The organism is Rhodopseudomonas sp. (assembly GCF_048594845.1).
Lineage (GTDB): Bacteria > Pseudomonadota > Alphaproteobacteria > Rhizobiales > Xanthobacteraceae > Rhodopseudomonas.
Genome location: NZ_JBMDXE010000161.1, coordinates 1 through 56,783 on the forward strand (window position 1 = coordinate 1; position 56,783 = coordinate 56,783).

The following is a 56,783-nucleotide window of genomic DNA, read 5'->3' on the forward strand; positions in this document are numbered from 1 at the left end:
CCGGGTCTGTCTTTGCTCCGGCTCTCTTCCGCTGCGATCAGGATGCTCTGGTAGCCGAGCAACCGCTCGCGCACACGGTCGGCTGCCGCAGGATTGGTGACGCCGAGCAGGGCCAGCGACGTGCTGTAGCCGAGCTCCGCCTCGACCTCGGGTTTCGACAGATCGCGGGAGATCCAGACGCTGATCGCCTGCAGGGCGATGCGGCGCAGGTTCATCGCCAGCGGCTCCTCGGCAACGAAAGCCTGCAGATAGCCGTGCTCCGCCAGGGCATGCGTCAGACGCCGCCAGAAACCGTCGCGCAGCGGCGTCGCCAGCGCCTGATGCGGCGCGCCCTTGAGGTCGAGCAGCTCGCGATACAGCGTCTTGTAGAACACCGGGTCGGAAAACCAGAACTCGGCGCACAGGCCGACGACTTCGTAGAGTTCGGCCAGCGGATCGGCGACGTCGCGCTCCTGCACCGCGCGGGTGAAGTCGGCCATGTCGGCGTCCAGCACAGCAAGCAGCACGGCCTGCTTAGAGCCGAACACGTTGTAGGGCGTCATATGTGCGACGTCGGCGCGGGCGGCCAGCGCCCGCATCGAGAACTCCGCCGATTCGGTTTCGGACAACAACGCGCGCGCGCCTGCGATGATCTTCTGCCGGAGTTCTTCGCGGGCCTGCTCGCGTGGGGGCAATGGGGCAGTCCTGTGTCCGTGACCTGAGCAGACTGTTGTAGTCGCTCGTCCTGTATTCGCGAAATCGCCTGCGGCGATCCGACCCCGATAGCAGCTTGACGGTGCGCGTTCGAGATCGATATAACGCGTTATACCAAAAGTGACGGTCAACGTCACACCGCAGCCGCCAAGCGGCGCGGACTTCGGGAGGACGCATCACCATGCGTTTCAACGGCAAGGTCGCTGTCGTCACGGCAGCAGCATCGGGCATTGGCGCGGCCACGGCCGCCCGCCTCGCGCGCGAAGGCGCGTATGTCTATGTCTCGGATATCGATCAGGACGGTCTGGCCCGACAGGCCAAAGTATTGGCCGACGTCGGTGCTCGCGTCTCGACGATGGTGGCCGACGTCACCGTGCCGGAGCAGGTCTCGGCGCTGATCGACGCCGCGGTGCGCGAGCAGGGCCGGCTCGATATCCTGATCAACAACGCCGGAATGGGCGCGTTCGGCCGCATCACCGAGGTGACACCGGAGGCCTGGCACCGCGTGTTTCGCATCTGCGTCGACTCGATTTTTCATGCCAGCCGCGCCGCGATCCCGCATCTGCTCCAGACGCGCGGCAACATCGTCAACACCGCCTCGATCTCCGGCCTGTTCGGTGACTACGGCTTCGCGGCCTACAACGCCGCGAAGGGCGCGGTTATCAATCTCACCCGCAACATGGCGCTCGACTACAGCCGCGACGGTCTCCGCGTGAACGCGGTGTGCCCGGGCCTGATCGCGACGCCGCTGTCGCTGAAGCTGCGAGACAACGCCGCGGTGATGGCGGAGTACGACCGCTTGATCCCGCTCGGCCGTCCCGGTTCGCCGGAGGAAATCGCCGGCGCGATCGCGTTCCTGGCGTCCGACGATGCCTCCTACGTCACCGGCGTCGCCTTAGCGGTCGATGGCGGGCTGACGGCCCGAACCGGGCAGCCGAATTTCCTCGGGCACCTGGCGCCCGCGCCCTGAGCCGACCCTTCGCGCAGACCGACAACAAAAGGAAACACCCATGTCCGCAGCGACTTCACCTGCCGTCGACTGGCTCGAGGGCGGCGAACTGCTCGCCCGCACGCTTCGTGACGCCGGCGTCGACACCGTATTCGCGCTGCACGGCGGTCACCTCGAATCCTTCTATCGTGGCTGCATCGCCAACGACATCCGGCTTGTCGATTTCCGCCACGAATCCTCGGCCGGCCACGCCGCCGACGGCTATGCGCGCGCCACCGGCAAGCTCGGCGTCTGCGTGATCACCGCCGGGCCCGGCTTCACCAACGGCGTCACCGCGATTCTCAACGCGCAGCTCGACAGCATCCCGACGCTGTTCATCGTCGGCTCGCCGCCGCTGCGCGAGGCCGAGACCAATGCGCTGCAAGGCGGCGTCGATCAGATTGCCGTCACGCTACCGATGGTAAAGTACGCGCATCGCATCACCAATACCGAACGCATCCCGGACCTCACCGCGCTGGCGATCCGCAAGGCGACCACCGGTCGCCGCGGCGCCGTGCTGCTCGATGTGCCGATCGACGTGCTGCACATGCGCGCCCACAAGGACGACGTCCGTCCGGCGTACGGGCTCACTATCAATCCCCGCCCGGCGCCGCATCCCGACGAGATCAAGTCCGCCATCGCGATCCTGAAGGCGAGCGAGCGGCCGGTGATCGTGGTCGGCGGCGAAGCGCGCTATTCGGACTGCCGCGACGATCTCGTCGCGCTGGCCGAGGCCACACAGATTCCGGTGGTGTCGAACACCCGCGGCATGGGCGTGTTTCCGAGCAGCCATCCGCTCAACGGTCAGGTGGTCGGCAATCTGGCGCTGCTGTCGGCGCAGCGCCCGGATGCTGCGCTGCTGCTCGGCACGCGGTTCGGCTTTCGCCTTGCCGGTCGCAGCACTGCGTTCTTTCCCGACGATGCGAAGCTGATTCAGGTGCACAGCGATGCCGCTGAGCTTGGCCGGCTTCGTCATGTCGAACTGCCGATCGTTGCCGATGTGGGCGCCGCGCTGACCACGCTGCGGACCGCCGCCGCGGCCGAAACCTGGCCGCAACGTCCGGCCTGGATCGAGGCGGTGACCAAGGCGCCGGCCAAGATGCGCGGCATGTTTCCGAACAAGCAGGGGCCGAAAGGCATTCATCCGTTCTGGGCCGCGGAAGCCGCGGTGCGGGCGGCGGGGGCGGACGCCGCGATCGTGCTCGACGGCGGCGAGGCGGCGAGCTGGGCCGCCTTCCATCTGCGTACCAATCAACCCGGCCACGTCCAGGGCGTCGGCTATCTCGGCTGCCTCGGCACCGGCCCCGGCCAGTCGATCGGCGCTCAGGTCGTCGATTCGGACAAGCGGGTGATGCAGATCACCGGCGACGGCGCGATGGGCTTTCATATCCAGGAGTTCGACACGATGAGCCGGCATCGTCTGCCGATCTGCACCATCGTGCTCAACAACGAGATCTGGGGCATGTCGATCCACGGTCAGCAGATCATGTACGGCGCCAATTACAGCGCGATCAGCGAGCTGCGCGGCACCAACTACGCCAGCGTCGCGGCGGCGTTCGGATGCCACGCCGAGCGCGTCACGGAATTCGACGAGATCGAGCCAGCGATCGCCCGGGCCTATGCGTCCGGCCAGCCGTCCTGCATCGAGATCATGATCGATCCCGACATCGTGCATCCGGTCACCGTCGCGGCGCTCGGCACGATCAGCGACGAGAAGCGCGAGATCATGATTCCCTACTACGAGAACATCCCGATCCGCCCGCAGGCATGACCGGCACCATCAACGCGGAGATGACCTCATGAAGGCGGCGGTGTTCGAAAAGACCGGCGAGCGGCTCGTCGTGCGTGACGTCGCCGCGCCGGCGCTGGGCGACAACGAACTGCTGCTCAAGGTGGCGTTCACCGGCATTTGCGGCTCGGATCTGCACGCGGCCGAGACGCCGGGCGTGCTGAAACCCGGCACCGTGATGGGACACGAGTTCACCGGCGAAATCGTGCAGTCGACCGCGCCCGACTGGCCGGTCGGCACTCGCGTCGCGGCCAACCCGTATTGGCTGTGCCACGCCTGCGCAGCCGGTGGCTCGTGCCGCAGCGGCGGCGATGCGGCCTGCGCCAGCGGCGGCTTCATGGGGTTTCGCCCCGATCTGCCGGGCGCCTATGCGGACTACGTGCGGATCCGCGCCGGGCAGGCGATCCGCTTGCCCGACAATGTGAGCCTGCGCGACGGCGCGTTGATGGAGCCGTTGGCGGTGGCGCGCCATGCGGTGGATGTCTGCGGACCGATGCAGGGCGCCGACGTGCTGGTGATCGGCGGCGGGCCGATCGGGCTCGGTGTCGTGCTGATGGCGATCGACGCCGGGGCTGCGCGGGTGGTGGTCAGCGAGCCGGATGCGAACCGCCGGGCCTGCGCGCTCGCGGTCGGCGCCGTCGCGGCGATTGATCCGATTGCCGAAGATCTGCCGGCCGCGCTCGGCCGGCTCGGCATCGGCGCGCCGGGTATCGTGTTCGAATGCGTCGGTGCGCCCGGCTTCCTGCAGCAGACCATCGACGTCATGGCGCTGCGCGGCCGGGCGGTGATCGTCGGCGTCTGCATGACCGAAGACCGGGTGCTGCCGCGCGCCGCGATCCGCAAGGAAGCGACGCTGAAATTCGTGCTCGGCTACACGATGGCCGACTTCCATCACGTCAGTCGTTATCTCGCGGAGCATGCTGCGACCGCCGCCGCGATGATTTCACGTGTCGTGTCGCTGAGCGAGCTTCCCGAAATCTTCGACCGGCTGCGCGCCGAGAAGTCACTGATCAAGGTGCTGGTGCGGCCCGACCAGGAATTCGAAACATAACAACAAAGGGGAAACGCAATGACCGCCATGGACCGCCGCCGCTTTCTGCTCGGCACCGCCACCACCATGCTGGTAGCGACCTCGATGAAAGCGCAGGCCGCCGACACCACCGGCATCACGCCGACCAGCATCCGCATCGGCAGCACCTCGCCGCAGAGCGGGCCAGTTTCGGCCTATGGGGTGCAGGCGCGCTGCCAAGCCGCGTATTTCAAGATGATCAACGATCGTGGCGGCATCGCCGGGCGCAAGATCGACTTCATCTATTACGACGACGCCTTCAACCCCGCCAAGACGGTGGAGCAGACCCGCAAGCTGGTCGAGAGCGACGAGGTGGCGCTGCTGTTCAGCAATCTCGGCACCGCGACCAATTCGGCGATCGTCAAATACGCCAACGCCAAGAGGATCCCGCATCTGTTCCTGTCGGTGAATGGCGACAAATGGAGCGACTACAAGGCGCATCCGTGGAGCATCGGCTTCGCGCCGAGTGCACGCACCGAGGCGGCGATCTTCGTCAAGCACATGCTGGCGGAGAAGCCCGACGCGAAGTTCGCGGTGCTGTATCAGAACGACGATTTCGGCAAGGACTTCGTCCTCGGCGCCAAGGATGTGCTGGGTGAGCGCGAGGCGCGTCAGCTCGTCACGATCTCGCACGAGACGTCGGACCCGACGATCGATTCCCAGATCCTGCAACTCCGCGCCGCTGCGCCCGATGCGCTGATTTCCGGCACGACGGCGAAGTTCACCGCGCAGGCGATCCGCAAGGTGGCGGAGACGCGCTGGCAGGTCCGCCACTACATCACCGGCGGCTCGTCGTCCTACGCGGGCACGATCGGCCCTGCCGGTCCCGAAAACGCGGTCGGCGTAATCTCGTCGGCCTATCTGAAAGACGTTTCCGATCCGGCCTGGACGGACGACCAGGGCATCAAGGATTTCCTCGCCTTCATGCAGAACTACTTCCCGGAAGGCAACAAGGACGACTTCTACAATCTGTACGCCTACACGGTGGCGTCGGCGCTGGTGAAGGTGCTGACGCAGTGCGGCGCCAATTGCACGCGCGAAAACATCATGGCGCAGGCGACCAATCTGAAGGACGTCGAGCTGCCGACGCTGCTGCCCGGCATCCGCGTTAATACCAGCCCGACGGACTATCGGCCGCTGACCCAGGTGCAACTGCAGAAATGGGACGGCAAGGCCTGGGTGCGGTTCGGCGAGGTGCTGGGCGCGTAGCGGCGGCCGCTACGCCTTCAGATGCTGGGCGATGACGTCGCCGAGGCGCTGGATGCCGACTTCGATCCGGTCGGTGCGGATCGACGAGAAGCCGAGCCGGAAGCAATGCCGGCTCGCAGTCTCGTCCATCGAGAACACCGCGCCCGGCTCGATCACCACGCCCTGCGCCAGCGCGGCCTGCGCCAGCGCGGTGGCATCCGTGCCGGGCGGGCAGGCGATCCAGTAGTTGGTGCTGCCGGGGCCGCGCGAGAACGTACAATCCGGCAGATATTTGGGAAGAAGGCGGTCGAGCAGCTTGGCGCGCTCCAGCAGCACGCGGCCGACCTGCTGCAGATGCGAGCGATAATGCCCAAGGCCGATGAACAGCGCGGCGACGCGCTGGTTGTTGAGCGGCGGATGCCGCAGCATCAGCCGGCGCAGCGCGCGCAATTCGCGGATCACCGGCGCCGGCGCCACGACGTAGCCGAGCCGTAGTCCTGGAGCGAGCGCCTTGGACAGGCTACCGACGTAGAGCACGTTGCTGGCGTGATCGAGACTCTTGAGCGGCGGAAGCGTCGACGACTCCGCCATCAGCTCGCCTTCGTAATCGTCCTCGACCAGCACGACATCGCCGGCCTCGGCGGCTTTCAGCAGTTCAAGCCGCCGCTGCATCGGCATCACCGTCGCGGTCGGGCATTGATGGCTGGCGGTGACGTAGGCGAGCGCGCAGCTCTGAAAGGTTTCGTCCGGCAGCAGGCCCTGCGCGTCCGAGCGCAGTGGCAGCACGTCCGGTGTCAGCATTCGGAAGATATTGCGGGCGTCCGGATAGCCGGGCTCCTCCATGCCGACACGGGTGCGATTGTTGATGAACAGCGTCGCGATCAGATACAGCGCGTGCTGGGCGCCGATCGTCATCATGATTTCGTCGGAGCGCGCATGAATGCCGCGGCGCGGCAGAACCTGCAGCTGCAACTGCTCGATCAGCGCCGGATCGTCGCCATCGATCAGGTCGCGGGCCCAGTTGTTGATCTCCGGAACGCTCAGCGCCGCGCGCGCCGATTCCCGCCAGTCATTAGTGGGGAACAGGCTGGGGTCGAATTGTCCAAAAATGAACGGGTAGGGATGCGCCTGCCAGTCGGCGGGTTTCACGATGTTGCGGTGCGCCGACGGCTGGACCGCGTAGCGCGTGGCCCAATGCGCATCGTCGCGGCTGGCGGCCTCGGTCGGCTTTTCGGCGCCGGTGGCGATCTTCTTCGACAGGCCAGCGACGAAGTAACCGCTGCGCTGCCGCGACACCAGGAAGTTCTGGTCGACCAGTTGCTCGTAGGCGATCACCACGGTGTTGCGCGAGACCTTCAGCACACCGGCGAGATCGCGGCTGGAGGGCATCCGCATGCCAAGCGGCAGCCGGCCGTCCTCGATCGCGGTGACGATGATCTGGCGTATCTGCAATTGCAGGAAAGAGCCGCCGCGATCCATCCCGCGGAACAATGAGCCCCAGAACAGCGCATCGCTGTTGCCTAAGGATGCGGCATTTGCCGAAGGATCGAGCGCTTCAGTCCGCGGCGCTTCCGGGTAACTGAGCTGTGCGAGCTTTCCCAAGACGATATAACCTACTCAACGCGGGCGGATCCCATCGGCACGGAATCCAAGTATGTCGGTTTGCGAGTAAGAAGCAAGAAGTCTGCCATCGAGCCCGGCGCTGGGCGGATAGGTGCTGGCTCCATTCGTCCGGGGCATCTGGCGCTAGTGCGTGTCGGTCGATCGCTTCACGCTTGCAACTGCAAGTTCGAAAGGCTCAGCAGCGTGACTCAGGACACCGTCGTTTACTCGGCCCGCAAGATCATCACCATGAATCCGATGCGTCCGTTCGCGACGCATGTTGCAGTGCGTGATGGGCGGATCGTCGCGACGGGATCGGCCGATGAGTTGTGCGCGAACGGTGCGCGGCTCGACGATCGCTTCGCCGACAAGGTGCTGATGCCGGGCTTCGTCGAGGGCCATGCCCACATCATGGAAGGCCTGATGTGGAAACAGCCTTATGTCGGCGCGTTCGATCGGCGCTCGCCCGAGGGCAAAGTGGTCGCCGGCGTTCCCGACATCGAGTCGATCGTTTCGCGGTTGCAGCAAGCCGAAGCGGCGATGCCCGACGATTCCACGCCGCTGTATGCGTGGGGCTTCGACCCGCTGCATATCGGCGGCAAGATGCTGACGCGGCAGGATCTCGATCGCGTCTCGACCAAGCGGCCGGTGCTGGTGGTGCACGCCTCGTTCCATATCAACAACGTCAATACCGCGACGCTCGAACTCGCTGATCTGCTACGCGCGACCGACATCTCGGGCGTGGTCGCCGGCGCCGATGGCCTCGCCAGCGGTGAACTGCAAGGAATCCCCGCACGGATGCGGCTGTTCCGCGCGCTCGGCGGCAACCCGATGGCCGGCAACATCACCGAGGCGGACGTGCGGCGCTACGCGGCGTCGTCCTGCGTGCAGGGCGTCACCACCATCACCGACCTGCACAACGACCTCAACGATCCGACCATCGAGGTGTATCGCAGCGTCGCCAGCCAGGACGATTTCGGCGTCCGTCTGGTGCCGGCACTCGCGGCGGTGTCGCATACGCCCGAGCAGGCGATCGCCAAGCTCGAAACGCTGCGCGCGCACGCCGGCCCCAAGCTGCACTACGGCATCGTCAAGCTGGTGGTCGACGGCTCGATCCAGGGCTTTACCGCGCGGCTGCGTTGGCCCGGCTATCACAACGGCGCCGCCAACGGCCTGTGGTACATCGCGCCCGAGGAACTGCCGCGGCTGGTCGACAAGTATCACCGTGCCGGCGCTCAGCTCCACATCCATACCAATGGCGACGAGGCGACCGAAGCGGCGCTCGACGCGATCGAAGCGGCGCAGATCGCGGCGCCGCGGCCGGATCACCGCCACACGCTGCAGCATTGCCAGATGGCCGATGCGGCGCAGTTCCGCCGCATGAAAGCGCTCGGCGTCTGCGCCAATCTGTTCGCCAACCACATCTACTACTGGGGCGATGCGCATTACGAACTCACCATGGGGCCGGAGCGCGCGTCGCGGATCGATGCCACCGGCACCGCGCGCCGCATCGGCGTGCCGTTCGCGATCCATTCGGATGCGCCGGTGACGCCGTTGGCGCCGCTGTTCACCGCCTGGTGCGCGGTCAATCGCGTCACCTCCGGCGGCCGTGTGCTCGGCCGCGACACCGAGGAGCTGACAGTGGAGCAGGCGCTCGCCGCCATCACGGTCGACGCCGCCTATACGCTGAAGATGGATCATCTGGTTGGCAGCATCGAAACCGGCAAGTACGCCGACTTCGCCGTGCTGGAAGACGATCCGCTGAGCGTTGCGCCGGAGAAGCTCAAGGACGTGGCGATCTGGGGTACCGTGGTCGGCGGCGTCGTTCGGGAGGCGCCCCGCGCATGAGGAAAGCGACCGCGACCATTCCAGTCACGGTGATCGGCGGCTTCCTCGGCGCTGGCAAGACCACGTTCGTCAACCATCTGCTCGCCGGCGGCGGGCCGCGCACCGCAGTGCTGGTCAATGATTTCGGCGAGATCAATGTCGACGCGAGCCTGATCCAGGGCCACGACGGCACCACCATGACGCTGACTAATGGCTGCATCTGCTGCAGCATCGGCACCAGCTTCATCGAGACGATGTGCCAAGTGCTCGATGCCGAGGTGCCGTTCGAGCGCATCGTGATCGAGGCCTCGGGCGTCGGCGATCCGTGGAAGATCGCCGAGATCGCGCTGATCGAGCCGACGTTGCGGCTCGATCGCGTGATCGTGCTGGCCGATGCCAGCCGGATCGCGGCGCTGATCGACGATGCGCGCGTCGGGGCCACGGTGCGTGGCCAGTTCGAGCGCTGCGACGTCGTGCTGCTGAACAAGACCGATCTGGTCGATGCCGCCGCGTGTGCCGCCGCTCGTGCAGCGGTGCTGGCGCTTCGCCCTGGTGTGCGCATCATCGACACCGCGCCCGGTTCTTTGCCGACGCTCGCTTCGCTCGATGCGCCGGCGAATGCCTCGGCTTTCCGCGCCGATTCACCGGCGGCATCGGACCACGGCGCCACCTTTCGCAGCTTCGCGTATCGTCGCGACGGCGCGTTCGATCGCACCCGCATCGCCGGTGCGGTGGCGGCGCTGCCGCCGGAACTGCTGCGGCTCAAGGGCTCGTGTCGCCTCGACGGCGAGACGTCGCCGCAGGTGTTTCAGATGGTCGAGGGTGTATGGTCGCTGGTGCCGGCCGATCCGCCAGGCGACGCGGACGGCATCGTGCTGGTCGGGGTCGGCACCGCCGACCTGCCGGAGCCTGCAGTGCTCGACGCGATCCTCGACCGAGCGCTTGTCGTTGGAGTCGCGGCGTGAGCAGCGCGTCGCGCAGTCTCGTTTCGTCGGTGCGTAGCGCTTGCGCATCGATCGCTACCAATCTCGAACCTTCATGGCGGAGTTCAAATCGATGATGTTGACGAAGCGGTCCTTTGTTATCGGAGCTCTCGGCGGCGCCGCCCTGATGGGCCTGCCGTTCGAAACGCGCGCGCAGTCGGCCGGCAGCGGCGGCACGCTGGTGATCGGGTCGACCCAGGTGCCACGGCACTTCAACGGCGCGGTGCAGTCCGGCATCGCCACCGCGCTGCCGAGCACGCAGATCTTCGCCAGCCCGCTTCGCTTCGACGAAAACTGGAAGCCGCAGCCGTATCTCGCCAAGTCGTGGGAAGTCGCGCCGGACGGGCTGTCGATCACGCTGAAGCTGGTCGACGACGCGGTGTTCCACGACGGCAAGCCTGTCACGTCCGAGGACGTCGCGTTCTCGATCATGACCATCAAGGCCAACCACCCGTTCAAGACCATGCTGGCGGCCGTCGACAGCGTCGAGACGCCCGATCCGAAGACCGCGATCGTGAAGCTGGCGCATCCGCATCCGGCGCTGCTGCTGGCGATGTCGCCGGCGCTGATGCCGATCCTGCCCAAGCACGTCTATGGCGACGGCCAGGACGTCAAGACGCATCCGGCCAATCTCAAGCCGGTCGGCTCCGGTCCCTACAAGCTCACCGAGTACAAACAGGGCGATTACTACACGCTCGAGAAGTTCGACAAGTTCTTCATTCCCGGCCGGCCCAAGCTCGACAAGATCGTGGTGCGGCTGATTTCGGACCCGAACGCCCTGATGGTTTCGACCGAGCGCGGCGAGGTCCATGCGGTGCCATTCGTCACCGGCGTGCGCGATATCGATCGGCTCGAAAAGGCGAAGAACATTGTCGTCACCGACAAGGGCTTTGCCGGCCTCGGTGCATTGAACTGGCTGGCCTTCAACACCAAAAAGAAGCCGCTCGACGACGTCCGCGTCCGCAAGGCGATCGCCTACGCGGCGAACCGCGACTTCATCGTCAGCAAGCTGATGGGTGGCAAGGCGATGCCGTCGATCAGCCCGATCGCACCCGGCTCGCCGCTCGAAGAGAAGAACGTCGAACTCTACAAGTTCGACATCGCCAAGGCCAACAAGCTGCTCGACGAAGCCGGGCTGAAGCCGGACGGCAGCGGCACCCGCGCTACGCTGACCATCGACTATCTGCCGGGTAACGACGAACAGCAGCGCAACGTCGCCGAATATATGCGCTCGGCGCTGAAGCGCGTCGGCCTCAATCTCGAAGTCCGCGCCGCGCCCGACTTCCCGACCTGGGCGCAGCGGGTCTCCAACTTCGATTTCGATCTGACGATGGACTCGGTCTACAACTGGGCCGATCCGGTGATCGGTGTCGACCGCACCTATCTGACGTCGAACATCCGCAAGGGCATCATCTGGTCCAATACCCAGCAGTACTCCAATCCCAAGGTCGACGAGATCCTCGGCAAGGCCGCGGTCGAAACCTCGCCGGAGAAGCGCAAGGCGCTGTATTCGGAGTTCCAGAAGATCGTCGTCGACGAGGTGCCGATCTTCTTCATCAACGCGGTGCCGTTCCACAATGCGTTCGCCAAGGGCCTCGGAGGGCTGCCGACGACGATCTGGGGCGTCGTCTCGCCGCTCGATGAGATCCACTGGGTGACCCCGCCGAAGACCTGATCCTAGCACGAAATCAGCCATGACGCTTCTCACCCATCTGTTCGGAAAACTCGCTAACGCCGCGGCGCTGCTGCTCGCGGTGCTGGTGCTGAATTTCTGCCTGATCCATCTCGCACCGGGCGATCCCGTGCAGGTGATCGCCGGCGAGATGGGTGGGGCGTCGGCCGAGGTGATCGCCGAGCTGCGCGCCAAGTACGGACTCGACCAGAGCCTGCTGACGCAGCTGTTCACCTATCTCGGCAAGGTGCTGCACGGTGACTTCGGTTTCTCCTACTACTTCAACCAGCCGGTGCTGGGCCTGATCGCCCAGCGCCTGCCGGCCTCGCTCTATCTCGCACTGTCGTCGCTGTTCGCAGCGGTGATGATCGGGACGCTGCTCGGCGTGATCAGCGCGCGGCGACCGAACGGTCTGCTCAGCCATGGCGTCACCGTGCTGTCGCTGGCCGGCTATGCGGCGCCGGTGTTCTGGACCGGCTTGATGCTGCTGCTGCTGTTCGGCTCGGTGTGGCCGGTGCTGCCGGTCAGCGGCATGGCCGACGTGGTCAACCCGAAGAGCGGCGTCGCCTATGTGTTCGACGTGCTGACCCATCTGGTGCTGCCGTCGCTGACGCTGGCACTGGTGTTCCTGGCGCAGTATTCGCGGCTGGCGCGCGTCAACATGATCGATGTGCTGTCGGCCGACTATGTCCGCACCGCGCGCGCCAAAGGTCTGCCCGAAGGGGTGGTGATCTTCAAGCACGCGCTGCGCAACGCGCTGATCCCGATCGTTACCGTGGTCGGTCTGCAGTTCGGCAACCTGTTCGCCGGCGCCGTGCTGGTCGAGACGGTGTTCAGCTGGCCCGGTATGGGCCGGCTGGTGTTCGACTCGATTCTGCGCCGCGACTATCCGACCCTGATGGCGGTGCTGTTCTTCTCGGCCGTGATGGTCATCGCCGCCAACATCATCACCGATCTGGTGTACCGCCTGATCGATCCACGGATCCGCGCGGGAGCCCGATGAGCACGCTCGACCACACCCTGATCGCGACTCCGCCCACGCCCGTCGTGCCGGTTGCGCTCCCCGCCACGCCCGCGGTGTCGCCTGCTCGGGCGGCGTTCCGACAGTTCATGAAGAGCCCGTCCGGCGTCGCCGGCGCGGTGCTGCTGATCCTGCTGGTAGCGATGACGCTGGCCGGGCCGTGGCTCTACACGATTGATCCGCTGGAGATCGTCGGCCTGCCGTTCACGCCGCCGTCGGCCGATGCCTGGCTCGGCACCGATTATCTCGGCCGCGACGTGCTGGCCGGTCTGGTGCATGGCGGCCGCGCGACGCTGACGGTCGGCGCGGTGGCGGCGCTGATCACCATCGCGATCGGCGTCACGGTCGGTGCGCTGGCAGGTTTCTTCGGCGGCTGGATCGACAGCCTGCTGGTCAAGATCGCCGAATTCTTCCAGGTGCTGCCGCCGCTGCTGTTCGCGATGGTGCTGGTGACGCTGTTCGGGCCGAAGCTGACCACGATCACGCTGGCGATCGGAGCGGTGAGCTGGACCTCGGCGGCGCGGCTGACGCGCGCCGAATTCATGCGGCTGCGCGACCTAGACTTTATCAAAGCGTCGCGCGCCGCCGGCGCCGGCAATCTGCATCTGATCCTGCGAGTGGTGCTGCCCAACGCGCTGCCGCCGATCATCGTGTCGGCGACGCTGGCGATCGGCGTCGCCATCCTGTTCGAAGGTGGCCTGAGCTTCCTCGGCCTCGGCGATCCCAACACCATGAGCTGGGGTCTGATGATCGGCCAGAACCGCAACTACGTGCTCGACGCCTGGTGGGCGGTGACGTTCCCCGGCGCCGCGATCTTCCTGTCGGTGCTGGCGATCAGCCTGGTGGGCGACGGTGTCAACGATGCGGTCAATCCGCGGCTGCGACGGAGGTGATGATGGCGCCGGTGCTCGAAGTCGACAAGCTCAGCGTCAGCATGACCGATCGCCGCGGCGATCTGGTGCCGGTGCTGGAGAATCTGTCGTTCACCATCGACAAGGGCAAGACGATCGCGCTGGTCGGCGAGAGTGGCTGCGGCAAGAGCATGACGGCGCTGGCGATCATGCGGCTGCTGCCGGAAGGTTTCGTCGTCACCGGCGGCCGCATCCTGCTCGAAGGCGAGGATTTGCTGACGGCGCGGAGCAAACGGATGCGCGCGTTGCGCGGCGACGCGGTGTCAATGGTGTTCCAGGAGCCGATGACGGCGCTCAACCCGCTCTACACCGTCGGCGATCAGATCGCCGAGGTGCTGTATTATCACCGCCGCATGAGCCGCAAGGATGCGACCGAGCAGGCGGTGCAGTTTCTCAAGGCGGTGCAGATCCCGGCCGCCGAGCAGCGCGCCACGGCCTCTCCGCACCAGCTGTCCGGCGGCCTGCGGCAGCGGGTGATGCTCGCGAGGGCGCTGGCCTGCAAGCCGAAGCTGCTGATTGCCGACGAGCCGACCACCGCGCTCGACGTAACCGTGCAGGCGCAGATCTTCGATCTCTTGGCCAAGCTGCAGGACGAGACCGAGACCGCGATCGTGCTGATCACCCACGATCTCGGCGCGGTCGCCGAACTCGCTGACGACATCGCCGTGCTGTACGCCGGCCGTTGCATCGAGACCGGCCCGTCGCACGAACTCGCGGCGGCGCCGCGCCATCCTTATACGCGCGGGCTGCTCGGCTGCGTGCCGCATCTTGCGGTCGGTGTCGCCAAGCCTGACCATTGGGTCGATCTCGGCGAGATCCCAGGCATGGTGCCGTCGCTCGGCAATCGCGGGCCGGACTGCGCCTTTCTGGCGCGCTGCGCCAATGCCCGCGACGTATGCCGCTCGCGTCCGCAGCCGCCGCTCGGCGCCATCGCGCCGGGCCACACCGTGTCGTGCTGGCGCGCCGAGGAGATCGCCGCATGATGCATCCGCGCCCCAATCCGCCGGACGGCGATCCGATCCTGCTCGACGTCAATGACCTCGTGGTGCATTTCCGCGCCGGCAAGAAGAAGCCGTGGGGCAAACCGTCCTTCGTCCACGCGGTCGATGGGGTGAGTTTCCGCGTCAAGCGCGGCACCACCTTTGGCATCGTCGGCGAGAGCGGATCCGGCAAGTCGACCACCGCACAGGCGATCATGCGGCTGGTGCCGTCGACCTCCGGCCAGATCGTGTTTCGCGGCGAAGACATCATGCCGCTCACCGGCGAGCCGCTGCGCCAGGTGCGCCGGCACGTGCAGATCGTGTTTCAGGACCCGTTCTCAGCGCTCGATCCGCGCCGCCGCGCCGGCGACCAGATCCGCGAGCCGCTCGATCTATTGAACATCGGCACCCGCGGTGAGCGTGACGCGCGCGTCAAGCAGCTGCTCGCCGAAGTCGGCTTGCCGCCCGAAGCCGCCGACCTGTTCCCGCACCAGTTCTCGGGTGGACAACGGCAGCGGCTGTGCATCGCGCGTGCGCTGGCGCCGGAGCCGGAGCTGATCGTCTGCGACGAGGCGGTGTCGGCACTCGACGTCGCAATCCAGGCGCAGATCCTCAATCTGTTGAAGAAGCTGCAGCGCGAGCGCGGCCTGACCTACATCTTCATCTCGCACGATCTCGGTGTCATTCAGCAGTTCTGCGACGAGATCGCCGTGATGTATCTCGGCAAGGTGGTGGAACAGGCGCCGGCCTCGACGCTGTTCACCGCGCCGCGCCATCCCTACACATGGTCGCTGGTGTCGGCCGCGGTGCCGCCCGGTCCGCTCCGCGACGAACTCAAGGCGAAGTACCTGGTGAAAGGCGAGCCGCCGTCACCGGTCGATCCGCCGCCCGGCTGCCGCTTCGCCGGCCGCTGCCCGTTCGTGATCGACCGCTGCCGCGCCGACCTGCCGTTCCTCGACGCCACCGGCCCCGAGCACTACGTCGCCTGCCACCGCAAGGACGAGCTCGGCATTCCGGATTTTGCGCCGAAGAGCTGAACTCCGCCGCTGCCGAACGGAGCAGAGTTACTCCGCCGGAACAGCGACCCGCGGTTCGGCTTCTGCGTCCACCATCCGCTCGACGATCCGGCGCATGCGTTGCGGTGCGACGTCGATGCCGAGGCGGATGCGTTTGAAGCCTGGCCGCGCCTGATCGGCCTGTTCGATGCGCTCGAGGATGTCCTTGTCCTCATTGAACGCGATCCGGAAGTCGTCGTGCAGGCGCTGATCGACATCGGCGTCTTCGAGGGCGAAATTTCGCACATGCAGCCAATGGTCGATGCAGTGATGGTCGTCGACCGGGGTGATGAAATGGCACGCGAAGATCCGCATCCCGGCGTCGCGCTGTTCCGGGTCGGCGATCGCCCCCGCGTCCGCGCTGCCGAAATCGATCACCGCGATGCTGGGAGCGAGATAATCGTAGTAGTGCCAGCGATCGACATTGCCAGCGAAGTTGCCGTATTTGGCGAAGATTGGGATTGGCGCCGCATCCTTGATCCAGCGCCAGACCAGCACGCCGCGGTCGTTGACTGTGTGCTCGACCGGGATCTCTTCGCTCGCCGCGTTGCCGAGCGTCGACAGATGCACGAAACTGACATGGGCAGGGTCGCACAGATTGTCGGCGAGGTTGAGGTAGTTGGTGCCGATCTGCAGCGCGTCGCCATGCGCGGCGTGCCAATTGGGCTGGCCGTATTGCGGCAGGTCGTAGATCTGTGCGGGATCGGCCAACGCCGGGTCACCGGGCCATATCCAGACCAGGCCCATCTTCTCGTGCAGCGGATAGGACGGCACACGCGCGTTGGCCGGGATGATCGGCTGACCGGGAATCCGGATGCAGCGGCCGTCGCGCCCGAACGTCATGCCGTGATAGCCGCATTCGATGGCGTCACCCTTGAGCTTGCCGATCGACAACGGCGCCAGCCGGTGCGGACAGACGTCGTCCAGCGCAATCGGCTCGCCGGCCTCGCTGCGATAGACCACGAGATCGATGCCGAGGATGCGGTGGCAGCCCAGCGTCCGCGTCACGTCACGCGACCACGTCAGCGGGTACCATTGGTTGCGAGGGGCGATCAGCTTCATGGCGGGCTCTTTCAAGGCGTGCGGCATGGTCATGGGGATGCTGGCTATTCGTCTTTGATCTTGGCCAGCACGTCGGCGTCGCTCGGTTGATGCAAGGCGCCATCGACGTAGCGCCAGTCGGTCATCACGCCCTGGCCATCCTTGACGGCCAGCTTGCCGATATAGATTCCCAGCGTGGACTGGTGATCCACGGCACGGAACGAAACCGGGCCGCACGGCGAGTCGATTTTCACATGCTCCATCGCGGCGATGAGAGCTTCGGTGTCGGTCGACCCCGCGGCTTCGATCGCCTTGGCGAGTACCAGAGTATTGATGTAACCGATCAGCGCACCGATGTTCGGGCTGTCCTTGAACCGCGCCCGATACGCCTCGACGAAGGCCCGGTGCTCCGGCGTCGCGATCTCGCTCCACGGATAGCCGGTGACGATCCATCCCGCGGGAGCCTCGTCCTTCAGCGGCGCCAGATATTCGGGCTCCCCGGTCAACAGGCTGACGACTGTCCGGTTCGCGAATGCATTCCGGGTCGTTCCTTCCCGCACCAGTCGGACGAGATCGGAGCCGAACGTGGCGTTGAAGATCGCCTCGGGATTGCCGGCCGTCATCGCTTGCACGACGGAACCCGCGTCGAGCTTGCCGAGGGGCGGCCATTGCTCGGAAACGAACTCCACATCGGGACGGAGACGCCGCAGTTCCTGCTTGAAGTTAGCGACCGCCGCCTGGCCGAATTCGTAGTTCGGGGCGATCGTCGTCCAGCGCCGCGCGGGTAGCTTGGCGGCCTCCTGGGCCAGGATGGCGGTCTGGGTATAGGTCGACGGTCGCAGCCGGAAGGTGTAGCGGCTGCGCTTTTCCCAGATCAGCGCGTCAGTCAATGGCTGGGACGCCAGAAAGAAGATCTTCCGCCGCTTGGCGAAATCGGAAACCGCCAGTCCGACATTGGAGAGGATGGTGCCGGTGAGCAGATCGACGTGCTCTGCATCGACGAGCTGGGCCGCCTGCGTGATGGCCGCGTCGGGCTTGCCCGCATCGTCGCGGGCGATGATCTCGATTTTGCGGCCGAGCACCCCGCCCCGATCGTTGATCTGATCACGCGCAAGTTCCCAGCCCTGCCGATAACCCCGAGCGCCGATTGGCAGCGCGGAATAGCTTGAAACGTCGCCGATCCTGATCGGCGGCCGATCGTCTGCATCGGCAGCACCCGCGACGGCCATGATCGCCGCCGCAAACAAGACCAGCCTTCCCGCAAAGCGCATGCCCATCGCCGACCCTCCGCCATTACGCAGATATGTATGTAGTGCTTACTACAGAGCAGAGTGCGTGTTGGAGGTATTGTCAACGTCTAAGAATTCGCAGGGCTTGCCAAAGAAACGGGCAAACCTATGCTGCGGCGCGGGTTTCGGGCGCAGCTGAGGTGAGGGTGGATGGCGAGCGATACGGACGTGGTGGCGCGAGAGCTCGCCGCTCCTCGACGAAAGGCTGCAGCGGGGCGCAGCAAAACGGCGGCCCCGCGCCGCCGGTCGCGACGGCCTGATCAGACTCGGGATGCGCTGCTGCGTGCCGCCGTCGCCGAATTCGCGCGGGAAGGCTATGGCGGCGCGCGGGTCGACCGCATCAGCAAGGCGGCCAAGAGCAACGACCGCATGCTCTATTACTACTTCACCAGCAAGGAGAAGCTGTTTCACCACGTGATCGAGCACTGCTACGCGCAACTCGTCGCGAGCGAGGAGGCGCTCGACCTTGACATGACCCGACCACGCGAAGCGCTCGCCGCGCTGGTCGCATTCAACTGGGCCTATTATTGGCAGAACCCAGAACTGCTCAGCATCTTGGCCTCGGAAAATCTGTTCAAGGGACGTCACGTCAAGAACAAGATTCGCGACGTGTTCGCCAACAGCCAGTTTCGTCTGCTCGAGCAGATCTTGAACAGCGGCATCGAGCAGGGCGCCTTTCAGCCGAATTGCGACCGAACGTTCGTCTACCTCTCGATCCTCTCGCTCACTTATTTCTATCGCTCCAATCTCTACACGCTATCGAACTACATGCAGATCGACCTCGGCGATCAGGAGCGGCGGCAAGCCTGGTTGGTCCATGTCCAAGCCATGATCGAGGATTTGGTTCGTCGCAAAGACGATCGCTGAGGCGCCGCCCCCAACGTGAACCGCATCAGGGCCGCGCATTCAACCTCACGCGTGCGGTCTTCAAACCGTTGCGTCGAGCAGCGACTTGGTCATGGCGTTATCGGCCTTCAGCGTCGCCAGATTGGCCGTGTAGCTGTATTTGGCGACCATCTGGCCGATCAGCTCCTGCGCCAGGTCGACGTTCGGCGCTGCCACCATACCGTCCGCATTGGCGAACGGCGCCTGCGGATCGGAGACCGGGACGGTGCCGGAGGAGCTTGTGGTGACGGTCGTCTGTGTGCCGCCGCCCGGGACTGCGGTCTGGTTCACTTGAAGCGGCTTGTAGGCTTGGGGTGCGCCCGTCGGCACGGCGCCATTCGCGCCCGGCAGCGCGCCGGTCGACTGCTGGTTGGCGACGTTGCTGGCCGAGACTTCCAGACGTCGGGTCGCGGCGTTGAGGCCGGACACGGCGATCGACGAGATGCTGGACATGGCGCGCTCGCGGCGGTGGACGTTCCGGAACCTAACGCTGGAAGCCCGGAACGATCCGTTCACCGCGCCGCGCGAACTCGTCGCCTCCAATTAACTCCTCGTTAACGCCGCCTCAGGCGGTGCCGGTCGCGGACGGCGCACTGGTTGGGCGCACCGGCCGCCGGCGCAGCTTGCGGCGCGCCCATAGCAACAGGCCGGTGGTCAGCAGGCCGGCCAGCACCACGGACACGATGACATTAAGCGGCCCTGAGATCAGCGCCGACCAGTTGCCTTCGTGCAGCAGGCGAGGCCAGTTGCGCGGCATCGGCGTCAAGCCGCTGGGCGTGAACGAGTAGAAGCGCAGTTCGCCGTCCTCGTAGATCCGCGCCATCATGCGCTGGCCACGCTGCGCCAGCATCGCCAGATGCGGCACGTCGTGCTCCTGGGCGAGGACGCGTACGGCTTCCGCAAGCGGCAGGGAAGGACGCAGCGGCGGGGGCGGTGGCGCGGCGAGCGTCCAGCCGAAGGCCATGAGCAGCCCAGTGATCGGGCTGAGCAAGAGCAGCGGCAGCGTGAACCACGCCGCGCCCTTGTGCCAGCCGGCGAGGCTGTTGCGCAGCCGCGGCAGGCCCATCAGGATGCCGATGCCCATGATCACCACCCTCGCGATGGTCGACCCGATCACCAGCCAGTCGTAGCCGAGCAGATGTTCGTGGGTGCGCCGCGCCCACATCAACAGATCGCCGAGCCGGTCGGGCGCGGCGGCCGCCTCGCCGCTGGCGAGATCGATCGGCGGCGCGTTGACGCCGAGCAGCCGCATCTGTTGGCCGCTGGCGTTGATGCTCAGTCCGCGCGCCTGGCCGGCGGGGTCGAAGCGCTGCAGCAGCGCCGAGAGGCGGTCGGCATCCAGCATGCCGGCGGGCAGCCCGCGGCTCTGGATGATCGGCTCGGCCGACAGGATCAGCCCGGTGAGGATCAGGACGATCAGCGGCAACGCGAACACGAAGGTGATCCATCGGTGCAGCTTGAGAAGCAGAACATTGTTCATCGAAATATCCAGTCGAGGCGGGAGCCGAACGTCCCGCAAGCCCCGCGTCCGTCGGGACGCAGTGGAACCGTCCGGCGGCCGAGAGTTGGCATGCTTAGACCTGCCAAGCTGTCGGTCGCATGACAAGCGTCGTGCGCTGTCCACGCTGGGCGTTGATCAGCGATCCGGTTTGGCCGGCGGCGAATCATCAAGGGGTGGTCCGCGCAACCGAGCTGGATCATGTATCGGTCGAACTACCTGTTGTCCGGAAGATTCCGGACGAAATCCAGTCAACTAACTGACGACTCTACGTCTCGAGACATTCAAGTCTGCCGACCTCGTCTGCGATTGCTAGTTTGACTCAGGCTGTCTCGGGTTCATCCCGCGCTGCGGCGAAATCCACCGCGTCTCCAGCCTGATAAGCGTTGGTATCGCTCGCGCTGAGGGCTTGGCCATCCGCTGTTCATGCAACGCTCTGCGATGAACTCGCGCGGCGCGTTCTCTCGTCGTTTGTCCGGCATTTAGTCTGACTGAACTTGTGCCTGTTGAATTTTTCCCGTGTTGCTACGATGCTTTCGTAAGACCGATATCGTGCAAACCCAACTGGTATGGAGGTAGTATGCGTTCCTCGTCGATGATCTTGCTCTGCTCCGTCGCCCTTGTTGCTGCACTTGCGGTCAACGAACGCAGCGGCACGCGTGCCGTGCTGATCGAGCCTGCCGTCGCGGCGACGCCGGTGGCCGCGCCGCCGCCGCCGCCCGCATTCCGCACCGTGACATCGTCGTCGTGCTCGGCGAATGGGTGCCCGACCACTTGCGAGGCCGACGAGGCGCTGATTTCGGCGATCTGCGTCGGCTCCACCGGCGCCAAGTTCAGCGAAAGTCTTGTGGTGGAGAACGGGCAGATCACGGCAAGCTGCGGCCCGTCTTCGACCTCTATCGTGGTGTCCTGCGCTCGCAAATAAGCGCGCCGGCACGTTTCAACGGGGGCTGCGCAGCCGGACATCCGGCGGCGGAGCCCTCTGCAGTATCAAGGGTCAAACCGATGCAAAAATGGTTCGTCGCACTCGCGCTCGCAGTGCTGATCGTGATCGGCTTCGCTGCCGGGCCGATGTCCGTCGTCGTCGCCTTCCTGTCGTTCTGGGTCACGCTGTATCTGGTGTGGGCCTATGAGCTGGGTTTCAAGGACACCTGGGCGCGCTACGGCCTGCATCGGGTCAAGCCGCCGTTCTGGGCGGAGGAAAACAAGGTCTGGTTTCTGCCGATCTTCGACGACCGGCTGAAGGTGCTGAAGGCGGCGGCGGTCGCGCTGCTGATCGTCGCGTTCAGCCTGATGCTGCCGGTGTCGGTGGTGCGGATCGCCACGTTGATCGTGCTGGCCTGGTATATCAGCGAGATCTACCGCGCCCAGAAGGCGACCGATCAGCTCGACCGGGCCCGCTTCAACTAACGGCTGCCGGCCGATCCGGCGTGCTGATTAGCCATCTTTGCAGATCGCCCCCGCTGCCGCTGGACGGCGCGGGCGATTTGGACATCAATATGCAATGCGCCCGAGACTGGAGGAAACCGCGATGGCAGATACCAAATCGTCCGACGTCATTCTCAACATGATGTCGAAAAACCTCGAGCAGGCGCGCGGCGCGATGACCAACTACCTGCAGTTCATCGAAAAGAGCCTGTCGGTGACGCCGGTCGGGAACAGTAGTCAGGCCAATGCCCTGAAGAGCTACGTCGAGCGCAACGTCGAAGCGACGTTCGACTTCTCCCAGCAATTGCTGCACGCCAAGGACTTCCAGGACGTGGTCCGGATCCAGACCGAATTTCTACAGACCCAGTTCCGAGTCCTGACCGATCAGGCCAAAGACGTGGTCGAGATGACCAAGCCGACGGTGATCGTTCCGGGCGACGGTTAGTTTGACCGCGCGACGGTGAACTATTCGGAACGATCCGGCTGGACCGAATCCGCTCTGCGCGGTGGCCGGCACGTCGGAACAAACAGCGCGGCTAATGACTTGCTAACCGCTTCATCAATTCTGACCGCGGAACTCGCTCGATGTTGAAAGTCGTTGCTTCAGTCGTTTCCCTGTTGTTGCTGGCCTCGGCGGCCCATGCGCAATCCGGCCGGCCCGATCCGGGTTGCGGCCGCGATGTTTCGCGGTTCTGCCGCGCCGTGATGGACCAGGGTGACGGCGTTATTCTCGGCTGCCTGCAGAAGAACCGCGCGCGGCTCAGCAAGACCTGCGCAAAGGTGCTCACCGACCACGGACAGTAAGTCCCTCAGGTGGAGCCGCCGCTGACGCCGGCGACCGGCAGCACTTCTGTCGCGGTCGCGCGATCCGGCGATTCTTCCTTCCACCGCACCGAGCCGAACGGCCGCTCCAGCATCCGGCGGACGCGGATTTCCTCCGGCCCACGGTGAAACGCCATCGCCCGCTGGTGAAGCGCGCGGTCGTCCTGGGTCGAACGGTTGCGCTGGCGCAGATAGTCCAGCCAGGTCGGGCAGTGGTAGCGCTCGGTCCACAGCTCCGGATCGCCGATGTCGCGGGCGATCGACCAGTCATAGGCGCCGTTGCGCTGCCGGCTCAGTTGCACCTGCTGCATTACACCATAGAAGCTGCGGGCATCCTCGGCGGAAATCCGGTACTCGATCTCGATCACCACCGGTCCGCTGCGCGGCGTCACCGCGAGCTTGACCTCTGGATCGGCCAGCAGGTCGGCATCGGCGATCTGGGTGCCGACCGACGGCATTCGCAGGAACAGGCCGAGCAGCGTCGACACCAGCATGGTAGCGGCCGAAATCAGCATCGAGAGCTCGACGCCGGCCAGGTCGGCGACGTGGCCCCACAGCCAGCTGCCGATCGCCACGCCGCCGGCGATCGACGCCTGGAATGCCGCCAGCGACCGCCCCGCGACCCAGCGCGGCGCCGACAATTGCACGCCGATGTTGAACAGCGCGATCGCCAGCATCCATACCGCGCCGGCGACCACCAATGCGGCCGCGGTCAGCAGCGCCGAGTGGCTCATTGCGATCACCGCCAGGGCCACACCCATGACAAGCGTGCAGGCGCGGATCGAGCCTTCACTGCCGAGCTTTTCACGCGCAGAGCCGACATTGAGCGCACCCAGCACCGCGCCGACGCCGAAAGCGCCGAGCAGGATGCCGTAGGTTTCGGCGCCGCTCTTGAGCACGTCGCGCACGACGAGCGGCATCAGCGCCAGCACCGAGGAGCCGGCGATGCCGGTGATCAGCGTCCGCGTCAGCACGATCCGGATCGACGGCGAATTGGCGATGTAGCGAACGCCCGATACGATGGCGCGGTTGAGCCGCTCCGGCGGCAGCCGCGGCGGCTCGCTGACGCGCCGCCACAGGAACAGCACCACGAGCAGCGGCAGATACAACACTGCGTTCGCCGCGAATGCCGCGACCGCTCCGGCGGCCGCCACGATGATGCCGCCCACAGCGGGGCCGAAGCTGCGGGCGATGTTGTAGCTGATGCCGTTCAGCGCCACCGCGGCCGGCAGCGCGTCGGGCGGCACCTGCTCGGACACCGAAGCCTGCCAGGCCGGGCCGAACAGCGCCATGCCCATGCCGATGACGAAACAGAAGCCGAGCAGGATCTCCGGCGTCACCAGCTTGAAATGCGCCAGCACCGACAGCGCGATGGCGCCGGCGAGGCCGAGCGTCAGCGACAGCAGCGCCACGCGGCGGCGGTCATACATGTCGGCGATGGCGCCCGCCGGCATCGCCACCAGCATGATCGGCAGCATCAGCGCGGTCTGCACCAGCGCCACCTTGTCGGCCGAGGAGGTCATCTGGGTCATCGCCCAGGCGGCGCCGACGCCGTTGATCATCAGGCCGAGGTTCGACAGCAGGCTGGCCAGCCAGATCCGCCGGAACAGCGCATAACGCAGCGGAGCCGCCACGCCGCCCGGCGAAAATGCGCCACGCTTCGACTTCTCCGTCATCAAGGCCTTCCCTTCGGACGCTATCCTGACCATGCCCGGCCGCGGATCGGTGCACTGATGCCTGCGAACGGTTGGACCTGTCCAGTGCCAAACGGCCGCTTGAACCAGGCCAAGCGCCTGCTACGCTTCGTAAAAATCCCGGGAGGATGCCGTGTCGACCACCAGGCGTACCATCTTGAAGTCGCTCGGCGCTCTGCCGCTGCTGATCGGCACACCGCCGCTGCGCGCGCTGGCGCAAACCGCGGCCGAGTCGAACACGGACATCAAAGTCCCGCCGATCCTGTTCGTGCACGGCAATGGCGATCACGCCGCCCTATGGCTGACCCAGATCTGGCGGATGGAATCCAACGGCATTCCCCGCGCCCGGCTGGCCGCGCTGAACTTCACGGATCCGCTGGCGCGCAACGACGACACGGTGGCCCAGCCGGATCATTCCTCGACCGAGGATCAGCGCCGCGAACTCGGCGCCGCGATTGCCGATCTCAAGCGGCGCACCGGTGCCGACAAGTTGGCACTCGTGGCCAGCTCACGCGGCGGCAACGCGGTGCGCAGCTACATCAAGGCCGGCGGCGCTGGCGATGTCAGCCATGCGGTGCTGTGCGGCACGCCGAACCACGGCGTGTTCGCCTGGGACGCCGGCCTCGGCAACGAGTTCAACGGCAAGGGGCCGTTCTTGAGCGGACTCAATCAGGGCGACAGCGAAGTGACGCCCGGCGTCGCTTTCCTGACGCTCCGCAGCGACGGTCAGGACAAATACGCCCAGCCGGACGGACGGTTTCTCGGCAAGCCGGGCACGCCGACCGGGGTGACCGCGGAGGGGCCGGAGCTGCGCGGCGCGACCAATCTGGTGCTGGGCACGCTCGACCATCGCGAACTCGCCTTCCACCCGCGCGCCTTCCGCGAGATCTATAAGTTCATCGCCGGCCGCGAGCCGAGTGTGATTGCGATCACGCCCGAGGAGGCGGTGCAACTCAGCGGCCTCGTCACCGCTACGCCCGGCGGTGTGCCGACTAACCGGCCGGTGCAGGGCGCGCGGGTCGAGGTCTACCGGGTCGCGCCGGATAGCGGCGAGCGCATCGGCGCTGCGTTGTATGATGGCCGCAGCGGTCCGGACGGGCGCTGGGGGCCGGTCGACAGCCAGCCGCCGTGGTCGCTGGAATTCGTGTTGAGCCAGCCCGGCGAACTCACCACCCACATCTATCGTTCGCCGTTTCCGCGCTCGTCGGACGTCGTGCATCTGCGCGCCGCCAAGCCGGCGGCTGCACCTGCAAGCGACGCTGGCGCCGTGGTGATCCTGTCGCGGCCGCGCGGTTACTTCGGCCTGCCGCGCGACGTCGTGTTGCTCGACGGAAAACAGCCGACCGATATCAAGATCGGCGTGCCGACCGACTCGGTGAGCACCGTAACCGTTCCGGCCGCCGAAGTCGGCCGCGCGGTGGCCGGTCTGTTCAACGAGGAGCGGATCGTCGCGCGGGCGTGGCCGCTGGCCGAAAACCGCATCACGGTGGCCGAACTGACGGGGTGAGGCTGCGACCCCGACGGCCTTTCCGATGCCCGGATTGCTCCTTACTTTCATTGGCAGGGCGGAACCGAACCTCAGGAGTGCGCCGTGAGCCTTGCCGAGTCCTACGATCTCGCTGATCGCGCGCCGCTGGTGCCGCCGACGCCGCCGCGCGCGCCGGAGGGGATGACCGCCCTCGGCCGGCTCGCCGCGATCCGCCACAACGCGATCGCCAGCTGGGGCCAGCGTGCCTACGAAGACGACGTCATCAAGGGACGTTTCTTCAATCACGCCAGCTACATCCTCAACCGGCCGGACGACATCCGGCACGTCCTGATCGACAATTACGAGAACTACACTCGCACGGCGGCGGGCATCCGCGTGCTGCGGCCGATCCTCGGCGAAGGCCTGCTACTCGCCGAAGGCCGCGCCTGGAAGCATCAGCGCCGCTCGCTGGCCCCGGCGTTCACACCGCGCGCGGTCGGCACGCTGGTGCCGCATATGGTGTCGGCCACCGAGGAGATGATCGCCGAATTCGAACGCGGCGTCGGGGCGCCGGTCGATCTGCGCGAAGCCATGCAGCGGCTGGCGTTGGAGATCGCAGGCCGGACGATGTTCTCGTTCGGAATGGGCCAGCACGGCCAGCAGCTGCGCGACTTCGTCATCGAATACGGCATGAAGCTGGCGAGCCCGCGCTTCCTCGACCTGCTGCTGCCATTGAGTTGGCCGAGCCCGCAGGATATTTCGCGCGCCTTCTTCCGCCGGCGCTGGACGAAGTTCGTGCGCGAACTGATCGCCGCGCGGCGCGCCGCCGGCAAGAGCGACGATGCGCCGCCGCGCGATCTGTTCGACCTGATGCTGGCGGCGCGCGATCCCGAGACTGGCGAGGCGTTCTCCGACGATCAGCTCGGCGATCAGGTCGCCACCATGATCCTGGCCGGCCACGAGACCACTGCGACCGCGCTGTTCTGGGCGCTTTACATGCTGGCGCTCGATCCCGATACGCAGAACGACGTCGCCGACGAAGCCCGCGCTGCCGGTCCAACCGACTCGCTCGACAAGCTGCCGTTCACCCGCGCGGTGCTGGACGAGACGCTGCGGTTGTATCCGCCGGCGTTCCTGATCGCCCGCGCCGCAGCCGGCCCCGATACGGTGGCCGGCGAGCCGATCCGCAAGCACGACGTCATCCTGATCGCACCGTGGTTGCTGCACCGGCACGAGAAACTGTGGGACAATCCGAATGCCTTCATGCCGGCGCGTTTCCTGCCCGGCGCGACGCCGCCCGACCGCATGGCCTATCTGCCGTTCGGCGTCGGGCCGCGGGTCTGCATCGGGGCGCATTTCGCGCTGGTGGAGGCAACGCTGGCGCTGGCCCGCATCGTCTCCGCCTTCCGGGTCGAACTGATCGATCGCGAGCCGGTGATGCCGATCGGCGTCGTCACCACCCAGCCGGACCGCTCGCCGGCGTTCCGGCTCACCCGCCGCTGATCAAGCAGGCGTCATTTGGCCGCGGGCCGGACGCCACCTAGATGAGGCTCATGACCGACCTCCGCCCCCTTTTGGCCGTGCTGCGCCAGACCACTGATCCGCGTGTCGTCGATGCTATCGCCGGACTGATCGCCGATGGCGCCGACCACGATCTTAACCGCATCAATGTTCTTGAGTTCGCCGGCCGCACCGGGCTGGACGAAGAGAAAGTGATCTCCGGCTTCCTGCACGCCGCCCAGCTCGGCCTGTTCGACATGAGCTGGAACGTGCTGTGCCCGGGCTGCAGCGGCGTGCTCGACAGCCATCCCTCGCTCAAGGCGCTGCGCCACGAGGAATACATCTGCGCGCTGTGCGCCAAGGGCTACGAGGCCTCGCTCGACGACCAGGTCGAAGCTGCCTTCACGGTACATCCCTCGGTGCGCCGGATCGGCGCGCATGATCCCGACAAGCTGCCGATGTGGGACTACACACGGCAGGTGTACTGGAGCTCCGGCATCGAGATCGACGAGCAGGTGCTGGCGCGGTTGTCGGATCAGGACACGCTCGCTGCCGCTGAACTCGCACCCGGCCAAACGCTGGAATTGTCGCTCGAGCTGCCGGCTGAATTCATCATCGTGTTCGAGCCCGTCACTCATGCGGCGCAGTTCATCGACGTCGCCGGCGAGCGCACCGACGAGGTACGGTCGGTCTCGCTGAGCTACGACCGCAGCCATGCGCTGACGCCGACGCTGTCGTTGCAGCCCGGTCCGCTGAAGCTGACGCTGACCAACAATGCCGAGACGCGGGTGCTGCCGGCCGTGTGGGTCGCGGCCGACGCGCTGCATACGCTGCTCGGCAAACGCAAGCCGATCCTCACCGCCAAGCGTATGCTGACCAACCAGACCTTCCGCGACGTGTTCAAGGCGGACAACCTCACCGCCGATCAGCGGCTGAAGATCACCTCGCTGACGTTCCTGTTCACCGACCTCAAGGGTTCGACCGCCTTGTATCAGCGCGTCGGGGACCTGGCGGCGTTCGATCTGGTGCGGGCGCATTTCCGGGCGCTGCTGGAGATCATCGCCACCGAGAAAGGCGCGGTGGTGAAGACCATCGGCGACGCCGTGATGGCGACGTTCAATCGCCCCGAGCACGCGCTCGCCGCGGCGCTGCGGATGCGCAAGGCAATGGATGCACTCAACGAGGAGCGCGGCACCAAGGATCTGGTGGTGAAGATCGGTATCCATGAAGGGCCGTGCCTGGCGGTGATGCTCAACGACCGCCAGGATTACTTCGGTCAGACCGTCAACGTCGCCGCGCGTGTGCTGGGCCTTGCCACCACGCAGGCGATCCACCTCACCGGCGCGGTGATCGACGCACCGGCGGTGACCAGGATTCTCGACGAGCAGGCGATCGCGCCGATCGAGAAGCATGCGGCGCTACGCGGCATTGCCGACAAGGTTCTGGTCTATGAGATTCCTTAACGCATTGGCGACATTGACAAAGTGTCATCTTGAACAGCGGAACCGCCCCGGATTGCCGACGTTACGATTCCACGTCATAGAACGAGCCTAGTCTCGTCCCCCCTGCGAAAGTTCGAGAACGATGCTGGACAAACTGCGCCAATTCATTTCCGACGTGGTTTCGCCGACCGCGCCCGACGAACTGAATTTCGACGACGGCGGCTATCGCCTCGCCGCAACTGCGCTGCTGATTCATGTCATCTCGCTCGATGGCGAGCCATCCGATGTCGAGCGGCGCAAGTTGCATTCGCTACTGGAGACCCGCTTCAACCTCGACGCTGCGACGGCCAGCCGGTTGATCGAATCCGCCATGCTGGTGGAAGGCGAAGCCGTCGACCTTTACCACTTCACCAGCGTGATCATGCGGTCGGTGAATGAGGAAGGCCGGCTACGCATCATCGAGATGATGTGGGAGCTGGTGTTTGCCGACGGCAACGTCACCGAGTTCGAGGAGAACGTCGTTTGGCGCGCCGCGGATTTGCTCGCGGTATCCTCGCGCGATCGTATCAACCTGAAGCGTCAGGTCGCTGCGCAGCAAGTCGAGACCGATCCGGCTAGCTAAGCCGGCCTCTCGTGATCGCTACTTATTACCGAATTGTCATGTTCGCCCGAACTGGCGCTGATTGCTCGGACTTCGTTGCGGCGTGCCCCCGGAATAAGCGACAGTCGCAGCGAACAGCCTTGCACGCTGCTTGCATCTTGCCTAAGGCCTAGCAATGATCCGGTGGCCGTGCGGCCTCCTATGCAAGAGTTCTGAACGTGACTGAACGGGTGACTTTGATTACGGGCGCATCGGCCGGTATCGGTGCGGAACTGGCGCGGATCTTCGCGGCGAATGCCCATCGGGTCGCGCTGGTGGCCCGGCGGGCCGACCGGCTGGAAACGCTGGCGGCCGAGATCAAGGCCAGGGGCGGCCCGGAACCGATCATCATCGCCTGCGATCTGGCGCTGCCCGAGAGCGTCGACGAGATCGTTGCCCGGCTCGCCGAGGCGGGGGTCGAGGTCGAGTATCTGGTCAACAATGCCGGCTACGGATTATTCGGCCGGGCGGCCGAGATGGACCGTTGCGACCAGCTCGGGATCATCGACGTCAATGTGAGGGCGCTCACCGATCTGTCGCTGCGCTTCGCCGACAGCGTCGCCAAGCTGCGCGGCGGCATCCTCAACGTCGCGTCGATCGCCAGCTTTCTGCCGGGTCCCGGAATGGCGGTGTATTACGCCTCCAAGGCTTATGTGCTGTCGCTGTCGGAGGCGCTGCATCAGGAGCTCGGCAAGAAGGGCGTGCGGGTCACCGCAATCTGTCCGGGCCCGGTTCCCACCGAGTTCCAGATTCGTGCCGGCTTCGAGCCTGGCTTCGATTCGGCCGTTCTCAACGTGTCCCCGGAAGAAGTCGCCCGCCAAGGCTATCAGGGCCTGATGAACAACAAGCGGCTGGTGCTGCCGGGCCTCGGCGTCAAGATCGTGCCGTTCCTGCTCCGGTTTTTCCCGCGCGGCTTCATCCTCGCCGCGGCCGGCGCCTACCAGCAGCGCCAGCGCTGAGCTGATCCTTTCAATACACGCCTGATCTGCTCTAGTCTTCACGCAAGCGTCGGCACCATGACCGGCGCAGCAGGGGAGGCGGCATGACCAGCGAGGACTTCGCGCGGCTGTTGGAAGAGTTCACCCGCTCGGCCGAATCCGGCGACGGCGCCCGCTTCGCGGCGCATTTCACCGAAGACGCGGTGTATCACGACTACATCTACGGCCCGCACACCGGCCGCGCCGATATCGCCCAGATGATGCAGGGCCTGTTTCACCGCGACGCGACTGATTATCGCTGGGAGATGTTCGATCCGGTCTGCGACGGCACGCAGGGCTACGCCTGGTCGCTGTCGAGCTTCACCTCGACCATTCCGGATTTCGCCGGTCGCCGTGTGGTGATCGACGGCATGAGCCGCTTCGTGCTGCGCGACGGCCTGATCGCCGAGTATCGCGAGTCCGTCAATGGCGGCGTGGCCATGCAGCAGCTCGGCGTCGCGCCGGAGCGCATGGCCAAAGTATTCGGGCGCTGGTCCGGCTGGCTGCAGGAGCGGCCGGAAACCAAAGCCTATCTGGCGCGTCCGAAAGGCTCGCGCCGCGGCTGATCAGCTCCAACGACTTCATCAAGACGGCCCGATCAAGGGCGCAACAAAAGCAAGAAAGGGAGACACGCCGATGAGCACTGAGCACATCCTCTACGAGGTCGCGGATCGGATCGCCACCATCACGCTGAATCGGCCGGACCGGATGAACGCCTGGACGCCGGTGATGGAGCGGGAGGTGCGAGAGGCGATGGAGAGCGCCGCAGCGGACAGCGAGGTGCGGGTGATCGTGCTGACCGGTGCGGGCCGCGGCTTCTGCGCCGGCGCCGACATGGAGGTGCTGCAGAAGATCGACCCGGCCGACATCCGCCGCGCCTCGGCGCTGCCGGCGTTCGACATGAATCGCCGGCCGGACTGGCAGACGCGCTATGCGTTCTATCCATCAATCGGCAAGCCGATCATCGGCATGCTCAACGGCGCCACCGCCGGTATCGGCCTGGTGCACGCGCTGTATTGCGACGTCCGGTTCGCCGCCGACACTGCGGTGTTCACCACGGCCTTCGCGCGACGCGGGCTGATCGCCGAGCACGGCATTTCCTGGATGCTGCCGCGCATCGTCGGTCACGCCAATGCGCTTGACCTGTTGCTGTCGGCCCGGCGCGTGTCGGCCGACGAGGCGCTGCGGATGGGGCTGGTCAATCGGCTGTACCCGGCCGATCAACTGCGCGAGCACACCTACGCCTATGCGCGCGATCTCGCCGACAACGTTGCGCCGGCCTCGATGCGGGTGATCAAGCGTCAGCTCTACGAGGTGCCGTTCCAGACTCTTGCCGAAGCGACCATCGAGGCCAATCGCGAGATGACGCTGTCGCTCGCCAGCGACGACTTCAAGGAAGGCGTCGCCAGCTTCGTCGAAAAGCGTCCGCCGCAGTTCAAGAGTGCATGAGAGACGCGACGAGGTCGGTGCTCGAAATCGGGCATCGACAACACCACACATCATGCCCGGACTTGTTCCGGGCATCTACGCCTTCCACCGGTTGACCTCAGTAAAGGCGTGGATGGCCGGGCCTTCGCCGCGCCGAAGGGGCTTCGGCCCGCAGGCGGGACAAGCTCGGCCATGACGAGAGGAAGGTGCTTAAGTCTGAAGTTTTGGGGGCGTCGGTGCTGGGATTGTTGCTGCGCGAGGCCGGTTAGCGGCCCGTCTTCGCCCTGCGGGCTACGTCGCGGCAGCCTTCGCGAACGATCGGCTTGCCGAGCCGAAGCTGGCAAAGCCAGCGAAGGCTGGTGGAGCCAGGCGGGATCGAACCGCCGACCTCGTCATTGCGAACGACGCGCTCTCCCAGCTGAGCTATGGCCCCTCCGCGGTCGGTGCGCGGGGCACCGATCAGCGAACGCCGCCATTTACAGTGCCGACGAACGCCAAGTCAAGGACGTGCGGCAGCTTCCGACACGTCATTGTCATTGGGCTTTATTGCCTTGAGTTCCCTTGTTTGGGCGTGAGCGAACCGATATTTACGGCACAGCCCTTCCGCGTTCGAACCCGCGAGCTTTTCCCCGTCATGCGCGCCATTCTCGACATCATCCTCATCATTCTCGATCTGTACATCTGGCTGCTGATCGCCTCGGCGATTCTGTCCTGGCTGATCGCCTTCAACGTCGTGAACACCCGCAACCAGTTCGTCTCGGCGGTGTCGGAATTCCTTTACCGGATCACAGAGCCGCTGCTGGCGCCGATCCGGAATCTGCTGCCGTCGCTCGGCGGTCTCGACATCTCGCCGATCATCCTCATCCTGATCATCATGTTCCTGCAGCGGGTGATCACCTATTACATCTACCCCGCGGTGTTCTGAGCCGCGGCCGAACGGCCTCGGAGTTTCCATGGCGGAGGCTTGGCGGTATTCTGCTCAGGGTGTGGCCGTGGCGGTGCGGGTCACGCCGCGGGGCGGCCGGGACGACATCGACGGGGTCGAGACGCTGTCGGACGGCCGCAGCGTCGTGAAGGTCCGGGTCCGGGCGATCGCCGATGGCGGCGAGGCCAACCGGGCGGTGATTGAACTGCTGGCCAAATCGCTTGGTGTCGCCAAGCGTGACGTCCGGTTGTTGTCGGGGGCGACGTCCCGGCAAAAACAGATCGCGGTCGACGGCGATCCGAAGAAGCTCGGCGAGGCGCTGCGCCAACTGACGGCAGCAAAGCCCGACTGAGCCGATCGAACGGGAGGCCCTCGAGGGCGCAAGGCATTCGCCTCTCCGGCCGGAGAGGCTTTTTGTTTCGACTCGGAGGGGACCACATGACTGCCCGGATCATCGACGGAAAAATCATCTCAGCCGATCTTCGGGCCCGCGTGGCCGCCGAGGTCGCACGGATCAAGACCGATCACGGCATCACGCCGGGTCTCGCGGTGGTGCTGGTCGGCAGCGATCCGGCCTCGGAGGTCTATGTCCGCTCCAAGCACAAGCAGACACAGGAAGCCGGGATGGCGTCGTTCGAGCACCGGCTGCCGGCCGACGTGCCGCAGGACGAACTGCTGGCGCTGATCGGCAAGCTCAACGCTGATCCGGCGGTGCACGGCATCCTGGTGCAATTGCCGCTGCCCAAGGGGCTCGATTCCACCGCGGTGATCGACGCGATCGATCCGGCCAAGGATGTCGACGGCCTCAACCCGACCAATGCGGGCCGGCTCGCCTCGGGCCTGTTCGCGCTGACGCCGTGCACGCCGCTGGGCTGCATCATCATGGCCAAGCAGGTGCACAATTCGCTCGAGGGCATGAATGCCATCGTGATCGGTCGCTCCAATCTGGTCGGCAAGCCGCTGGTGCAGCTGCTGCTCAACGAGAACGCCACCGTGACGATCGCGCATTCGCGCTCGCGCGATCTGCCGGCGCTGTGCCGTCAGGCCGATTTGGTGTTCGCCGCGGTTGGCAAGGCCGAGATGGTGAAGGGGGACTGGATCAAGCCGGGCGCCACCGTGATCGACGTCGGCATTAACCGCACGCCGTCCCCGGATGGCGGCAAGGACAAGCTGCTCGGCGACGTCGCGTTCAACGAAGCGAAGGAAATCGCCGGCGCCATTACGCCGGTCCCCGGCGGCGTCGGGCTGATGACGGTGGCGTGCCTCCTGGTCAACACTGTCCGCGCCGCCAGCGCGATCCATGGATTGCCGAAGCCGGCTGTGTAAGCGGGCGTGACGGTCGCGGCTTACACGGCTGCCTCCCCGCCGTCATACGCGGGCTTGACCCGCGTATCCATCGCGCGCGGACGCGCGCGAAAGAACTCATTTCACGAAGAAGATGGATGGCCGGGTCAAGCCCGGCCATGACGACTCGTATAATAGTCTGCCACGGCGGTAATCGACGATGTCAGGTTCAGCCCGCCGTCGCCTGCATCAGCCGGACGTAGAACCGGATCATGTCCGCGTAGTTCTTGATGCTGAGGCGCTCGTTGGTGCCGTGGAAGCGCTTGAGGTCTTCCGACGTGGCGCGGACCGGCGAGAACCGGAAGATGTTATCGGCGATGTCCGCATAGTGCCGTGAGTCCGTCGCGGCGATCATCAGGCCCGGCGCGACGATGACATCGGGGAAGACCTCGCGGATGGTGCGGTTGAGCGTCGCATAGGCCGCGCCGGCGGTGCCGGTCACCGGCGGCGGGTCGAAATTGCCGTCGAACGGCTTGATCTCGATCTTGTCGTCGGCGACGCTGGTGCGGACGTGATCGGTGATGCTGACCTGGGTGTCGCCGGGTAGCAGGCGGAAATTGACGCTGGCTTCTGCGACGCCGGGTAGCACGTTGTCCTTGTCGCCGGCGTTGAACACGGTCAGCGCCGTCGAGGTCTGCACCATCGCGGCGGTGGCGCCGCTCTTGGCGAATTCGCGCAGCAGCAGCGGCCGGAACAGCCACAGATTCGACAGCACCACGCGGTTGAGGCCGCGCATCTCCGGCGCCAGCGTGTCGAACATTTCAGCCACCGAGCCGCGAATCCGCATCGGCAGCCGGTTGTCCTCGAGATGCGTCAGCCCGGCCGCCAGCATGCCGATCGCCGTGTCGCGCGGCGGCATCGACGAATGGCCGGGCGTGCCGCGCGCGGTCAGCACCAGCGTGGCATAGCCTTTCTCGGCGACGCCGATCAGCGCGGCCGGCTGATCGAGACCCTTCATCACGCCGTCGGTGATCAGCAGGCCCTCATCGAGCACGAAGTCGAGTCGCACGCCGCGGGACGCGAGCAGTTGGGCGATCTGCCGTGCGCCGCGCAGTCCGGAAACTTCCTCGTCATGGCCGAACGCGAAATAGATCGTGCGCTTCGGCCGGAAGCCCTGCTTGGCCATCAGCTCGGCGGCTTCGAGCATGGCGTAGAGGTTGCCCTTGTCGTCCCACGAGCCGCGGCCCCAGACAAAGCCGTCGGCGATCACGCCGTCGAACGGCTTGTGCTCCCAATCCTGTTCGGTGCGCGGCGCGATCGGCACGACATCCTGGTGCGCCAGTAGTGCAATCGGCTTGGCGGCAGGATCGGAGCCCTGCCACGTGTAGAGCAGGCTCTTGCCGTTGACGACCTCACGCTGCGCGGCGGCGTGCAGCGCCGGGAAGCTTGCCTGGATGTGGGCCTGTAGCCCACGCAGCGCTTCGGCGTCCTGCTCGGGATTGAGAAAGTTGGAGATCGTCTGGAAGCGGATCGCTTCGGCAAGCCGCTGCGCCGCGCCGGATTCGTCGATCGCGATCGGCGGCACGGCCTCGACCGCGATCTGGCGCGAGGGCTGCCGGTAGGCGTTGTACGCCAACACGGCTGCAAGGCCGGTGACCGCGACCAGCGCGATCACCACGATGTTGCGGACCCATTTCAGCAGACGGCGCATCGCAGTCTCCCTGGTGGCCGCCGCAGGGGCTTCAGGCTTTCTTCGCCTTCGCAGCGTTCGCGCGCTCGATGCCCTCGAGGATCAGCTTGTGCGCGTCCTCGGCGCCGCCCCAGCGCAGCACCTTCACCCATTTGCCGGGCTCGAGGTCCTTGTAGTGCTCGAAGAAGTGCTGGATCTGGTGCAGCGTGATCTCGGGCAGGTCCGAATAGGTCTTGATGCGATCGTAGCGCTGGGTCAGCTTCGACGACGGCACCGCGATGATCTTCTCGTCGTGGCCGGCCTCGTCGCTCATGAACAGCACGCCGACGGGGCGCACGCTCATCATGGCGCCAGGCACAATGCCGCGGGTGTTGGCAACCAGCACGTCGCAGGGGTCGCCGTCGTCCGACAGCGTGTGCGGAATGAAGCCGTAATTTCCCGGATAGCGCATGGCGGTATAAAGAAACCGATCCACCACCAGGGTGCCGGCGTCCTTATCCATTTCGTATTTGATCGGTTCGCCGCCGACGGGGACCTCGATGATCACGTTGACATCATGAGGCGGGTTGACGCCGACGGGAATTGCGTCGAGACGCATCGGGTACTCCGGGTGATAAGATTACAGGGGCATCCCGAATAGCCCGAGCCCGAGCCGTTCGCCAGCGCAAACGTCAGCGGCGCGGTGCCAAAATAGCGTCAGTTGCTCCAGGCGAACGCAACTTTGTCGAGCGACTTCTCGCCGAACCGCTCCGACGAGCGCGCCACCATCCGGCCGCCCAGCGCGCGATAGAATTCGGTCGCGGGCTCGTTCTCGGACAGCGCCCAGATCACCATGCTCTTGAGGCCGCTCTGCACCAGATCGCGGCGCGCGGCGGAGAACAGCCGGCTGCCGAAGCCCAGGCCCTGAAATTCGGGGCGCAGATACAGTTCGTAGATCTCGCCGTCGAAGTGCAGGCTGCGGGCTCGGTTGCGGCCGTAATTGGCATAGCCGGCGACCTTGTCGCCGAAGCACAGCACGCTGACCCGGCTGCCCTTGCGGATCGCCGAGTCCCACCAGGTCGGACCACGGCGATTGATCAGCTTTTCCAGCTCGGCCCCGGGGATGATCCCCTGATAGGCGGACCGCCAGGCTTCGTCATGGGTGGCGGCGACCGCGGAAGCGTCCGCAGCCCTGGCCGGCCGAACCTCGATCAGCGTTGTGCTCATGACGCCGATCAAAGCAAGTCAGGGGCGCGGCTTCAAGGTCCAACCTTAATTATCGGTTAACATGTGGACTTTCTGCACCACACGGTACGTATCTGTTCCGAAATTGGACAGATCGCCGGCGCACCAGCGAGTTTGCGTTGCAACGTCCGTCCGGAAAGCCGGCGGGCGCTACGACGAAGCGGTCTGCCCGAGCACTTCGCGCGCAGCGCGTTCCCCCGAATCGCGAGCGCCGTGAGCCGTGGAGAAGAATTGCGGCGATGTCGCCTCGCCGGCGAAGAACAGCCGGCCGTCCACCGCTGTAGCAAGTACCGCGCGGGCACCGGCATGGCCGGGCAGCGCGTGGGAGTAAGCGCCGCGTGCGAACGGATCGTGCGCCCAGCGCGATTCCGCCAGCGGCGTCAGCTTGCGGCGGATGTCGTTGCCGAGCAATGCCGCGATCTCGTCGATTGCCTGCGCCGCAAATGCGCCGTCCCCGGCGTCCTCCAGCTCCCGCGCGAAGCGGCCGCCGAAGAAGCCTTCGATGCAATCATTGCCGAACGGACGTAAGTGATAGGTGCCCATCGCGGTGCGCATCGTCGCCGCACGCAAATTGCCGTCGGCGGGAAAGCCGTTCGGGTCCGACAGCTTCAGCATCACCTTGTCGTCGACACCGAGCGGCAGGTTGCGCGCGGCCTCGATCTTGGTGGGTAGTTCGGGCATGAACCGGACCGCCTCGTCGGCGATCAAATTCGTCGGCACCGTGACGATTACTTTGCCGGCGGTGAGCGTCCCTTTGGTCGTCGTGAGTTTGACGTTCAGGCCGCGGTGGTCGATCAGTTCGACTGCGCAGTTCAGGATCACCGGGCAGGCCGCGCCATAGGCCGCGACCAGCGAGCCGTAGCCATCGCGGATGCGCCAGTTAATGCCGGTGTCGCGATAAGCTTCGAGATCGTGGATCGAGACGCGATCGAGTTCGGCGCCGTTCACGTAGGTCGAGACCGCGTCGATCATCGGATTCCACGGGTCGCCCGGCTTGAGGAGAGTCGCAGCGGGAGCGTCCGGATTCTTCTTCGACGCGCGCCAGACCCGGTCGTAGAAGGTATCGATCGCCTTGCTGAAGGCGGCGCGCTCGCGTTTTGGAAATACGTCGCCGAAGCTCGCTTCGCCCCACGGCGGATGCGTCTTGTCGATGCCGATGCCGAGTTGCTGGGCGATGCCAACGAAGGAGTTCTCGTCCGCCGAATGCAGCCAGCCGCAGCCGACGTCGAAGGCGATCTCGGGCGTCACCTGCCTGGTGTAGGCGCGGCCGCCGATCCGGTCGCGCGCTTCCAGCACGATCACCGACAGGCCCGAGCCTTCCAACGCGCGGGCTGCGCCCAGCCCGGCGGCGCCGGCGCCGATGATGGCGACATCGATGGTGGAAGGGAAACTCTGCTCAGGCATAACGGGCCAACTCTATCATGCGCATCACGGCACCAGGATGTCGTCACGCGTTCCGGAAACGACAATGCCCGGCACGTGGCCGGGCATTGAGGCGGTGAGAGCCGTTCGGATTGCTGGCGATTAGGCGACCGCCTGCTTGCTCTTCTCGGCGCGCTTGCGCTCGTTGGGATCGAGCAGGCGCTTGCGCAGCCGGATCGACTTTGGCGTGATCTCGACCAGCTCGTCGTCTTCGATATAGGCCAGCGCCTTTTCCAGCGTCATCCGGATCGGCGGCGTCAGGCGCACCGCTTCGTCCTTCGAGGTGGTGCGGATGTTGGTAAGCTGCTTGCCCTTGAGGACATTGATCTCGAGATCGTTGTCGCGGGTGTGCTCGCCGACGATCATGCCCTTGTAGACCTTCCAGCCGGGCTCGATCATCATCGGGCCGCGGTCTTCCAGCTTGAACATCGCGTAGGCGACCGCCTCGCCCTGATCGTTGGAGATCAAGACGCCGTTGCGGCGGCCCTGGATCTCGCCGCGATACGGCAGGTAGTTGTGGAACAGCCGGTTCATGATGGCCGTGCCCTTGGTGTCGGTCATCAGTTCGCCCTGGTAACCGATCAGGCCGCGGGTCGGCGCGTAGAACACCAAGCGCAGACGGTTGCCGCCCGAGGGCCGCATCTCGATCATCTCGGCCTTGCGCTCGCTCATCTTCTGAACGACGACGCCGGAGAACTCCTCGTCGACGTCGATCACGACTTCCTCGACCGGCTCCAGCAGCTGGCCGTTCTCGTCGCGGGTCAGCACCACGCGCGGACGCGACACGCTGAGCTCGAAACCCTCGCGGCGCATGTTCTCGATCAGGATCGCGAGCTGCAATTCGCCGCGGCCCGACACTTCCATCGCGTCCTTGTCGGCGGATTCGACGACGCGCAGCGCGACGTTGCCTTCGGCTTCACGCATCAGGCGGTCGCGGATCAGGCGGCTGGTGACCTTGTCGCCTTCGGTGCCGGCGAGCGGCGAGTTGTTGACGATGAACGACATCGACACGGTCGGCGGATCGATCGCCTGCGCCTGGATCGCGGTATCGACGGCCGGATCGCAGAAGGTGTCGGCGACGGTGCCCTTGGTCAGGCCCGCGATCGCGACGATGTCGCCGGCTTCGGCGAAGTCGAGCGGCACGCGCTCGAGGCCGCGGAAGGCCAGGATCTTGGTGATGCGGCCTTGCTCGACCAACTTGCCGTCGCGCGACAGCACCTTGACGGCCTGGTTCGGCTTCAACGTGCCGGAGGCGATGCGGCCGGTGATGATGCGGCCGAGATAGGGGTTGGCTTCCAGGATGGTGCCGAGCAGCCGGAACGGGCCGTCTTCGACGACCGGCGGATGCACATGCTTTAGCACCAGCTCGAACAGCGGCTTCATGCCTTCGCTGGAATCGCCGTCCGGCTTGTCCGACATCCAGCCGTTCTTGCCCGAGCCGTACAGGATCGGGAAGTCGAGCTGCTCGTCAGTGGCATCGAGCGCGGCGAACAGGTCGAACACCTCGTTGACCACTTCAGTGACGCGGGCGTCGGAGCGGTCGACCTTGTTGATGGCGACGATCGGCTTGAGGCCGAGCTTGAGCGCCTTGCCGACCACGAATTTGGTCTGCGGCATCGGGCCTTCAGCGGCGTCGACCAGCACGATCACGCCGTCGACCATCGACAGGATGCGCTCGACCTCGCCGCCGAAGTCGGCGTGGCCGGGGGTGTCGACGATGTTGATCTGGGTGTCTTCCCACTGCACCGAGGTGCACTTGGCCAGAATGGTGATGCCGCGCTCACGCTCGAGATCGTTGGAGTCCATCGCCCGTTCGACCTGGCGCTGGTTGTCGCGATAGGTGCCGGACTGCTGCAGCAGCTTGTCGACGAGGGTCGTCTTGCCGTGGTCGACGTGGGCGATAATGGCGATGTTTCGGAGGTTCATGTTGTCTCTGTCGGGTCCTGCGGCCGGTTGCCAATCGTCAGCGCGATTGCAGGCACACCAGCGGAGGCGCCGGAGGCGCGCCGCAGTCTGCCTATGTCTGAAACGCGTGGGGCAATTCCAAAAAACAGGCCCGGCCGATCAGGGGCCGGGCACTTGCACGCGTTGCGACGCAATATACGCAAAAATCACGAAATAACAATGACGATCGGGATTTCTCGGATTTCTCCTTCGCGGTCCAAGGCTTGGGGCGCATCGTGGGGGCTTCCCTGCGCACCGCTCCGCGGCGGCGCGCCGGTAATTGACATGTCGGCGTTTTGAAAGGGGCGTCGGACTTTTAGATCGGTCTTTCGACGACGAGACTTGCGCTGGTTATCTCCAAGGCGAAGGGGAGCAGAGTTGGCTTGCGGTTCCATTATGTAACGTTATAACGTTACATAAACCTGCTCCGGTTCTTGCAACAGGCTTCCTTATGTTTCCTCTCCGACCCTCTGCTGGCGATCCTCCGGCTCGCGCCAGCCAACCAGCGTTCTCCTGTCTCTCCTCGTCCCCAACGCCTACAAGCGAAGGGAGAGGCATCGCTGCCGGTTCGTTGACAGCCGAGGAGGCCCTCACATACGGTAGTGCGCGACGGTTCCCGCAAGGGATCAATAGGGAATGCGGTGCGGGGTCTTGCGACCCCAATGCCGCAGCTGCCCCCGCAACTGTAAGCGGCGAGCCTTTCGCCAAGCGCCACTGGGCCTCAAACCCGGGAAGGCGGCGAAAGGCGGCGACCCGCGAGCCAGGAGACCTGCCGTCAGTCGTGGTCACACGCGAGCACGTCGGGCGGGGTGTCCTGATGGGTGTCGAACTGCGGCGTCACGCGTCGCGGCCAGACCTCGTTCGCGGTGACGTGCCACGTTTGCCGCGAGCAAAATCATGAGTCCTGTTCTCAACGCCGCCGGGCGCAACCGGCGCCTGCTGTCGTCCGTCGCACTCGTTTCCCTGATCTGGCCGGTCGCCGGCCATGCCCAGTCCGCCTCGCGCGGCCTCGATCCGATCGTGGTCGAAGGCCAGAGCGCGCGGCCGTCGAAGCCGCGCGCCGCTGCCATTGCCGGATCTGCGCGCCAGCGCCGTGCCGCCGCGCGTCCTGCGGCTGCTCCGGCGCCTTCGCCAACGCAGGCCGCGACGGCCAGCACGGCCGTCCCGCCGACCTTCAATCTCGGCACGCCTGCCTCGAGCGCGAGCCGGCTCAATCTGACGCCGCTGCAGACGCCGGCCAGCGTCGAAGTCATTGCCGCCGACACCATCGCCGAACGCGGCCAGCACAGCGTGATCGACGCGGTGACGCAGAACGCCACCGGTTTCACCGCCAGCCCCGCGCCGGGCAATGGCGGCCTCGCCTTCAACACTCGCGGCTTCACCGGCAACGGCACCGTGATGTCGCTGTACGACGGCACAAGGATGTATGTCGGCTCCGGCACCATGACCTATCCGTTCGACACCTGGACGGCGCAGCGCATCGAAGTTCTGCGCGGTCCGGCCTCGGTGATGTACGGCGAGGGCGCGATCGGCGGCGCCATCAACGTGATCTCGAAGAAGCCCTCGTGGCTGCCGCGCAACGAGGCCGAGATTTCGCTCGACACCAACATGACGCGGCGGCTCGCCGTCGACAGCACCGGGCCGATCAATCCCAATGTCAGTTACCGGCTCGCCGCGATCGGCAACATGTCGGACGGCTGGGTCGATCGTGACAAAACCTCGAACGTCGCGGTGTCCGGATCAATTCGGGTGCAGGCCGCCGACAACCTCGCCTTCACGCTCAGCGAGGACTACGCCGATCGCAGCCCGTCACGCTATTTCGGCACGCCGCTGGTCAATGGCCAGCTCGACGAATCGCTGCGCTTCCAGAACTACAATGTCGGCGACGCCTCGATCCGCTATCGCGACAACTGGACCCAGCTCAAGACCGAATGGGACGCCGCCGAAGGCGTGTCGGTCAAGAACGTCACCTATTATCTCAGCACCCACCGGCACTGGAAGGATGTCGAGAGCTACGCCTACAGTCCGGCGACCGGGATTATCAACCGCAGCTCCTATATCGAGATCTTTCACGATCAGGAGCAGCTCGGCAGCCGAACCGACGCGACCTTCAAGGGTCATCTGTTCGGCCTCGCCAACGAATTCGTCGCCGGCTTCGACGTCAACCGCATCGCCTTCACGCACACCAACAACTCGCCTTATGCGGGCACGTCGTCGGTCACGCCGTATAATTTCGACCCCGGTTACTTCCTGCCGGTCAGCCCGACGCGGCCGAGCTTCCATACGCTGACCACGCAATACGGCTTGTTCGCCGAGAACCGTCTCAGTCTGACCGATCAGTTGTCGCTGGTCGGCGGCGTGCGGTCGGATCATCCGACAGTGGAGCGCACCGACTTCCTGACGCCCTCGAACAGCTTCGAGAAGACCTATTCGGCGCCGAGCTGGCGCGCCGGACTGGTCTACACGCCGATCAAGGATCTGGCGTTCTACGGGCAGTATTCGACAGCGGTCGACCCGGTCACCAACCTGATCACCATGACCGGCGTCAACCGCGACTTCGCGCTGTCGACCGGCAAGCAGGTCGAGATCGGCGTCAAGCAGCAGCTCGCAGGCGGCCGCGCCGAATGGACGCTGGCGGCGTATCAGATCGTCAAGAACAACCTGCTGGCGCGGGACCCGCAGAATCCCGCCAACACCAATCCGCTGCAGATCGGTCAGCAATCCTCGCGCGGCATCGAGGCGTCGGCGGGGTTGAAAGTCACGGAGACCTTGCGGCTCGATGCCAATGTGGCGGTGCTGCGTGCCAAATACGACGACTTCGTTCAGGTCGTCGGTGGCCAGGCGGTGAACTATGCCGGCAACGTACCGGCCAACGTCCCGCAGGTCGTCAGCAACATCTGGGCGACCTGGGCATTCGCGCCGGGCTGGTCGGCCAATGCCGGCGTACAGCTCGTCGGCGACACTTGGGCCGATAACGCCAATACACTGGTGCGGCCGGCCTACAATGTCGTCAATGCAGGGTTGATGTGGAAGCCCGATGCGCAGCAGACGTTCGCGCTGCGCGTCTACAATCTGTTCGACACGGTCTACACGACGTCGGGCAACACCTCGCAATGGCTGCTCGGCATGCCGCGCACCGCCGAACTTTCGTACAACGTGAAGTTCTGACGGTGCGCTCCGCCGTGCGGCGGCTGAAGCGGTGGCTGTATCTCGGCCACCGCTGGCTCGGCATCGCGACCTGTGTGCTGTTCGGGATCTGGTTCGTCTCGGGCGTGGTGATGATGTACGTCGCCTTCCCGAATTTCACGATCAGCGAACGCCGCGCAGCGCTCCCCGACCTCGCCTGGTCGCGCGTCGCGCTGTCGCCCGATCAGGCAATGGCCGCGGCCGGGCTGTCGCGCTATCCGCGCGAATTGCGGCTGACGATGCTGGACGGCGAGCCGGTGTATCGGATCTTGGACTGGAAAGGGCCGCGGCAAACGATCTCCGCTGTCACCGGCCACGCGATCACCGGCATCACCACAGGGCAGGCGCTCGCGGTCGCGCGGCATCATCCGGCGGCTGTCGCTCCGCGTCTGCTCGGCACCGTCGATCGCGACCAATGGAGCGTAACGGCGCGGTACGATCCGGACCGGCCGCTGGTTTTGGTCGATGTCGGCGATGCCGCCGGCACTGAACTCTACGTGTCGTCACGCAGCGGCGAGATCGTGCTGGATACCACCCAGCATGAGCGGGTCTGGAACTGGCTCGGGGCGATTCCGCACTGGATCTATCTCACCGTGCTGCGCCGGGACGCGCCGCTATGGCGTCAGGTGGTGATCTGGATTTCCGGCATCTGTATGGTCACGGCGGTCAGCGGTCTCTGGATCGGCCTGCTCCGCTCCGGCCTGCGCCGCCGTTACGCGGGCGAACGTGTCACGCCGTATCGCGGCTGGATGGCGTGGCACCACATCGTCGGACTGGTTGCCGGCGTAGTCGTGCTGACCTGGATGTTCTCGGGCTGGCTGTCGATGAATCCGTTCGGCTGGTTCGCCGGCCGCGGCGATCGCAGCGAAGCCCTGCAGCGCTACGCCGGTCATGATGCGCCGACCTTCACGGTCGCGCTGCCGGCGCGCGAGCGGCCCGGCGTCGTCGAGGCGCGCTTCGTTTGGGTGGATGGCGCGCCGCTGCTGGTGTTGGCCCATCGCGACGGCTCGCAGAGCGTGGTCGATCCGGTCAGCGGTGCGGCGGTCGCATTGCCGGAGGATCGGCTGTTCGCGGCCGCGGTCCGGTTGCTTCCTGGGGCGGTGCTCACGTTGCAGCAGCGGCTCGATCAGCCCGATCTATATTGGTACACGCATCATCAGCAGCGGCTGCTGCCGGTGCTGCGCGTCGGCTTCGACGATCCGGCGCAGAGCTGGGTCTATGTCGATCCGGCCACTGGCGAGATCATCGGCTGGAGCGATCGCAGCGCGCGGGTCCGACGGTGGCTGTTCAACGCGCTGCACAGCTTCGACTTGCCGCCGCTGATCGCCTATCGGCCGGCTTGGGATATCGTGGTGATCGTGCTGTCACTGGCGGGGCTGCTGATATCGGCCAGCGGCATCGTGATCGGCTGGCGGCGGCTGACGCGCTGAGCGTCGGCCGTCTCACACAGCCTGCGGCCGTACCGGGCGGATCGCCGGCGTGGGCGGCTCCGCCGCGAGCAGCATCTTGCGATCAGCGACGGCGTTGTGGAACTGCTCCAGCGCGATGCTGAAGGCAGTGAGCGCGGCGCTGTCGATCGCGCCGTTCTCATAGGAGTCGAGCGTGTCGCGCAGGATGGCATCAGCCTCGGTCTGCATCGCGTCGAGCTCGTCGCAGGAGTCGCAGCGACGCGCAGTGGCCAGCATATCCAGCAAGCGGTCGCGCTGCGAGACGTTGGTGTTGCGTTCGTCCTTGCGCAGATAGCTGGCGAACCAGGCGCCGATCGAACCGGTCGCCGACAGGCCCATCAGCGAGAACCAGATCAGGTCGCTGTAGCGGTCGAGGAAGCTCTTCTCGTCGCCGTCCACATAGGCGGCGGCTCCGGGCTGCACCGGGATCACCGCGTCCTTGTCGGTGTCCGGCGTCTCGATCTTTGCGGCCAGCGGATTTTCCGTCATCACGGTTTGCCGCGCGGTGAACAGCTGCTGCGTGAAGCTGGCGATGGTGCTGTCCGGCACGCCGTCGCGCGCCACGATGTAGTGCGAAAAGCTGATCGTCTTGATGTCGTCGCCGGGCCGCACCGGCGCGCCGCCGAAGGCACCCGCAGGGATCGTGGCGGATTCGTAGGTCGGATGGTTGGCGGCCAGCGCTTCCGAGGAATCGATGCCCAGGAACACCGGCTCGCGCCCCGAAGACGCGGTGGCCGCGAGCGCTTCGCTGATCACTTTGCTGTTCAACGGGCCCGCGGCCAGGAAGGCATCGACTTTGCGGTTCTGCACCGCGTCGGCGACATCGCCGACGGCAAGCTGAACGCTCTCCACCTTGCCGGGATCGACGCCGTATTGCTGCAGAATCACCCGCAGCAGCCCCGCATTGGCCTCGGTGCGCCCTATCACGCCGACCCGCTTGCCGACCAGCTGGGTGATTTCGGTAATGCCTCCGGCCGGCTTGCGCTTGCTGCCGGCGCGTCCGGGGGCCCACAGCACCGCGAGGTTCTTATGCAGCACCGCCACTGAGCGGGCGTTGCGCGGCACCGGCAGATCGCCGCGGATCACCGCCAGATCCGCCGCGTTGGTGCGCAGCGCGGATGCGCTCGCCGCCGGACCGTCGGTGACGATCGAGCGCATCCGTACTGTGTTGCGCTCGCGGGAAAACACCTGCGCTAGGGCCTGGATCAGCCGGACATCGTCACTGCCCTGCGGACCGACCGCGATCTTCAGCGTCGCCGGACGCATCGCAAAGTAATAGCCTGCGCTCAACGCGCCCACCAGCGCGAGGATCGCGGCCAGCGAGATCAGCGTCATTCTCCGGCGCACGGGGCGCGGAGCGCTATGTAGCAAAGGGTCCACCGACTCGGTCTCGTCCGTCGACCGGGCGAACAATCGCATGTGTTCCATCCCCGGTCAGGACCCCATGTTAGCAGTTCCAATGCGGCCGGTGTCAGTTCCGTTCCGCGCATCGCGACCGATATGGTGAACGACGACGCGGCCGGTGTATTTGGCCTTGGCTTTGTGGCGAACTCGGCGCGGGCGACGCGCGCCTGATAACGTTGACGTGAGGAGACGACATGGTGGAGCGATTGACGGCGACGGAACGGCAGGCCGCCTTGCAGGCGCTGACTGGTTGGCAGGACGCAGAGGGGCGCGATGCGATCGTCCGGACCTTCACGTTCAGGGATTTCAACGAGGCGTTCGGCTTCATGACGCGCGTGGCGCTCGTCGCCGAGAAGAATGACCACCATCCGGAATGGCGCAACGTCTACAAGACGGTCGAAGTCGTGCTGACCACCCACGACGCCGGCGGTGTCACCCGCCGCGACGTGGCGCTCGCCGAAGCGATGAATGCGATCGCAGCTCAGCTTGGCGTGGCCTGACGCTGCTTGCGGCGGCGCCCATGCGACCCCACATCCCTGGTCGCTCAGGTGAAATTCCGCGGGCGCGGAGGGACGCGATGACGACGGAACATAGTGTTGGGTTCGAGCCGGCCGACAAGCTCGCGCAGGATCCCGAAACGCTGCGCCGACGGTTCTGGCACAAGATCAAGCGCGTCGCTGCGCATCTTCCGTTCGCCGAGGATATCCTCGCGGCATATTATTGCGCGTTCGACCGCCAGACGCCGCGGCATGTCCAGGTCGCGCTGCTCGGGGCCATCGCGTATTTTGTGCTGCCGTTCGATTTCGTGCCGGACATCCTGCCGGTGCTCGGCTTCACCGACGACGCCGCGATACTCGCGGCTGCGCTTCGCATGGTTGCCAGCAACATCACCCCGGCGCACCGCGAAGCCGCCCACGCCGCGATCCAGCGCGGCCTGCAGGACGAGGCGTAAGGCGTCGCAAACTTTCGCGGCACATCAAGCTGTCTCCATCATGCGTTCCATGGCGCGCCGTGCCAGTGCTGCGCGCTCGATGATCGCATCGGCTGTGAGTGGCGGATCGGTCGCCAGCAGCGCCTGCAACTGTGAAAAGCCGATCAGCACCGAGAAGAACACGCCGATCAGCATGCCGATGTCGTCACGGCGGATGATGCCGTGGGCGGCCGCCTGATCGAAGAACCGCGTCACCGCCTGCATCACCGGCTGCCGGCCGTGGGCATCGAGTTCGCGCGCCACGCTCGCGCCGCCGCGTCCGGCCTCGGCGATGGCCAAGCGATACATCGCGGTCCGCTCCGGGTGGAGAAACTCGGTGAGGAAACCGCGGCCGAACATCTCCAGCACGGCCAGAAATTGCGTGCGGTCTCGCGCCTCCGGCAAATCGGGTGAGGGCTGCATCTTCTGGCTGCCGTAGCGCACCAGCGCCACCAGGATGTCCTGCTTGCTGGCGAAGTACGCGTACAGCGTCCGCTTCGAGGTCTTCGCCCGGCGCACGATCTCGGCGGTGGTTGCCGCGTCGAAGCCTTTCTCGACGAACACGTCGAACGCCGCCTGCAGGATTGCGCTGCGCCGCGGATCATCGTTTTTCTTGTTGTCTTCCAGCATCTTGGTGCCGTTGGTCGCAGGTCTGGAGATTCCGGTACCAATCGGTACCGGATGTGATATGAATTTGGTACCTGATGGTACCGGGCGTTGCGGTGACGTCAACCCCGCGGCGCCGTGAAAACTTCCGGCTGCTGGGCAAGGCGCGGAGGCTGCAATGAAGACCTTCCTAACCGTCAAACTGGTACTGGTGCCATTCGCAGTGTTCTGGGCGCTGCTGGCGCTGCACCTGCCGGGCGCCGCGATCTGGTGCGGGTTGCTGCTGTCGCTGGCCGGCAATGCCTGGCGTCTGTGGCGCCGTGAGCTGTTCGTGCTCGAATCCGGCGGTCTCGTGCTGTTCGCCGGCCTTGCGGCGCTGCTGCTGATCGCGCCGGACGTTGCCGCCGCCCACGCGCTTTGGCTGTCATTTGCCGGCCTGTCGGCGATCAGCGCCGCGAGCCTCATTGCGCGGCGGCCGTGGACGGCCGATTACTCCCGTGCGGCCTATCCGTCGAATGCGGCCACGCCGCAGTTCTTCCTCGTCAACGCTGCCATCACCGGGCTGTGGGCCGTCCTGTTCGGAGTCATCGCCGCCTGCCGTTACGCCGGCGTGCCCAGCGAAGTGATCACCGCACTCGTCACCGGTGGGGCGCTGGTGTCGATCTTCGGGCCCAGGCTCGCAATCCGGCTGGTGCTGCAACGAATGGCTACCGCTCGGGAGACCTATCGCTGGCCCGCGCCGTCGTTCGACAGCGATCCATCCGCCGATTGCGACGTCGTGGTGATCGGCGCCGGCATCGGCGGATTGACCGCGGCCGCGCTGCTGGCCGATGCGGGGCTCAAGGTCAAGGTGTTCGAGCAGCACGTCGTCGCCGGCGGCTATTGTCACAGCTATCTGCGTAAGGCGCATCATGGCGGACGGCCGGTGTTGTATCGATTCGACGCCGGTCCGCACGACTTCTCCGGCGTGCATCCGGGCGGCCCGTTCAACCGCCTGCTGCAACGGCTCGGCGTTGCCGACCGCATCGTGTGGGAGCGGGTGACCCAGAGCTTTCAAACCGAGACCGGCCTGCTCGACGTGCCGGCGGACTGGCGCGATTACGTCCGCGTGCTCGGCGCGCGGTTTCTGGACTCGGCCGCCGGCATTGCGACGCTGTTCGCCGAGATCAAGGCGATCCTCGACGACATGTTCGCCACCGGCGACAGCAATGGTGGCATCCCGGGGCCGCCGACAACGGTCGAGGAACTGCTGGCGTTTCCGCGACAGCACCCCCACGCCTACACCTGGATGAACCGGCCGTTTGCCGACCTGGTCGCCGCGCATGTGCGCGACCCCGCCGCCGTGGCGGTGATCAACGGCCTGGCCGGCTACATGGGCGACGGCAGCGAGTCGTTCACCTGCGCCCGGATGGTGCCGATCTTCGGTTACTACTTCCATGGCGGCTACTATCCGCGCGGCGGCTCGAGCGTCGTCTCGGACGCGCTTGTCGAGGCGATCGAGGGGCGGGGCGGCGAAGTGCGTTTGAAGACGGCGGTGAGAGAGATCCTGGTTGAGGACCAACGCGCCGCGGGCGTGGTGCTCGCCAATGGCGAAACGGTCCGGGCCCGTGCCGTGGTGGCGAATGCAGATCTGAAGCGCACACTGCTCGAACTGGTGCCTCCATCCGCGCTGCCGGACGACTTCCGGACCTACATGGCCAAAGCCACGCCGGCGAATTCCTGCTTCAGCGTACATCTGGGCGTCGATTTCATCCCCGAACTGGGCCCCTCCACGCATCTGCATGCGCCGATGAAGCTCGGCATCGCGATGATGTCGAGGCTCGATCCGTCCGCCGCGCCGGCGGGGCATTCGATCCTGTCGTTGATCGCGCTGGTGCCATTTGCAGAGGCGCAGAGCTGGTTTCCGTCGGAGGGCGGCGGCAACGACTATAAGGCATGGCGGCAGTCCGAAGACTATCTGCGCCGCAAGCGCGAATTCGGTGACCGCATGATCGCCGCCGCCGAAACGGTTATCCCGAACCTGTCGCAGCACATCGTGTATCGCACTGACGCCAGCCCGGTGACCTATGCGCGCTATGACTGGGCGAGCGCCGGTTCGATCTACGGCATGTCGAGCGCCGGCCAACTCAAGGGCTCGAAGACCCCGCTCCGCAACCTGGTGATCGCCGGCGGCGGCAATATCGGCGCCGGCGTCGAAGCGGTGGTGATTTCGGGCGCGCATGCCGCCGAAGCGCTGCTGCCGGGATTGCTGGCGCGCGCTGGCTGCAAAGCAAATGCTCGGGTCAGCCCGTCGACGTCCAAGACTCGTTCCCCGGACAAAGCGGACCGCGCAGCGGTGCGCTGCTGATCCGGGGCCCCGGTTCCGTCGGCCTCAAACCGGGGTCCCGGATCGGCACGGCAGCGCTGACGCGCTGCCGCTAGTCCGGGACACGGCATTGAAGGCCGCGCGTGCGACTTGTTACTTACGGATGCAGGATCACCTTGCCCATGGCCTGCCGGCCGGCGAGCACCTTCAGGGCGTCGGCGGTTTGCGCCAGCGGGAAGGTGCGGTCGACGTGGGACGAGATCTTGCCCTCGGCGGCCCACTTGACGAGCTTATCGAGATTGGCGCGGTTCTTCTCTGGATTGATGCGCGTCCACGCGCCCCAGAACACACCGCGGATGTCGCAGCCCTTCAGCAGCGCGAGGTTGAGCGGCATCTTCGGAATGTCGCCGGCCGCGAAGCCGATCACCAGGAAGCGGCCTTCCCAGGCGATCGAGCGCAGCGCCGCCTCGGCGTAGCTGCCACCGACCGGATCGAAGATGATATCGACGCCCTTGCCGCCGGTCAGCTTCTTCAGCCCTTCCTTGAGGTCTTCCTTCGCGTAGTTCAGCCCCAACTCGGCGCCGTGCTGCTTGGCGAATTCCAGCTTCTCGTCGGACGACGCGCAGGCGATCACCTTGAGGCCCATCAGCTTGCCGAGTTCGCAGGCCGCGAGGCCGGTGCCACCGGCGGCGCCGAGCACCGCCAGCGTCTCGCCGGGCTTCGGGCTGGCGCGATCTTCCAGCGCATGCAGCGCGGTGCCGTAGATGATGAAGATGCCGGCAGCTCGGTCGTAGTCGAGATTGTCGGGAATCTTGACGATCGAGGCGGCCGGCAGCGCGATTTTCTCGCGCGCGCCGTTGTGGCCGCAGGACGCCGCGACGCGGTCGCCCGGTTTCAGATCGGTGACACCTTCACCGACGCTCTCGATCACGCCCGCGACTTCGGCGCCCGGCGAGAACGGGAACGGCGGCTTGATCTGGTACTTGCCCTGGATCATCAGGATGTCGAAGAAATTCAGCGCCGCCGCCTTGATGGCGATCACCGCTTCGCCCGGGCCAGCAACCGGATCAGGAAGCTCGGCATAGTCGAGCTCGTCGGGACCGCAATATTGCCGGCAGAGAATCGCCTTCATGTATCCACCCAGGGTACGAGGTTTGTGATTGCGTGCCGTTGTGCCGGATTTGGCCGCGACGGACAATCGGTTTTGGGCTCTGCGCATTTTCCGCCTCGTCATTGCCGGGCTTGACCCGGCAATCCATCCGGTTTCGAAGAAGATGGATGCCCGGATCAAGTCCGGGCATGACGTCGAGATGCGGGACTACGCAAGCGAATTCCGCTTCACGGGCAATCAAGGGAGATGCGCGATGTTCGAGGCCGGGCTGCTCGCGGGCAAGCGCATCCTGATCACTGGCGGCGGCTCGGGGCTCGGCGCCGCGATGGCGCGGCGGTTTGCCGGGCTCGGCGCGTCGCTGGTGCTGTGCGGGCGGCGCGAGCAGATGCTGCAGGATGTCGCCACTGAGCTGCGTGCAAACGGCGCGGAGGTGGCGACGCAGCGTTGCGACATTCGTGACGCCGACGCGGTCGAGGCGATGCTCGACGCGATCTGGCGCGAGGCGCCGATCGACGTGCTGGTCAACAACGCGGCCGCGACCTTCATCGCCCAGACCGAGCATCTGTCGGCACGCGCCGCCGACGCGATTCTCGGACCGACGCTGCACGGCGCGCTGTATTGTACGCTCGGCGCCGGCCGTCGCTGGATCGAAGCGCAGCGTCCCGGCGTGGTGCTCAGTATTCTGTCGACCTCGACCATCACCGGCCGCGCCTTCACGGTGCCGTCCGCAATGGCCAAGTCCGGCCTATTGGCGATGACCAAGAGCCTTGCGGTGGAGTGGGGGAGCAAGCGCATCCGCACCGTGGCGATCGCGCCCGGGGCCTTTCCGACGCCCGGCGCCTCCGCGCAGCTGCAGCCGCAAGGCCGCAGCGCCGATCCGGCGTCGCGTGCGCCGATCGGCCGCGTCGGCGGCCACGACGAACTCGCCGATCTCGCCAGCTTTCTAATCTCGGACCGCGCCGGCTTCATCACCGGCGAGATGGTGGTGCAGGATGGCGGCGCGCATCTGCGCTCCTCCGGCGCTGAGGATCTGCTCGCCTGGAGCGAAGCCGACTGGGCGGCACATCGCGCGGCGCGGGCAAAATCCTGAACGTACGGCAGCTACCTGCGACACGCCGAAAAGCACCGCAAAGCAGCGGCTCGGCGGCTTTTCCGAATCGTCCCGCGCGGCTATTCCGGGTGACGTGAACAGCCGCTGGCCGCAGGCCATTTTGCAGTCACAATGATAAGGGACCAGACTTGCCCATGAACCTGAGGCGAATGCTGATTGCCGCGATGGCGGGACTGGTGGGATGCGGCGCTGCGAGCGTCGCGATGGCGGCTCCTGCTTCGAAGGGAAAGTCGTCGGCCTCCGAGGCCCGTCCCGCGGCCACCGGCAGCGTCGGGGCCGAGCCGACCCTGATCGGCCAGTTCGGCACCTGGGGCGCCTACATGGCGGCGCCGGGCGGCAAGAAGGTCTGCTTCGTGCTCGCCAAGCCGTCGTCGTCCAAGACCACGCCGGCGAACCGGCCGCGCGATCCGGCCTATGCGTTCATTTCGACCCGTCCGTCCGAGAAGGTCGTCAACGAGGTCTCGGTGATGATCGGCTATCCGCTGAAGCCGGGCTCGGAATCGACCATGGAAGTCGGCGGCGCCTCGTTTGCGATGTACACGCAGGGCGACGGCATCTGGATCAAGAACGCCGCCGAGGAAGACCGGCTGGTCGAGGCGTTGCGGAAGTCGGGCGAGGTCACCGTCAAGGGTGTCTCGGCCAAGGGAACCGCCACCACCGACGTGTTTTCGCTCAAGGGTCTCGCCCAGGCGCTCGACAAGGTGGCGCAGAACTGCGGCGGCTGAGCGCGGCGCGCTGGCCCGCTGCCGCGATTCGCGGCTTTGCAGAACGGCGAAAAAGCCTTATCTGACAGATGATTTTGAGACGCGGGTTGCCCGCGTCGGTGCCTCGTGGTGAGGAGCCCGCGTCAGCGGGCGTCTCGAGCCATGAGATTGTGACCGATCTCGTCCTTCGAGACGCGGCCTTCGGCTGCTCCTCAGGATGAGGATGCTGTGCTTGTTGCGGGCCTGCCGCCCGCCTGAACCGGACCGCCATGACCCTTGCCGCCGCCGTGCTGGAAAAGACCCCGCTCGAAACCTACGTGCCGCCGGCCAAGCCGTCGTTGGTCGGGCTGTCGCGGGCCGAGATTGCCGACAAGCTCGGTGCCATCGGCGTGGCGCCGCCGCAGCGCAAGATGCGGGCGCAGCAGCTCTGGCACTGGATGTATGTCCGCGGCGCCAAGAATTTTGCGGAGATGACCAACGTCTCCAAGGAGATGCGCGCGCAGCTCGCCGAACATTTCACCGTCGACCGGCCCGAAGTGGTTGCCGAGCAGATCTCCGCCGACGGCACTCGCAAATGGCTGCTGCGGCTGCCGAGCGGCAATGATGCGCAGAAGGCCCACGAGGTCGAGTGCGTCTACATCCCCGAGACCGACCGCGGCACGCTGTGCGTCTCCAGCCAGGTCGGCTGCACGCTGAACTGCTCGTTCTGTCACACCGGCACGCAGCGGTTGGTTCGTAACCTCACGCCCGGCGAGATCGTCGGCCAGGTGATGGTAGCGCGCGACCGACTTAACGACTGGATTGACCGCGAGACGCCGAACGGCAACCGCCTCGTCACCAACATCGTGATGATGGGCATGGGCGAGCCGTTGTACAATTTCGACGCGGTGCGCGACGCGCTGCTGATCGTCACCGACAACGAAGGCATCGGCATTTCGCGGCGGCGAGTGACACTGTCGACGTCGGGCGTGGTGCCGAACATCAAGCGCACCGGCGACGAGATCGGCGTGATGCTGGCGATCTCGCTGCACGCGGTGCGCGACGAACTGCGCGACGAGTTGGTGCCGCTCAATCGGAAGTATCCTCTCAAGGAGTTGCTGCAGGCCTGCCGCGACTATCCGGGCGCCTCCAACGCGCGCCGCATCACCTTCGAATATGTGATGCTGAAGGGCGTCAACGACTCGCTCGACGATGCGCGGCGGCTGGTGCAACTGCTCAAGGGCATCCCGGCCAAGATCAACCTGATCCCGTTCAATCCGTGGCCCGGCTCGAAATACGAGTGCTCGGCTTGGGACCAGATCGAGAAGTTCTCCGAATACGTCTTCAACGCCGGCTACTCCTCGCCGGTGCGCACCCCGCGCGGCCGCGACATTCTCGCCGCCTGCGGGCAGCTCAAGAGCGAGACGGAAAAGCTGTCGGTCCGCGAGCGCGACGCGCTCCGCGCCATGGCGATGACGGATTGATGTGCGCGCTTCTCGCCTCGGCCCTCATGGTGAGGAGGCGCGTCAGCGCCGTCTCGAACCATGAGCTTGTGGCGCTCGTCCTTCGAGACGCGGCCAAGCGGCCGCTCCTCAGGACGAGGACTTCGTGCCTTGCGCCCGCCGTCATGGCCGGGCTCGTCCCGGCCATCCACGCCTTGGCCACACGCAAGGCCGCGCCATGTCGCTGATCGGCCACTTGTTCGCGATCGCGTTCGGCTTCCTGTTCGCCTCGCTGGCGGCAGGCGTGATCGTGGTCGGGGCGATGCTGTTTCCCGAGATCAGCGCGCTCACCGACGCGCCGCTCGATCAGGACACGATGAACATCGTGCTCGGCTTCGGCTTCATCTTCGTGTCCGGCTTCGCGCTGGTGCCGGCGCTGATCGTGGTGTTGATCACCGAGGCGTTCTCGATCCGCAGCGCGCTGGCCTATGCGATCGGCGGCGGCCTTGTCGGGGTCGGCTGCTATCTCGGGCTGGTGCCGTTCGATCCGGCGACGCTGCATTTCGACGGCATCGTCCGGCGGCATCTCGAAATCCTGACCGGCGCCGGCATCGTCGGCGGCCTGGTATATTGGCTGATCGCCGGTCGCACCGCCGGGCTGTGGCGTGATCCGCCGCGGCCGTACGCGCCACGACCCGCGCCGCCGCAACCGTCGCGGCCGCCGCAATCACCGCCGGCGGCGCCGCCGCCTGCAGCCTAGCGTCGCGCCGGCTTTTCATCCCCGACCGCCTCGGCTAAACCCCCGCCATGAACCGGACCGGACTTGTCATCGCGCTGGCGCTGTTTGCCGTGATCGGGCTGCTGTTCGGGCTCTATCCGGAGCTCGACATGAAGCTCGCGGCGCTGTTCTACGACCCTGCGACCAGGCGCTTCCCGATGAGTTCCGTCGGCCTCGCGGCGTTCTCGCGCGATGCGGCGATGTGGATCGCCTGGGCGTTAGCGGCGCCGTCGCTGGTCGCCTTCGTGGTCAAGATGGTGCGGCCGGACAAGCCGCTGCTGGTCAAGGGGCGCACCATGGCGTTCCTGCTGATCAGCATCATTCTGGCGGCCGGCATTCTCACCAACCTGACCTTCAAGACCCATTGGGGCCGGCCGCGCCCTGCCGCGGTGGCCGAGTTCAACGGCCCGTGGCAGTTCAAGGCGTGGTGGGATCCGCGCGGCGCCTGCCCGAAGAATTGCTCGTTCTTCTCCGGCGAGGGCGCCACCGCCTACTGGACCTTTGCGCCGGCCGCGCTGGCCCCGCCCGCGGTCCGGCCCTACGCCTACGCCGCCGCCTTCGTGTTCGGCACCGTCACCAGCGGGCTTCGCATGGCGTTCGGCGGGCACTTCTTCACCGACGTGGCGATCGCCGGGTTGGTGACCTTCCTGGTGATCTGGCTGCTCTATGCGTTGATTTACCGTTGGGCCTGGAGCCGGACCACGGACGAACGCGTCGACGCCGCCCTGACCCGCGCATTCTGGCCGCTGTACCGTTGGCGGCAAAAGCGCCGCGGCCACGACGTCGGCCCGGCGCCAGCCGTCTAGACCCCAATACCAGCGATTAAACGCGTGCCCGGCGGCACGAAGTTTGGTATGCGCGCAGCCAAACCCCGCCCCAGCCGATTGGAATGTCCATGACCACCATCCTGAAAAGCCTGCCCAAGGGCGACAACGTCGGTATCGCGTTCTCGGGCGGGCTCGACACCAGCGCGGCGCTGCTGTGGATGAAGCAGAAGGGCGCCAAGTTGTTCGCCTATACGGCAAACCTCGGGCAGCCCGACGAGGCCGATTACGACGCGATCCCCCGCAAGGCGATGGAGTTCGGCGCCGAGAAGGCCCGCTTGGTCGACTGCCGGACCCAACTCGTGCACGAAGGCATCGCGGCGATCCAGGCCGGCGCCTTTCACGTCTCGACCGGCGGCCTCACCTATTTCAATACGACCCCGCTAGGCCGCGCCGTCACCGGCACCATGCTGGTGTCGGCGATGCAGGAAGACGGCGTCAACATCTGGGGCGACGGCTCGACCTACAAGGGCAACGACATCGAGCGATTCTATCGCTACGGCCTGCTGACCAACCCCAGCTTGCGCATCTACAAG

52 protein-coding genes, 1 tRNA gene and 1 riboswitch (1 of these 54 running past the window's edge) are annotated in these 56,783 nt (G+C 65.9%); of the genes, 37 read left to right on the forward strand and 16 right to left on the reverse strand.

The annotated features are described in order from the left end of the window. Positions 1-674, reverse strand: a 674-nt coding sequence (locus ACOJTD_RS09935; protein ID WP_420132755.1) for a TetR/AcrR family transcriptional regulator, incomplete at its 3' end; no start/stop codon positions are given. 200 nt (positions 675-874) lie between these two features. On the opposite strand from ACOJTD_RS09935, the gene ACOJTD_RS09940 reads away from it, so the two are divergent. From ACOJTD_RS09940 to ACOJTD_RS09955, 4 genes are read left to right on the forward strand one after another with little or no spacing between them, the layout of a single operon-like run. After that, positions 875-1,663, forward strand: coding sequence for an SDR family NAD(P)-dependent oxidoreductase (locus ACOJTD_RS09940; RefSeq protein ID WP_420132756.1), 789 nt, complete (start codon positions 875-877; stop codon positions 1,661-1,663). Positions 1,664-1,703: 40 nt separating this feature from the next. Next, positions 1,704-3,452 carry a thiamine pyrophosphate-binding protein gene (locus ACOJTD_RS09945; protein WP_420132757.1) on the forward strand — a complete coding sequence of 583 codons (1,749 nt, stop codon included), beginning with the start codon at positions 1,704-1,706 and terminating at the stop codon, positions 3,450-3,452. Between the two features lie 28 nt (positions 3,453-3,480). Next, complete coding sequence (locus tag ACOJTD_RS09950) at positions 3,481-4,521, forward strand: alcohol dehydrogenase catalytic domain-containing protein (protein ID WP_420132758.1); 1,041 nt, start codon at positions 3,481-3,483, stop codon at positions 4,519-4,521. An 18-nt stretch (positions 4,522-4,539) separates the two neighbouring features. Then, complete coding sequence (locus ACOJTD_RS09955) at positions 4,540-5,748, forward strand: ABC transporter substrate-binding protein (RefSeq protein WP_420132759.1); 1,209 nt, start codon at positions 4,540-4,542, stop codon at positions 5,746-5,748. A gap of 9 nt (positions 5,749-5,757) precedes the next feature. Here the strand turns inward: ACOJTD_RS09955 and ACOJTD_RS09960 are convergent, their stop codons facing one another. Further along, the gene (locus ACOJTD_RS09960; protein ID WP_420132760.1) at positions 5,758-7,329 is read right to left on the reverse strand and encodes a PLP-dependent aminotransferase family protein; all 1,572 of its coding nucleotides are present in this window, start codon (positions 7,327-7,329) and stop codon (positions 5,758-5,760) included. 204 nt (positions 7,330-7,533) lie between these two features. Between ACOJTD_RS09960 and ACOJTD_RS09965 the strand changes: the two genes are divergently transcribed. From ACOJTD_RS09965 to ACOJTD_RS09995, 7 genes are all read left to right on the forward strand, one after another. Then, positions 7,534-9,177, forward strand: coding sequence for an amidohydrolase (locus ACOJTD_RS09965; RefSeq protein ID WP_420132761.1), 1,644 nt, complete (start codon positions 7,534-7,536; stop codon positions 9,175-9,177). Then, complete coding sequence (locus ACOJTD_RS09970; RefSeq protein ID WP_420132762.1) at positions 9,174-10,121, forward strand: CobW family GTP-binding protein; 948 nt, start codon at positions 9,174-9,176, stop codon at positions 10,119-10,121. Before ACOJTD_RS09965 ends, ACOJTD_RS09970 begins: the two co-directional genes overlap by 4 nt. A 91-nt stretch (positions 10,122-10,212) precedes the next feature. Further along, positions 10,213-11,814 (forward strand): ABC transporter substrate-binding protein, encoded by a 1,602-nt coding sequence (locus ACOJTD_RS09975; protein WP_420132763.1) that lies wholly within the window; start codon positions 10,213-10,215, stop codon positions 11,812-11,814. Positions 11,815-11,833: 19 nt separating this feature from the next. Continuing rightward, a complete protein-coding gene (locus ACOJTD_RS09980; protein WP_420132764.1) occupies positions 11,834-12,814 on the forward strand; it encodes an ABC transporter permease in 981 nt (326 codons plus the stop codon). Further along, positions 12,811-13,725, forward strand: coding sequence for an ABC transporter permease (locus tag ACOJTD_RS09985; RefSeq protein ID WP_420132765.1), 915 nt, complete (start codon positions 12,811-12,813; stop codon positions 13,723-13,725). Before ACOJTD_RS09980 ends, ACOJTD_RS09985 begins: the two co-directional genes overlap by 4 nt. Positions 13,726-13,727: 2 nt before the next feature. After that, positions 13,728-14,726, forward strand: a complete 999-nt coding sequence (locus ACOJTD_RS09990; RefSeq protein ID WP_420132766.1) for an ABC transporter ATP-binding protein — start codon at positions 13,728-13,730, stop codon at positions 14,724-14,726. Then, positions 14,723-15,760, forward strand: a complete 1,038-nt coding sequence (locus tag ACOJTD_RS09995) for an ABC transporter ATP-binding protein (RefSeq protein ID WP_420132767.1) — start codon at positions 14,723-14,725, stop codon at positions 15,758-15,760. The genes ACOJTD_RS09990 and ACOJTD_RS09995 overlap by 4 nt, the downstream gene beginning before the upstream one ends. A gap of 27 nt (positions 15,761-15,787) precedes the next feature. Here the strand turns inward: ACOJTD_RS09995 and ACOJTD_RS10000 are convergent, their stop codons facing one another. Both ACOJTD_RS10000 and ACOJTD_RS10005 read right to left on the reverse strand, forming a co-directional pair. Then, complete coding sequence (locus tag ACOJTD_RS10000; RefSeq protein ID WP_420132768.1) at positions 15,788-16,840, reverse strand: Rieske 2Fe-2S domain-containing protein; 1,053 nt, start codon at positions 16,838-16,840, stop codon at positions 15,788-15,790. A gap of 44 nt (positions 16,841-16,884) precedes the next feature. Continuing rightward, the gene (locus ACOJTD_RS10005) at positions 16,885-18,096 is read right to left on the reverse strand and encodes an ABC transporter substrate-binding protein (protein WP_420132769.1); all 1,212 of its coding nucleotides are present in this window, start codon (positions 18,094-18,096) and stop codon (positions 16,885-16,887) included. Between the two features lie 162 nt (positions 18,097-18,258). Here ACOJTD_RS10005 and ACOJTD_RS10010 point away from each other — a divergent pair, with 162 nt between their 5' ends. After that, a complete protein-coding gene (locus ACOJTD_RS10010) occupies positions 18,259-18,975 on the forward strand; it encodes a TetR family transcriptional regulator (RefSeq protein WP_420132770.1) in 717 nt (238 codons plus the stop codon). 60 nt (positions 18,976-19,035) lie between these two features. On the opposite strand, the gene ACOJTD_RS10015 is transcribed toward ACOJTD_RS10010, so the two are convergent. After that, positions 19,036-19,446: a flagellar basal body rod protein FlgC gene (locus ACOJTD_RS10015; protein WP_420132771.1), complete on the reverse strand. Its 411-nt coding sequence runs from the start codon at positions 19,444-19,446 to the stop codon at positions 19,036-19,038. A gap of 112 nt (positions 19,447-19,558) precedes the next feature. Then, complete coding sequence (locus ACOJTD_RS10020; protein WP_420132772.1) at positions 19,559-20,473, reverse strand: PepSY domain-containing protein; 915 nt, start codon at positions 20,471-20,473, stop codon at positions 19,559-19,561. A gap of 598 nt (positions 20,474-21,071) precedes the next feature. Here ACOJTD_RS10020 and ACOJTD_RS10025 point away from each other — a divergent pair. The 4 genes from ACOJTD_RS10025 (at position 21,072) to ACOJTD_RS10040 (ending at position 22,723) form a co-directional block, all read left to right on the forward strand. Next, entirely contained in the window at positions 21,072-21,416 is a 345-nt protein-coding gene (locus ACOJTD_RS10025) for a hypothetical protein (protein ID WP_420132773.1), read from the forward strand. An 80-nt stretch (positions 21,417-21,496) separates the two neighbouring features. After that, a complete protein-coding gene (locus tag ACOJTD_RS10030) occupies positions 21,497-21,901 on the forward strand; it encodes a hypothetical protein (RefSeq protein ID WP_420132774.1) in 405 nt (134 codons plus the stop codon). Between the two features lie 121 nt (positions 21,902-22,022). Beyond that, complete coding sequence (locus ACOJTD_RS10035; RefSeq protein ID WP_420132775.1) at positions 22,023-22,364, forward strand: phasin family protein; 342 nt, start codon at positions 22,023-22,025, stop codon at positions 22,362-22,364. Between the two features lie 140 nt (positions 22,365-22,504). Next, the gene (locus ACOJTD_RS10040) at positions 22,505-22,723 is read left to right on the forward strand and encodes a hypothetical protein (protein WP_420132776.1); all 219 of its coding nucleotides are present in this window, start codon (positions 22,505-22,507) and stop codon (positions 22,721-22,723) included. Positions 22,724-22,728: 5 nt separating this feature from the next. Here ACOJTD_RS10040 and ACOJTD_RS10045 read toward each other — a convergent pair whose 3' ends face one another. Then, positions 22,729-24,417: an MFS transporter gene (locus ACOJTD_RS10045; protein ID WP_420132777.1), complete on the reverse strand. Its 1,689-nt coding sequence runs from the start codon at positions 24,415-24,417 to the stop codon at positions 22,729-22,731. Positions 24,418-24,568: 151 nt separating this feature from the next. Between ACOJTD_RS10045 and ACOJTD_RS10050 the strand changes: the two genes are divergently transcribed. The 7 genes from ACOJTD_RS10050 to ACOJTD_RS10080 all read left to right on the forward strand — a co-directional run bounded on the left by ACOJTD_RS10050 (position 24,569) and on the right by ACOJTD_RS10080 (position 31,911). Next, positions 24,569-25,942 (forward strand): hydrolase, encoded by a 1,374-nt coding sequence (locus ACOJTD_RS10050; RefSeq protein WP_420132778.1) that lies wholly within the window; start codon positions 24,569-24,571, stop codon positions 25,940-25,942. A gap of 84 nt (positions 25,943-26,026) precedes the next feature. Continuing rightward, the gene (locus tag ACOJTD_RS10055) at positions 26,027-27,406 is read left to right on the forward strand and encodes a cytochrome P450 (RefSeq protein WP_420132779.1); all 1,380 of its coding nucleotides are present in this window, start codon (positions 26,027-26,029) and stop codon (positions 27,404-27,406) included. 50 nt (positions 27,407-27,456) lie between these two features. Beyond that, on the forward strand, positions 27,457-28,866 hold the full coding sequence (locus tag ACOJTD_RS10060; RefSeq protein ID WP_420132780.1) for an adenylate/guanylate cyclase domain-containing protein: 1,410 nt from the start codon (positions 27,457-27,459) through the stop codon (positions 28,864-28,866). 121 nt (positions 28,867-28,987) lie between these two features. Beyond that, complete coding sequence (locus tag ACOJTD_RS10065) at positions 28,988-29,467, forward strand: TerB family tellurite resistance protein (protein WP_378387126.1); 480 nt, start codon at positions 28,988-28,990, stop codon at positions 29,465-29,467. 197 nt (positions 29,468-29,664) lie between these two features. Beyond that, positions 29,665-30,444 (forward strand): SDR family NAD(P)-dependent oxidoreductase, encoded by a 780-nt coding sequence (locus ACOJTD_RS10070; RefSeq protein ID WP_420132781.1) that lies wholly within the window; start codon positions 29,665-29,667, stop codon positions 30,442-30,444. Between the two features lie 83 nt (positions 30,445-30,527). Continuing rightward, complete coding sequence (locus tag ACOJTD_RS10075; RefSeq protein ID WP_420132782.1) at positions 30,528-31,028, forward strand: nuclear transport factor 2 family protein; 501 nt, start codon at positions 30,528-30,530, stop codon at positions 31,026-31,028. 70 nt (positions 31,029-31,098) lie between these two features. Continuing rightward, entirely contained in the window at positions 31,099-31,911 is an 813-nt protein-coding gene (locus ACOJTD_RS10080) for an enoyl-CoA hydratase (protein WP_420132783.1), read from the forward strand. 336 nt (positions 31,912-32,247) lie between these two features. On the opposite strand, the gene ACOJTD_RS10085 is transcribed toward ACOJTD_RS10080, so the two are convergent. After that, positions 32,248-32,323 (reverse strand) — tRNA-Ala (locus ACOJTD_RS10085). A 201-nt stretch (positions 32,324-32,524) separates the two neighbouring features. Between ACOJTD_RS10085 and ACOJTD_RS10090 the strand changes: the two genes are divergently transcribed. The 3 genes from ACOJTD_RS10090 (at position 32,525) to folD (ending at position 34,141) form a co-directional block, all read left to right on the forward strand. Continuing rightward, positions 32,525-32,815, forward strand: coding sequence for a YggT family protein (locus ACOJTD_RS10090; RefSeq protein WP_054163027.1), 291 nt, complete (start codon positions 32,525-32,527; stop codon positions 32,813-32,815). Positions 32,816-32,843: 28 nt separating this feature from the next. Next, on the forward strand, positions 32,844-33,167 hold the full coding sequence (locus ACOJTD_RS10095) for a DUF167 domain-containing protein (protein WP_054163026.1): 324 nt from the start codon (positions 32,844-32,846) through the stop codon (positions 33,165-33,167). A gap of 86 nt (positions 33,168-33,253) precedes the next feature. Beyond that, positions 33,254-34,141 (forward strand): bifunctional methylenetetrahydrofolate dehydrogenase/methenyltetrahydrofolate cyclohydrolase FolD, encoded by an 888-nt coding sequence (gene folD / locus ACOJTD_RS10100; RefSeq protein WP_420132784.1) that lies wholly within the window; start codon positions 33,254-33,256, stop codon positions 34,139-34,141. Positions 34,142-34,328: 187 nt separating this feature from the next. Here the strand turns inward: folD and ACOJTD_RS10105 are convergent, their stop codons facing one another. The 5 genes from ACOJTD_RS10105 to typA form a co-directional block, all read right to left on the reverse strand. After that, positions 34,329-35,810: a M20 family peptidase gene (locus ACOJTD_RS10105; protein ID WP_420132785.1), complete on the reverse strand. Its 1,482-nt coding sequence runs from the start codon at positions 35,808-35,810 to the stop codon at positions 34,329-34,331. 31 nt (positions 35,811-35,841) lie between these two features. Further along, positions 35,842-36,387 (reverse strand): inorganic diphosphatase, encoded by a 546-nt coding sequence (gene ppa / locus ACOJTD_RS10110; RefSeq protein WP_420132786.1) that lies wholly within the window; start codon positions 36,385-36,387, stop codon positions 35,842-35,844. A gap of 98 nt (positions 36,388-36,485) precedes the next feature. Next, positions 36,486-36,995, reverse strand: a complete 510-nt coding sequence (locus tag ACOJTD_RS10115) for a GNAT family N-acetyltransferase (RefSeq protein WP_420132787.1) — start codon at positions 36,993-36,995, stop codon at positions 36,486-36,488. Positions 36,996-37,163: 168 nt separating this feature from the next. Continuing rightward, a complete protein-coding gene (locus tag ACOJTD_RS10120) occupies positions 37,164-38,417 on the reverse strand; it encodes a flavin monoamine oxidase family protein (protein ID WP_420132788.1) in 1,254 nt (417 codons plus the stop codon). Between the two features lie 120 nt (positions 38,418-38,537). Next, entirely contained in the window at positions 38,538-40,361 is a 1,824-nt protein-coding gene (gene typA / locus ACOJTD_RS10125; protein WP_420132789.1) for a translational GTPase TypA, read from the reverse strand. 611 nt (positions 40,362-40,972) lie between these two features. Beyond that, positions 40,973-41,171, forward strand: a riboswitch (cobalamin riboswitch). A gap of 105 nt (positions 41,172-41,276) precedes the next feature. On the opposite strand from typA, the gene ACOJTD_RS10130 reads away from it, so the two are divergent. Continuing rightward, positions 41,277-43,547 (forward strand): TonB-dependent receptor, encoded by a 2,271-nt coding sequence (locus ACOJTD_RS10130; protein ID WP_420132790.1) that lies wholly within the window; start codon positions 41,277-41,279, stop codon positions 43,545-43,547. A 2-nt stretch (positions 43,548-43,549) separates the two neighbouring features. Continuing rightward, the gene (locus tag ACOJTD_RS10135; RefSeq protein WP_420132791.1) at positions 43,550-44,995 is read left to right on the forward strand and encodes a PepSY domain-containing protein; all 1,446 of its coding nucleotides are present in this window, start codon (positions 43,550-43,552) and stop codon (positions 44,993-44,995) included. A gap of 12 nt (positions 44,996-45,007) precedes the next feature. Here ACOJTD_RS10135 and ACOJTD_RS10140 read toward each other — a convergent pair whose 3' ends face one another. Further along, positions 45,008-46,441, reverse strand: coding sequence for a TAXI family TRAP transporter solute-binding subunit (locus ACOJTD_RS10140; RefSeq protein ID WP_420132792.1), 1,434 nt, complete (start codon positions 46,439-46,441; stop codon positions 45,008-45,010). Positions 46,442-46,611: 170 nt separating this feature from the next. Between ACOJTD_RS10140 and ACOJTD_RS10145 the strand changes: the two genes are divergently transcribed. Together ACOJTD_RS10145 and ACOJTD_RS10150 are read left to right on the forward strand one after the other, a co-directional pair. Next, a complete protein-coding gene (locus ACOJTD_RS10145; RefSeq protein ID WP_420132793.1) occupies positions 46,612-46,917 on the forward strand; it encodes a 4a-hydroxytetrahydrobiopterin dehydratase in 306 nt (101 codons plus the stop codon). Positions 46,918-46,994: 77 nt separating this feature from the next. Continuing rightward, entirely contained in the window at positions 46,995-47,369 is a 375-nt protein-coding gene (locus ACOJTD_RS10150; RefSeq protein WP_420132794.1) for a YkvA family protein, read from the forward strand. 24 nt (positions 47,370-47,393) lie between these two features. On the opposite strand, the gene ACOJTD_RS10155 is transcribed toward ACOJTD_RS10150, so the two are convergent. Continuing rightward, positions 47,394-48,017 (reverse strand): TetR/AcrR family transcriptional regulator, encoded by a 624-nt coding sequence (locus ACOJTD_RS10155; protein WP_420132795.1) that lies wholly within the window; start codon positions 48,015-48,017, stop codon positions 47,394-47,396. Between the two features lie 154 nt (positions 48,018-48,171). On the opposite strand from ACOJTD_RS10155, the gene ACOJTD_RS10160 reads away from it, so the two are divergent. Continuing rightward, a complete protein-coding gene (locus ACOJTD_RS10160; protein ID WP_420132796.1) occupies positions 48,172-50,340 on the forward strand; it encodes a phytoene desaturase family protein in 2,169 nt (722 codons plus the stop codon). Positions 50,341-50,455: 115 nt separating this feature from the next. On the opposite strand, the gene ACOJTD_RS10165 is transcribed toward ACOJTD_RS10160, so the two are convergent. Beyond that, positions 50,456-51,430 (reverse strand): NADPH:quinone oxidoreductase family protein, encoded by a 975-nt coding sequence (locus tag ACOJTD_RS10165; RefSeq protein ID WP_420132797.1) that lies wholly within the window; start codon positions 51,428-51,430, stop codon positions 50,456-50,458. Between the two features lie 232 nt (positions 51,431-51,662). On the opposite strand from ACOJTD_RS10165, the gene ACOJTD_RS10170 reads away from it, so the two are divergent. From ACOJTD_RS10170 to argG, 6 genes are all read left to right on the forward strand, one after another. Further along, positions 51,663-52,499: an SDR family oxidoreductase gene (locus tag ACOJTD_RS10170; protein WP_420132798.1), complete on the forward strand. Its 837-nt coding sequence runs from the start codon at positions 51,663-51,665 to the stop codon at positions 52,497-52,499. A gap of 155 nt (positions 52,500-52,654) precedes the next feature. Beyond that, the gene (locus ACOJTD_RS10175; protein ID WP_420132799.1) at positions 52,655-53,245 is read left to right on the forward strand and encodes an invasion associated locus B family protein; all 591 of its coding nucleotides are present in this window, start codon (positions 52,655-52,657) and stop codon (positions 53,243-53,245) included. Positions 53,246-53,493: 248 nt separating this feature from the next. After that, the gene (rlmN, locus tag ACOJTD_RS10180; RefSeq protein WP_420132800.1) at positions 53,494-54,687 is read left to right on the forward strand and encodes a 23S rRNA (adenine(2503)-C(2))-methyltransferase RlmN; all 1,194 of its coding nucleotides are present in this window, start codon (positions 53,494-53,496) and stop codon (positions 54,685-54,687) included. A gap of 196 nt (positions 54,688-54,883) precedes the next feature. Next, positions 54,884-55,405: a hypothetical protein gene (locus ACOJTD_RS10185; protein ID WP_420132801.1), complete on the forward strand. Its 522-nt coding sequence runs from the start codon at positions 54,884-54,886 to the stop codon at positions 55,403-55,405. A 47-nt stretch (positions 55,406-55,452) separates the two neighbouring features. Next, complete coding sequence (locus tag ACOJTD_RS10190; RefSeq protein WP_420132802.1) at positions 55,453-56,229, forward strand: phosphatase PAP2 family protein; 777 nt, start codon at positions 55,453-55,455, stop codon at positions 56,227-56,229. Between the two features lie 89 nt (positions 56,230-56,318). Further along, on the forward strand, positions 56,319-56,783 hold the beginning of the coding sequence (argG, locus tag ACOJTD_RS10195) for an argininosuccinate synthase (RefSeq protein ID WP_420132803.1). The gene runs 873 nt beyond the window's last position; the window shows 465 of its 1,338 coding nt (coding positions 1-465); the start codon lies at positions 56,319-56,321; its stop codon lies beyond the right edge, outside the window.

Coding starts and splice junctions, on each gene's coding strand:
- ACOJTD_RS09940 (WP_420132756.1), top strand. CDS start 875: ATGCGTTTCAACGGCAAGGTCGCTGTCGTCACGGCAGCAGCATCGGGC.
- ACOJTD_RS09945 (WP_420132757.1), top strand. CDS start 1,704: ATGTCCGCAGCGACTTCACCTGCCGTCGACTGGCTCGAGGGCGGCGAA.
- ACOJTD_RS09950 (WP_420132758.1), top strand. CDS start 3,481: ATGAAGGCGGCGGTGTTCGAAAAGACCGGCGAGCGGCTCGTCGTGCGT.
- ACOJTD_RS09955 (WP_420132759.1), top strand. CDS start 4,540: ATGACCGCCATGGACCGCCGCCGCTTTCTGCTCGGCACCGCCACCACC.
- ACOJTD_RS09970 (WP_420132762.1), top strand. CDS start 9,174: ATGAGGAAAGCGACCGCGACCATTCCAGTCACGGTGATCGGCGGCTTC.
- ACOJTD_RS09975 (WP_420132763.1), top strand. CDS start 10,213: ATGATGTTGACGAAGCGGTCCTTTGTTATCGGAGCTCTCGGCGGCGCC.
- ACOJTD_RS09980 (WP_420132764.1), top strand. CDS start 11,834: ATGACGCTTCTCACCCATCTGTTCGGAAAACTCGCTAACGCCGCGGCG.
- ACOJTD_RS09985 (WP_420132765.1), top strand. CDS start 12,811: ATGAGCACGCTCGACCACACCCTGATCGCGACTCCGCCCACGCCCGTC.
- ACOJTD_RS09990 (WP_420132766.1), top strand. CDS start 13,728: ATGGCGCCGGTGCTCGAAGTCGACAAGCTCAGCGTCAGCATGACCGAT.
- ACOJTD_RS09995 (WP_420132767.1), top strand. CDS start 14,723: ATGATGCATCCGCGCCCCAATCCGCCGGACGGCGATCCGATCCTGCTC.
- ACOJTD_RS10000 (WP_420132768.1), bottom strand. CDS start 16,840: ATGAAGCTGATCGCCCCTCGCAACCAATGGTACCCGCTGACGTGGTCG.
- ACOJTD_RS10005 (WP_420132769.1), bottom strand. CDS start 18,096: ATGGGCATGCGCTTTGCGGGAAGGCTGGTCTTGTTTGCGGCGGCGATC.
- ACOJTD_RS10010 (WP_420132770.1), top strand. CDS start 18,259: ATGGCGAGCGATACGGACGTGGTGGCGCGAGAGCTCGCCGCTCCTCGA.
- ACOJTD_RS10015 (WP_420132771.1), bottom strand. CDS start 19,446: ATGTCCAGCATCTCGTCGATCGCCGTGTCCGGCCTCAACGCCGCGACC.
- ACOJTD_RS10020 (WP_420132772.1), bottom strand. CDS start 20,473: ATGAACAATGTTCTGCTTCTCAAGCTGCACCGATGGATCACCTTCGTG.
- ACOJTD_RS10025 (WP_420132773.1), top strand. CDS start 21,072: ATGCGTTCCTCGTCGATGATCTTGCTCTGCTCCGTCGCCCTTGTTGCT.
- ACOJTD_RS10030 (WP_420132774.1), top strand. CDS start 21,497: ATGCAAAAATGGTTCGTCGCACTCGCGCTCGCAGTGCTGATCGTGATC.
- ACOJTD_RS10035 (WP_420132775.1), top strand. CDS start 22,023: ATGGCAGATACCAAATCGTCCGACGTCATTCTCAACATGATGTCGAAA.
- ACOJTD_RS10040 (WP_420132776.1), top strand. CDS start 22,505: ATGTTGAAAGTCGTTGCTTCAGTCGTTTCCCTGTTGTTGCTGGCCTCG.
- ACOJTD_RS10045 (WP_420132777.1), bottom strand. CDS start 24,417: ATGACGGAGAAGTCGAAGCGTGGCGCATTTTCGCCGGGCGGCGTGGCG.
- ACOJTD_RS10060 (WP_420132780.1), top strand. CDS start 27,457: ATGACCGACCTCCGCCCCCTTTTGGCCGTGCTGCGCCAGACCACTGAT.
- ACOJTD_RS10065 (WP_378387126.1), top strand. CDS start 28,988: ATGCTGGACAAACTGCGCCAATTCATTTCCGACGTGGTTTCGCCGACC.
- ACOJTD_RS10075 (WP_420132782.1), top strand. CDS start 30,528: ATGACCAGCGAGGACTTCGCGCGGCTGTTGGAAGAGTTCACCCGCTCG.
- ACOJTD_RS10080 (WP_420132783.1), top strand. CDS start 31,099: ATGAGCACTGAGCACATCCTCTACGAGGTCGCGGATCGGATCGCCACC.
- ACOJTD_RS10090 (WP_054163027.1), top strand. CDS start 32,525: ATGCGCGCCATTCTCGACATCATCCTCATCATTCTCGATCTGTACATC.
- ACOJTD_RS10095 (WP_054163026.1), top strand. CDS start 32,844: ATGGCGGAGGCTTGGCGGTATTCTGCTCAGGGTGTGGCCGTGGCGGTG.
- folD (WP_420132784.1), top strand. CDS start 33,254: ATGACTGCCCGGATCATCGACGGAAAAATCATCTCAGCCGATCTTCGG.
- ACOJTD_RS10105 (WP_420132785.1), bottom strand. CDS start 35,810: ATGCGCCGTCTGCTGAAATGGGTCCGCAACATCGTGGTGATCGCGCTG.
- ppa (WP_420132786.1), bottom strand. CDS start 36,387: ATGCGTCTCGACGCAATTCCCGTCGGCGTCAACCCGCCTCATGATGTC.
- ACOJTD_RS10115 (WP_420132787.1), bottom strand. CDS start 36,995: ATGAGCACAACGCTGATCGAGGTTCGGCCGGCCAGGGCTGCGGACGCT.
- ACOJTD_RS10120 (WP_420132788.1), bottom strand. CDS start 38,417: ATGCCTGAGCAGAGTTTCCCTTCCACCATCGATGTCGCCATCATCGGC.
- typA (WP_420132789.1), bottom strand. CDS start 40,361: ATGAACCTCCGAAACATCGCCATTATCGCCCACGTCGACCACGGCAAG.
- ACOJTD_RS10130 (WP_420132790.1), top strand. CDS start 41,277: ATGAGTCCTGTTCTCAACGCCGCCGGGCGCAACCGGCGCCTGCTGTCG.
- ACOJTD_RS10140 (WP_420132792.1), bottom strand. CDS start 46,441: ATGGAACACATGCGATTGTTCGCCCGGTCGACGGACGAGACCGAGTCG.
- ACOJTD_RS10145 (WP_420132793.1), top strand. CDS start 46,612: ATGGTGGAGCGATTGACGGCGACGGAACGGCAGGCCGCCTTGCAGGCG.
- ACOJTD_RS10150 (WP_420132794.1), top strand. CDS start 46,995: ATGACGACGGAACATAGTGTTGGGTTCGAGCCGGCCGACAAGCTCGCG.
- ACOJTD_RS10155 (WP_420132795.1), bottom strand. CDS start 48,017: ATGCTGGAAGACAACAAGAAAAACGATGATCCGCGGCGCAGCGCAATC.
- ACOJTD_RS10160 (WP_420132796.1), top strand. CDS start 48,172: ATGAAGACCTTCCTAACCGTCAAACTGGTACTGGTGCCATTCGCAGTG.
- ACOJTD_RS10165 (WP_420132797.1), bottom strand. CDS start 51,430: ATGAAGGCGATTCTCTGCCGGCAATATTGCGGTCCCGACGAGCTCGAC.
- ACOJTD_RS10170 (WP_420132798.1), top strand. CDS start 51,663: ATGTTCGAGGCCGGGCTGCTCGCGGGCAAGCGCATCCTGATCACTGGC.
- ACOJTD_RS10175 (WP_420132799.1), top strand. CDS start 52,655: ATGAACCTGAGGCGAATGCTGATTGCCGCGATGGCGGGACTGGTGGGA.
- rlmN (WP_420132800.1), top strand. CDS start 53,494: ATGACCCTTGCCGCCGCCGTGCTGGAAAAGACCCCGCTCGAAACCTAC.
- ACOJTD_RS10185 (WP_420132801.1), top strand. CDS start 54,884: ATGTCGCTGATCGGCCACTTGTTCGCGATCGCGTTCGGCTTCCTGTTC.
- ACOJTD_RS10190 (WP_420132802.1), top strand. CDS start 55,453: ATGAACCGGACCGGACTTGTCATCGCGCTGGCGCTGTTTGCCGTGATC.